Raw genomic sequence first — 57,671 nt, 5'->3', positions numbered from 1 at the left:
AGGAAGCCTGATACAGCTGCGATCACCGCAGAGATCAGATAAACAGAGAAAGTAACACGGCCTGTGTTGATACCGGAGAAGCGGGATGCTTCTTCATTGATACCTACAGAATACAGCTTTCTGCCGTAAGGAGTCTTATGTAACAGTACAATGGCGATCACTGCAAGAACTGCCCAGATCAGAACAATACCGGATACGATACCATACATACTCTGTCCGCAGATGGAACGGAGCAATGGTGCTGCATTTCCCTTTGGTGCACCCTTTGTATAGATCAGGAAAATACCCTGTATCACAGTTCCAACACCCAGTGTCATAATAAATGGCGGGATCTTTAACCAGTAAACACCAGTTCCATTGATCAGGCCTACTACGATGCCCATTACGATCACAGCTAAAAGAGCCGGAAGCATGGAACTGTCACGTCCCATCATGATCTGGGCTGCGATCACATTTGCAAAGGTAATGGTATTTGCAATAGACAGGTCAATACCTCCTGTAAGGATCGTAAGGTTCTGTCCGATTGCTGCGATCCCCATAAAGGACGCAAGTCTTAAAATACCTGCCATATGGGTGGGATTCAAATATCCCGGAGATAATATCTGAGCCAGTACCAGAAGAAGGATCAGGATCAGGTAAACTACGATCTGACTGTTTTCTAAATATTTACTGCACAGTTTCTTCACGATTAAACACCTTCCTTTCTTCTGTTAATGTTTCTTATGCATTGCACTTAAGGACAGTGCCAGGATCAGGATCAGACCCTGACATACAAACTGGTAGAATGACGATACACCAAAAAGGTTTAGCATATTATTGATAATGGAAATAATAAATACGCCTGCTATGGTTCCCAGAGGATCACCTACTGCACCGGTCATGGCAGTTCCGCCTACTACAGTTGCTGTAATAGCATTCATTGCGTAGTTCTTTCCGATCGTCGCGTCTGCAGAGTTCATCTGGGCACTGAGGAAGATACCGGCAGCTGCACAGAGAAGACCTGCCAGACAGTAAGCAATGAATTTTACCTTTTTTACCTTTACACCTGTGGAATAAGCAGCATTTTCACTGCCGCCAATAGCTCTTAAAGCTTTTCCATATGGAGTCTGGTTTGTTAAGGTTCTCACAAGGATCAGGATCACCAGGAATAAGATCAGCGGAACCGCTCCCTTTAAACCTCTTGTAAGAAATTTAGAAAATGCCTTATGTACAGAACCGCCCGGCTTTGGCATAAGAAGCAATGCGCAGCCATCAAAAATTGCTGTTGTTGCAATGGTTACGATAATAGGAGCCAGATTTCCTCTTGTTACCAGCACTCCGTTTAAAGCACCGCAAACCAATCCCAGGACTACTGCTGCGATCAGCGGTAAAATAAATCCAACAGGAGATTCTGTATTCATAGTCATAACACAGACTACATTGGCCAGTGCCACGATACCGCCTAATGACAGGTCAATACCACCTGTTAAAATGATCAGTGTCTGTCCTAATGCTACCATCAAAAGAGGAAAAGAAGTCCTGAGCAGGTTTTTAAAGTTTCCTATAGTGAAAAAGTCACGGCTGAACACACTTACAAGGAGCATAAGTGCGACCAGGAATACATATATGATCACCACATGTCCATGTTTGTTCCAGAAGTTTTTATTTAGCTTGTTCTTCATCCTTCTGTCTCCTCCTTTGTCCGTTCCTTCTTCATGCCCATGCCAAACTGCATGATCAGCTCTTCTGACAGCTCTTCTTTCTGTAATGTACCGGAGATCCTGCCTTCATACATAACAATAACACGGCTGCTCATTCCGATCACTTCCATCATGTCGCTGGAATTCATGATCACGGCTACTCCCTGTGCTGCCAGTTCATGCATGATCTGGTAAAACTCACGCTTTGCCTCTACATCAATACCTCTGGTAGGTTCATCAAACAGGATCACCTTAGGCTCTGTTGCAAGTTCCTTTCCAAGTACTATTTTCTGCTGGTTTCCACCGGAAAGGCTGGAAACCGGAAGCTCCAAGCCACCTAATTTAATAGAAAGGCGTTTTACCATATCTTCCGCAAAACTGGTTTCTGCTTTCTGATCGATAAATGGTCCATTCATTCTTTTTTTCATACTGGAAACAGCCAGATTGTGACGGTTGGAAAGCTCCAGCATAAGTCCCTGTCTCTTACGGTCTGCAGGAACTAAGGCTACGCCGCACTGGATGGCCTGGCTTGCGCTTTTGATCTTTTCGGTCTTTCCATTGACTATGATCTCTCCCTTAGTCAGCGGATAAAGTCCGCTGATGGCATTTAAAAGCTCCGTCTGACCATGTCCCTGAAGACCTGCAATTCCAAGAACTTCTCCTTTAAATACCTGGAAACTTACATCTTTTAATTTTCCATCGTTATCTGTAAGGTTCTTTGCCTCAAATACTACTTTGCTGTAATCCGGCTCACAGACTGGCGGCGGGAAAATATTAGTAAGAGAACGGCCTACCATCATTTTGATCAGCTCATCCTCGTTCATTTCCTTCATATCCCTGGTTCCCACATAATGACCGTCTTTAAATACGGTAATTCGGTCACCCAGTTCAAACAGCTCTTCCAGACGGTGGGAAATGAAAATAATGGTCTTACCGTTATCTAGGAGGTTGTGGATGATCTGATACAGCTGGACAACTTCTTTCTTTGCCAGCGCAGATGTGGGTTCATCTAAGATGATCAGTTCCGGATCTCTTACCAGGATCTTTAAAATCTCTACCATCTGCTGTTTTGCAACAGGAAGTGTGCTGACTAAAGCGTCCGGATCTACATGGATCCCATACTTATCCATTGCTTTTTCGATCTCTTCATGGATCTTCTTTTTGTCTATCATTCCCAGGGCATTTACCGGCTCCTGGTTCAGATATACGTTTTCAGCAACTGTCATCTCTCCTACAAGTGTCAGTTCCTGGAATACCATCGCAATTCCCATTTTCTGGGAGTGCTCCGGGCTTTTAATAGTAACCTTTTTGCCATGGAAATAAATCTCACCCTCATCTGCCTGGTGGATGCCAGCCAGAATCTTTAATATGGTACTCTTTCCGGCACCATTTTCACCTGCAAGAATGTGTACTTCACCTTTATTACAGGAAAATTCTACCCGGTCCAGAGCGGTGATCCCAGCAAAACGCTTTGTAATATTTGTCATTCTCAGTATCTCTTCTGCCACGATAGACCTCCTCCTCAACATATCCATATGCTCCCAAGATTCCGGGAGGACATATTCTTTAAAGGGCTGCTGCAAGTTTCTTTGCGGCAGCCCCTTGTTTATTTCTTTTATTCCGGATTACTTGTAAAGTTTCTGAAGTGCTTCATCATCCAGCTCTGTTAATACCCAGAAGCTGTCTGGCATATCCGGGCGGTAGTAATCCTCCAGGTTATCCTCAGTAACTGTTTCAATATCCATAACTACGTTCTTTGGAACATCTTCACCATCTAAAGCCTTAATTACAGTACGAAGAGCTTCTGCACTGGTGTAAGTTGGGTTAGAAGGAGCGATGCAGCTTAAGCCGTTATCGCGATTTTCATACCATGCCTTTAATGCACCATTGTTGCCTTCACTGGTCATAGGAACCAGATCACGTCCTGCTGCGATGAAAGCATCAATTGCTCCCTGTGTCATAGCACCGCCCTGTGACCATACACCATCAATCTCAGGATAAGCGGAAAGCATGGACTCAACAGCTGCCTTGCCCTGTGCATAGTCCCAGGATGCATTTGCAGAACCTAAAACTTCAATATCCGGATAGTTCTTAAATACTTCTTCAGCACCGCCCCAACGTAAGGAGTCTGTTGCTGCACCGGCAATACCATTTAATACAATGATCTTGCCCTTGCCATCCAGTTTTTCAGCCAGCCACTCAGCACCAATGCGTCCAAATTCTGTTTCATCAATACCAACAGTTGCTACCTGCTCGTCTGTATCAACTACGTTATCAAAAGATACAACCTTAATACCAGCTTCTGTTGCTTCTTCTACAACAGGTGCCAGAGCAGTTGGAGATGCTGCAGTAATTACAATAGCATCTACCTTCTTTGTGATCAGATCCTGCATATCACTGATCTGCTTGTTAATATCTTCATTAGAGTTGGTGATATAATATTCACTTACAACGCCTTCTGATTTTAATTTTTCTGCTTCAGATACAAATTCCTGCTCCATCTGGGCACGCCATGAGTTTCCGATAGAATAGTTGCAAAGCGCTACTACATATCCTTTACCATCTCCCTTTGCTTCTTCTTTTTTGCTTTCTTCAGAAGATGCAGCCGCAGCTGCTGTAGTTGCCTCTGCTGAGCTTCCTGCTGCTGTAGTTGATGTGGAAGATCCTCCTGAGCTGCAAGCCGCCAGACTCATTGCCATCATTGCTGCTAACCCCATTGCTACTACTTTTTTTCTCATACTGTTACCTCTCCTTTGATGTGATTAATGATTTTATCTCATTCTGCTGCCTGCAGAACCATATCAATCTTAAAAACAGCTTTTAAAAAAACAACCTTCTGGCATTTTCTGCCATGATCTTTTCCTTGGCTGATTCCGGAATATTCTTGCACTCCTCTGTTACCAGACGGATCAGCTGATTTAAAGTTCCTTTCTTTAACATTCCCGGATAATCAGAAGCCCACATCATCTTATCAGCGCCTACCTTCCGGTAACATTCTTCGATAATGTTCACAGATGTTTTCCATGGATACTCTTCCTCATAATAGTCCGGAACTGTAGATGTATCAATATAAACATTTTCATATTCTTTTACGATCTGAAGGACTTTTTCATAATTTCTCTTTGGCATCCCTGCCCTGAAGCAGATATCTGCTCCCATATGGCATATTACAAATGTAATATGGGGATAGGTCTTTGCCAGCAGTTCCAGATCCACAATATCTTCCCTGCGGAACATATGGATGAACATGGGCTGATGATATTGTTCACAACAGTCCCATACAGGTGCAAGTTTTGGATCTGCAAGCCTTGTTCCCGGTGCGCACTGAAACGTACTGTCTACTTCGATCTTCATACCAAAAAGGATGCCTTCGTCATAGATCTGAGCCAGTTCCTCTGCTGCCGCCTTACCTTTCATAATATCCACCAGAGCTACGCCCCTTAAGCGGTCCGGATACTTTTTTACACTTTCTTTAAAATAATAATTGTGATAGCCATAAAATGGATTTGGCATAAGCAGCGCTTTTTCAATTCCGCACCAGTCCATATAGGCGATCAGCGCTTCTGCCGTACTGCAGCTGCGTTCAAAGGAAGGGGGAAGAAACTGAATCTCCCTGTTACCGATCGTAACCTTTCCCTGGCTGGTAGATGACATTGGCTGTCCCTGTGTGATACCAGCTACCTTTTCATAAATGTGAGCATGTATGTCGATGACTTTCATAACATTGACCTTTCTTTTCACATCTCTTGTGTTTTTGTACATTTTTTCGTGTTTTCTGATCTGTTCTTAGTATAGCCTGTACATATTTTTCTGTATATGTGATTTCATTTGAAAATATTTTGATTTCATTTGATTTTATTGACGCTCTTATAAAATCATGTTTTAATGTTTACAGATTAAAATACGTGAATAAGCAGGAGGTATTTTTATGTTTAAAATTCTTTCATATCCTATTAAAGACGGAGATCCTACCTGGCCGGGAAACCCAACCTGTTCTCTGGAACCTCATACTTCCATTGCAAAAGGAGATACCGCAAATACGGCTACTATCCATCTTTTTAATCACTACGGTACTCATCTGGACGGCCCTATGCACTTTAATCCAAATGGTATTTCTCTGGACAAAGTTCCCGTGGAACGTTTCTTCTATCAGAAACCTCTTGTGATCGACGTTCCTAAAAAAGCCGGTGAAAAGATCCTGATCGAAGATCTGATGCCTTACAAGGACCAGATCGCACAGGCAGATTTTCTCTTTTTACGCACCGGTTTCTGGAAGAAACGCAAAAGCGATCCTTCTGTTTATGAAAATAACGGACCGGCCGTTGGAAGCGCTGCAGCAACCTATTTACGTGAAAATTTCCCAAATCTGAAAGCCATTGGCCTGGATTTTGTTTCCCTTGCTTCTTACAGTGACGGAAAAGACGGCGATCTGGCCCATCAGATCATGCTTGGCATGTACCAGCCCGGCTACATCTGCATTGTAGAAGATATCAACATGGAAGAACTGCCGGAAGGCTTTTTAAAACAGGCTGCAGCTGTCCCGCTGATCATTGTAGGGATCGACAGCTGTCCTGTCACCATGTGGGCCGAGTTTTAGGGAATAACTCTGGGAGGTTTATTTATGACTTTTCTAAAAAAGAACTGGTGTCTGATGATCATTGCCGTTCTTTTGTTCCTGTTAGTCTACACTATTTACACCAGCTCCATTCCGCTGCCTGATGTGGTGAATCACGTTGACGATCACATAACAGTAGGATTTTCACAGATTGAAACAGATAATCCCTGGCGGACTACCCAGATCAACAGTTTTCGTGAAGCCTTTGGCCCCAGTAATATTGACTTTATCTACCATGAGCCGGAAGAATACACCGCAAAATGGCAGCAGGAAGACATTACAGAACTGATCCGTGAAAAAGTAGACTATCTGGTAATCGTTCCCGCAGATCTGGATGCCCTTGTTCCTGCCCTTGAAAGTGCAAAAGAAGCAGGAATACCTGTTATCCTTATTGAACAATCTGCTGATACTATTGACCGGGATCTGTATATGTCCCGGATCTCAGCGGATTATCTGCGGGAAGGAGCGATCTGCGCCCAGCTGCTAGCTGAAAAATATGCCGGCCGCTCCTGCAACATTGTAGAGATCTACGGTACGGAAAGCTCTCCCTCTGCCAAAGCCCGCTCCAAAGGCTTTCACCAGGCTTTGAAAAACTATCCGCAGCTGCATATCATTGACACAGAATACGGAAATTTTGACCGTGTAACAGCCCAGAAAGCCATGGAAAATGCCCTGGTAAAAACCAGTGACTCCCACAAAAGCGTCCAGGCAGTTTTCGCTCACAGCGACGAAGACGGCCTTGGTGCCCTTCAGGCAATCAAAACAGCCGGTCTGTCTCCCAATGACATTTCTATTGTATCCATCAACGGGATCCAGGATGTGTGCAAGGCGATCATTGCAGGGGAATATTTAGGAACGGTGGAAAGCAATCCAAAATGGGGATTTATTGTAGAAACCCTGATCAATCAGCGGGAACGGGGATACACTCCATTTCCTACGGTGATCATCCCTTACAATATTATTACAGAAGCAAATGCCGTCAGCTATTTTCCTACTGCTTATTAACGGCATATTAAAAGAAAGGCGTTTTCATTATTATGAATGATTTCCACATCAAACTCTCTTTCAGAAAAAAGCTCCTGCTTTCCTTCATTGTCCTTTCCTTTATCCCGGTGCTTCTGATCGGTATCACTACTTACAGGCTCTACAACCGTTTTATTACTGACATGACGGAAAAATCCTCTGTAGAGACCATTGATCTGATCTGTAATGACATTGACAGTCTGCTAAATGATACCTGGCAGCTATGTGATGCGCTGACCCGTGATATTAAGATACAGGAAAATCTGCGTGTGAAATTTAACTCCGTATCCAGCCAGTATTCCCTGGATCTTTCCGGAAGCATGGATATGGCTTCCCTTTCCACCTACCGCAAAGACATTTTCGGAGTATATGTTTTAGGTGAAAATGGCGGCCGCTATAAATCCAACTATTACTCTTTCAAACCGGATGATCCCAGAGACTCCAAATGGTACCAGAAGATTAAAAATTCCCCTGAATCCATCTGGTTTTCCCCGCATGAAGGCAGTTTTATTGTGCGCAGCTCCATTGAAGACCGTTTTATCTCTGTGGGACTTCCTTCTTCTGACAAGGCTACCGGACGGATCAACGGCGTGATCTGTGCGGATATAAAAGAAGATGACCTGACAAAAAAGATACAGGACAGTTTAAACAGCGGTGCTGTCTATCTTTTAGATGCTCAGGGAAATATACTTTTCCAATCTGGAAATAATTCCCATTTTCCAGTTTCCGTATCTGATGAACTAACCGGTCAGATCCTTCAGGCTGCCAAAGACGCAGATACCCGTTCTGTGGTCATACCCAACAGGGAATATCTGGTAGTAGGCCGCACATTAAATCGTTCCGGCTGGTGTATTGCAGGTGTGATCAGCCGCAGATATCTGGCACAAAGTACCAAAGAGCTGACCACGATCCTTTTGCTGGTCCTTTTGATCATTGCATTTTCCGCCCTGTATATTTCCCTGCGTATCTCCCAGTCTGTATACCGCCCCATTCAGACTCTCTGTACTATGATGGAGGCGGTAGAAGCCGGGGATTTTTCCGTTCGTTATTCGGAACCTCCCGCAGATGAACTTGGACGGCTGGGTAACAATTTTAACCACATGTTAAATAAGATCCAGGAACTGATCAGCCAGATCTATGAAGAACAGAAAAAACTGCGAAATTCGGAATTTAAGGCATTACAGGCACAGATACAGCCTCATTTTCTCTACAATTCCCTGGACTCTGTAATCTGATTTCTGCGTATGGGGAAAAATAAAGACGCAGAGAAAATGTTAACGGAGCTGTCCACATTATTTAAGATCTCCCTGAGTAAAGGACGGGAGATCATCACCATCGAAGATGAATTAAAGCATATTGGAAGTTACCTTTTTATCTCCAATATGATCTACAGCAAAAAATTCACTTATTCCATTGAATGTGACCCGTCCCTGTATCAGTACCAGACCCCCAAACTGTTACTGCAGCCTCTGGCAGAAAACGCCATTTTACATGCCGTTCCCCTTCCAGATGAAAAGGTCCATATTCATGTGAGCATCCGTGAAAATGGAGACTGCCTGCTTCTTTCTGTACAGGATATCAGTAAGGGCATGTCCCCTGAAACGCTGGAAATACTGCGAAAGCAAATAAACGCTCCCCGTCAGCCGGACAAGCAGGACTCCGGATACGGACTTTACAATGTAAATGAAAGGATCCGCATTTTCTATGGCCCCGATTTCGGTCTGAACATTGATTCCGATCCTGACATAGGCACCGAAATTACACTGAAAATACCAAAACTTGAGAGAGGTGAACCTTATGTTCCAAGCAATCCTGTGTGATGACAATGAAATTATACTGGAAGGACTTTCCAGTCAGATCAAATGGAAGGACTTAGGTATTGAACTGACAGCTACTGCTGCCGATGGAAATGAAGCCTGGGAACTGATCCAGAAAAACCCGCCGGACCTTCTGATCACCGATATCCGTATGCCTTATATGGATGGTCTGGAACTTTCCAAAAAGGCCCGGGAACTAAATCCCAACATAGTGATCCTGATCATCAGCGCTTACGATGATTTCCAGTATGCCCGCACTGCCATGCACCTGCAGGCATTTGACTACATTTTAAAGCCTATTGATGTAGACCAGTTCTGCCGTGTCCTTGAAAATGCAGTTCTTCACTGCAGCCAGCTTCATTATGACAAACGTCTCATGATCACAGAATACCTGCGAAGCATTGTCACGCAGGATGCTTCTGACCTTCCTGCACCAAGTCCTGACCTGGATCTGGATCCCGGCTCCTACTGCTGTGCTTTACATATTACCATGGACGAAGAAAGCCTGAAAAGACGTTCTAACGACATCCGCTATGAAGAAGAACAGAAATTTTCAGCCTTCAGTACATCATTATGCCAGCCTGGATGTTACCTTTTAGATTCCAGGCACAACAGCTACACTCTGGCACTGTTATCCGGTTCCAAGCTGGAGCTGATCACTTTGAGGAAAATACTCATTGATTCTGTCCGGAAGATCTTTCCTTACGACGGTCAGAACTGTGATGTGATCATTGCCTCCGGAAACCTGTGCCACAATCTTAACCGTTTAAACGAAAGTATGAAAAGCGTGGCAGAAGCATTAAAGCTGCATTTTATCAAAGGCACCAACTCTGATATTTTCTATGAGGAAGTAGTTTCCTATATTGGAAAAGAGGCTGATCCTTCTCCCAAGCTTCCCCTTTCCGGCACCACCCTGATCTCCCTGATCAAAAAACAGGATAAAAAGGGACTGGAACGGGAACTTTTACAGCTGAAAGAAAACCTTCGTCAGTGCGGCAGGGAAAGCTACCTGTATATGACCTTTTCCATCAGCCGTCTGTATACAGACCTTGCAAGTGAACTTGGCTCATCGGGAATTGAACTTCAGGATGTATTTGATAATCCTATGGAAGAATTTAAAAAAGTAGCTTCCAGCACCACCTTAGAGGAAAGTATTGAAAACCTGAAACAGAATCTTTTTAAGATTGTTGACAGTTTAAATGCAAGAAAAAGCAAATACGGCAAGCAGGTGGAACAGGCTATCGACCATATTAAACATCATTATTCCGAGTCTACTCTTTCCATTGAAGATGTAGCCCGGACCGTATGCTTAAGCACTTCCTATTTCAGCACCATCTTTAAAAATGAAACCGGGATCACTTTCACAGATTACCTGATCAAGATCCGCATGGAACGGGCGAAAAACCTGTTGGAAAACACACACATGAAAATGTACGAGATCTCCTCTATGACCGGTTATGAAAATGCCGCTTATTTTAGCGCTGCTTTTAAAAGGTATTTTGGGAAATCACCGTCGGATGTGCAAAATCACCGATGATAGAACAGACATTAAAAAGTGCTGCGACTATGAAAACCGCAGCACTTTTATTATGCACACATTACATTTCTATCTTCTTAAGCACTTCTGCCTTACAAACCTTTCCTGTGGTATTTTTCGGCAGTTCTTCCCAGATATATACTTTCTTTGGTATTTTATAACCGGCGATCTTACCTCTGCAAAAGGTTCGGATCTCTTCCGGTGTCAGTTTGCTGCCCGGTCTTAATACTACAACTGCCTGGACAGATTCACCCCAGTAGTCATCCGGAACTCCAAGAACACAAACTTCCGCAATGTCTTCTCTCATCCGCAGAACATTTTCTACTTCCAGCGGGAAAATATTTTCACCGCCGGATATGATCATATCGCTCTTGCGTCCGCTGATATAAAGATAACCGTTCTCATCCAGATAGCCCATATCACGGGTATGATACCAGCCATCTACCATAACTTCCTTTGTCTCATCCGGCATTTTATAATAATCTTTCATCATGCCAGGACCTGTCACTACAATTTCGCCGGTTTCTCCGGGAGCACATTCAGAACCATCATCTGCGATGATCTTTACTTTATGGTCTTCAATGGGACGTCCTACAGAATTCAGGTATCGCATATTGTCCTTAATATGCTCTTCTTCTGTAAGCATAGTGACAATAGAACCCATTTCTGTCATGCCATAGGACTGCTGGAAGCCGCAGTTAAAATGCTTTAACGCACGTTTGATCAGCTCCGGCGGCATGGGACAGGTGGAATAACTGATGGTATGGATACTGCTCAGGTCATAGCGGTCAAAATCCGGCTGGTTAAGCAAAGCAGTCAGTACAGTAGGAATAGCGCTTAACCTGGTAACATGATGCTTTTCAATGCTCTTTAAATATTCCTGTGGTGAAAACTTCGGGAACAGCACAATGGTTCCGCCGCAGGCAAAAATGGAATAAGGACCAATACTTGCTGAATGGAATAACTGGCTCATCAGTTGGAACACCGTATCTTTGTCAAAGCCAAGGGAATGTACACAGGTAGTCAGTTCCCGCATATACTGTCCCTTTGTATACCGAACAGTCTTTGGCATACCGGTAGTACCGCTTGTATGCAGATGCATTAAAACATCTTCATCCTCACGCTCAATAAACTGTTCTAAAGGCTCTACACCTTCAAGAACCTCTTTGATACAGTCCATATCCACACACTGACACATTTCCTTCGTCAGCTCTCCCATTTCCTTTCGAATACTCTCATCTTTGGAACGGAAAAAGGTCAATTTTACTTCGTTAAACTGCAGAAGGTGGTGCAGCTCCGGAGCAGCAAGGCGCCAGTTGATATTTACTGGCACCCCGCCTGCCATAATGATACCCAGAACAGTCTCAATATAGTCTACATGGTTCTGGGAGATCACTGCCACTTTATCCTGAGGTTTTATCTCTTTTTCCAATACAAAACCGGCAATTCTTTTTGCATTGTCAAAGATCTGGCCATATGTCCTTGTATCTTCTCCCATGATAATGGCGGTCTTTTCCGGATACTGCTCTTTTCCTGTTTTAAATATATCGATCAAGGAATGAAACTGCCCTTCCATCATTTATCCCCTTCTTTACATTTCCTCATCCAGATGTTTAAACTGGGTGGTATCGATCTGAACAGCTGCCTTCTTTTCTTCCATGGCCTTGATCTGTTCATCTGTATAACCGATCTCTTTTAAAACCTCTTCTGTGTGCTCGCCTAACATAGGGCCCCGCTTCCAGGTCGGGATACCCATACGGTCACTTCGCATAGCCGGGCGCACCAGAATGGATTTTCCGCCATTTGGACAGGTTACTTCATGGATATATTCATTTTCCCATGCCTGCTCACTGTGCTCCATATCTTTGTAATGAGCCAGCTTATCATTTACAATATCTGCCTCTGTAAGCAGCTTGCACCACTCATCTGCAGTCTTGGTTGCATAGATCTCTTCAAAACGTTTCATCAGATATTTACGCACTTCCGGATCTCTCTGACGCAGGGAGGTGTTATATCTTGGGTCTGTTCCCAGCTCCGGAACACCTAATACATTACACAGCACCGGCCACTGCTCTTCGATCTTTAAAATAGTAGTCATGACCCACTGGTTGTCCTTTGTCCTGAAAGGAGCGCCTGTAGGTGCGCTTACCTCTCTGGTCTTTGGATACTGGTATCCATAACGTTCTTCTGTTGCAACTGACATAATATGGAAGCACCAGAGTGCAGTTCCGTAAAGAGAAGAGCTTACACGGTCGCCCTTTCCTGTCTGGGTGCGCTTATAAAGAGCGGCTGTAATGGCATAGCACAGACCCATTGCAGTTACGATATCACCAGGACCAGCAGAACTGTATACAGGATAACTTCCAGGTCCTTCTACCATCATATCTGCGTTAAAACCACTGCTTGCCCAGAATGCAACGGTATCAAATCCAGGATTATCTTTCTTCGGTCCCTTTTCACCAAAACCGGAAATATTCGCCTCGATCAGTCTCGGATATTTATCCTTTAAGGAGTCGTAATCCAGTCCCAGTTTCTTTAATGCTTTTACACGGGTATTGGTCAGGAATACATCTGCCTCAGCTAAAAGGCGATGCATGGCTTCCATGCCCTCCGGTGTCTTTAAATTTAATACAATGCCTCTTTTTCCGGCATTCAGGTTATCAAATAAGGGGTTCTCATCCATAGTGCATGGTACAAGAAATGTTTTTGGGAAATTACGGAACATATCTCCGCTTTCAGCTTCTACTTTAATAACTGTAGCACCCCAGTCTGCTAACATTCTTCCACAGGAGCCTGCTGCCACCATTGTAGAAAGTTCCAGTACTTTAACCCCTTCCAAAGGTCTGTAATTTGTCTCGTCTGCCATTATTATTTTTAGTCCCTTCTGTATTTATTGCCTTCTCTTCTATCCCTTTTGATCATTAATAAATAGAAGCCTTTAATCCGCCGATCACCTCTTCTGCTTCTGCTACCATGTCATCCATTAACTGCTGTACCGGCTTAATATCATCGATCAGGCCCATTGCCGGTCCTAATGCATAAATACCACCGTCAATATCGCCATTCTTATAGCATTTCTTGCTCAGTCTTCCTGCAATAACCGTCATCAGTTCTTCCAGAGTGGTTCCTCTCTTTTCCATTTCCAGAGTCAGCTTTGCTGCCATGTTGTTTGCAACACGGGCTGCATTGTGAATGGATTTCTGGATAATAACTGTATCTTTTTCTGTATGCTCTAACAGCCATTCCTTGTGGTTATCAGAGATCGGGCACTCCGTGGTTGCTACAAAACGTGTTCCCAGAACAACGCCCTGTGCGCCTAATGCCAGTGCTGCTGCCAGGCCTTTTCCATCTGCAACGCCGCCTGCTGCCAGCACCGGAACGCCATATTCTGCGCAAACCTTAGCTGCCTTGTTGGCAATAACGAAAGTACCGATTCCATCCATACTTGGATGTCCTGCTACCTCATAACCTGCAATGGTAATCACATCAGCGCCCTTTCTTGCCATGCTGGCTGCCACCTTTGCATTTGGGCTCTTGTGGATGATCTTAATACCTGCTTCTTTGCAGGCCGGCATAAATTCCACAGGGGAAGCACCTGCAAACTCAATAGCTGCAACGCCTTCTTTTGCACATACATCAATATACTTAAAGATCTCTTCGCCCTTTGTCAGATCCGGAACCAGGGAAATATTTACGATGAAAGGCTTATTATTAGTAAATTCTTTCATCTTGATCACATCTTCGTGGAATTCGTCTACACCTGGATAACAGGTAATGTTAATGGTTCCCATACCGCCTGCATTGCAGACTAAGGAAGCAAATTCAGCAATTCCTAAATGCTGCATACCGCCCTGGACGATTGGTTTCTCAATTCCAAACATTTCTGTGAATTTTGTTTTGATCATAACGTAACCTCCTGTTATACATGTTCTGTTATCTTTTGCTTTTCCCGGGTTTTTCACCCATACTTTTCATTTTCAGCATACAAAAAATACACTGACCGTATGATAATACTTTAACAGATTAAACCTTCTTAATCTATGTAGGAATGCACAAAGAACATTCCCCTTACCACCTGTTATTTTCGTAGGATTATCCATAGTTTGTACCGTGCAATCTGCATGCTTTTGCCTTATACTTAAAGCAGAAATGATTTCTCACTGGACTGATTTGGTTTGCTCTGGTGAAAAATATAACAGGAGGTATTTTTATGTATCAGTATGTTAAAACTTACATCGAAAATGGTGCAGGTTATATCATCCTCAATGACCCCAAAAAGTTAAATGCCTTAAGCCAGCCTATGGCAGCGGAGCTTTCCGAAGTTTTAGAGCAGTTCCGCTTTGACCCACAGATCCGCGTGATCGTGCTCCGGGGCGAAGGCGGCAGGTTCTGTGCAGGCGGTGACATTACTTCTATGAAGAAGCGTGTGGACTGTTATGCAGCCGGTATCCCTGCTCCAACCCAGACTAAGACCAACATGGCTAATTTCAACCACCTAGTCCTTTACATCCGCCAGATTGAAAAGCCTGTAGTTGCCTGGATCGAAGGTGCCTGCGCAGGCGGCGGAATGAGCCTTGCCATGGCCTGTGACTTTGCCATTGCAGAGGAAAACACAAAAATGTCCTTTGCCTTTTCTTCTATTGGACTGGCACCGGATATGGGAAGTTCCGTTCTTCTTACCCGCCGCGTTGGTCCTGCAAGAGCTGCCGATCTTTTTATGACAGGCAGACGTTTTACAGGAAAAGAAGCAGCTGATATGGGCATCATCACCCGTGCTGTACCAGCTGAAGAACTGGAAGAAAATGTAAAAAAACAGATTACTGCCCTGGCAAACGGACCTACTCTTTCCTATGCTGAGATCAAAGGCGGCATCAACCGCATCATGTACCCGGATCTTCACCAATGCATGAGTCTGGAAGCGGATTATGCAGACCGTCTGACCCATTCTGCCGACCATGCAGAAGCGGTAAATGCATTTTTAGAGAAGAGAAAGCCTGTATTCCAAGGGAAATAATGTATCGTAAACTCACGTCTTTGCGTTGGCACACTTATCTGCCTGCTGACGCAGGTGAGACCTTCACCAGCACACTGGACCTGTTCTTTGCAGGTCCCTTTTTATTTGCAAAACCTGAGTTAGCGAAACATAAAAACTCCCGGAAAACGCTTTTATCTAGCATTTTCCGGGAGTTTTATATACATGCCGTATGCGGAAGGTACGGCATGTTGTGGGGATTTCATTTTACGTTTCTATGTATCCTTAACCTGTGCTTACAGATAGAAACCTGCGGAGATCATAACAGCTGCGAAGCATGCCATAACGATCGGCAGTACCAGAGACAGGATAAAGTTGTTTATGTAAGCCTGTCTGTGGGTCAGCTTGGTTGTAGACAGCATAGTGATGATACCTGCGCTGTGCGGCAGTGTATCCAGACCAATGGAAGACATTGCAACCAGTCGGTGTAACTGAGGTCCAGGAATTCCTGTTGCGATGAAACGGTCAGCAAAGTTCTGAAGGGCGATGTTCTCACCAGAAGAAGCAGAACCGCAGATACCGGAACAAATATTAACTACTAATACGATCATAAATGGGCTGGTTCCAAAGTTATTTAAGCTGCCAACAATAGTCTGGAATCCAGGAACAGCTGCTACAACACCACCAAAGCCTGATGCACAGCAAACAGTGATCAGAGGCATGATAGCCTGTGGCATAGCGCCGGAGAAGATCTTCTTTAAATCCTGCTTGCGTGGATCATATAACAGCCATGCAACTACGCAGCCGCTGCAAAGAGCGATCACTGCACTCTGCTTTAATACATTTAATACAACGATAACAACGATCATTGGAAGTAAGCACTGCCATAATGGTTTTTCGTTCTCAACGCTTGCTTCTACTAACTGCTCTTTATCGATCAGTTCGCCAGTTGGGAAGAATCCTTCACCCTTCTTGTTAGTACGCTTGCACTGCCACCAGATATACAGGGAACCAATAGCAAATGTAATAATGGAGCTTAAGATACCAAGAACAGGTGCTGACATGGTAGTTGTTCCAAAATATTGCATTGGGATGATGTTCTGAATCTGCGGGGAACCAGGAAGCATACCGATGGTCACTGTGGAAGAACCAAGACAGGAGCAGGAGTACATCCACCAGGGAATGTTCAGATCCTTAAACAGTGAACGGGCAATTGCTACCAAGATGAATACTACTACGAATACGTTAACGCCGCCGTAGGTTAAGATCAGCTGGATCAGCGGAAGTACCATAACTGCCAGCCAACGCTGCATATCCGGATTTTTTGCTTTTTTTGCAATACGTGCAACCTTAACTGCAATAGAAGGTGCTGCACCGGAATCGCCCATGAAACGTGCAAATAATGCACTGAACAGGAAGATCAGGAAATATCCCTGCATGAATCCAACTGTCTTTGGCATAAATGCCTCAGTTAATGCTACGAATGGATTCATTCCTCCAAATACTGCTACTACCATAGCCGAAGCAATGGCAACGATGATCGTGTTGTAACCCATGTAAGCCAACAGGATGAACAACGCAAGTCCGATCACAATACCCAGTAAACTAATCATATCATTACCCCTCTCGTTTATTTATCGTTTCAGGTACCACACCCCCTGTTCTTCCGCATAAAGCAGGTCTTGAAACGATTTATTATGATGTAACTGACTATGACATAATAATAACAAACTCAGATTAAACCATCTATGTCACTACGCACAAAAATCGAAATTTGATTTTCGTTATTTTCTGGTCAAACCAACCTGTTAACCAAATAACAGGTTTTATTAACGCAGTAAAGACTTGGCAATAACCACTCTCTGGATCTCGTTGGTTCCCTCAATAATACGGTTTACACGGGAATCACGGTATAACTTGGAGATCAGATATTCATCGCAAAGACCATATCCGCCAAAGATCTGTAAAGCATCATCTGTGATCTTGCCGTATGCTTCCGTTACAAAGCATTTTGCAATAGAAGCCTCTTTGTTGCATGGCTTGCCCTGGTCAAGAAGCATGGTAGCATTGTATACCAGTCCGCGGCCGGCCTGGATCAGCATTTCCATGTTGGCAATCTTTTCCTGGATCATCTGTTTTGCGCAGATTGGTTTTCCAAAAGCAATTCTTTCCTTGGAATACTGGATTGCCAGGTCTCTTGCTAACTGGCATGCGCCAAGGCTGGAAGCCGCAATGATCGGTCTGGAAGCGGTAAGAACCTTCATAGCGTTGGCAAAGCCGCCTTCTTCTGTTCCGATCAGGTTAAATGCAGGGATCTCTACGTTATCAAAAATAACCTCTGCTGTATTGGAAAGACGCATACCGATCTTTTCAATCTTCTTTCCTACGGTAACACCTGGACGGTCTTTTTCTACAATGAATGTAGCCAGTCCTTTAGAGCCTTTGGAAGGATCTAAGGTTGCCACTACCAGGAATACACTTGCTAAAGAAGCATTGGTAATGAACATTTTTGTTCCGTTAATAACGTAACTATCCCCTTTGCGGACAGCCGTAGTACGGACAGCAGCACTGTCAGAACCTGCATCAGGCTCTGTCAGGCAGAAAGAGCTTAAATATCCCTTCTGGAGCAGGCCGGAATAATACTGCTTCTGCTCTTCATTTCCTGCTGCCATAACGATCTTTCCGCCCATGCTGGTTACATTGAACATACCCATAAAGGTACTTTCAACTTTTGCGCCTTCCTCGATCATCATAGCTGTAGTTGTGGTGTCCAGTCCCATGCCGCCGTACTCTTCCGGTACCTGCAGCATGTGCAGTCCCATTTCAATACCCTGTTCTATGATCTCCTGTGGATAATGGCCTTCTTTTTCCCATTCCAGCACATGCGGCTTGATCTCTTTGGTCATAAAGTCACGGATCAGCTCTACCAGGCTCTGCTGCTCTTCTGTTACATTAAATAATCCATTCTGCATATGGTTGATCTCCTTACTTTTAATCTCCGGTGAAAACTATATTTTCACTGTTCTGAAAACTATAAATTCTGGTGTGGCCAGCGCTCTTCCAGCTCTTTGATCTTTTCTTCGCTATAGCCTAATTCCTTGAACAACTCCACATTCTGCTCGCCCAGTAATGGCGCTCTCTTAAACTCAGGCGCTGTCTTTGACATGCTGCAGTTGCCGGTTCTTGTATAGAAGGTCTTCATCTTCATATCCGGCATAGTAGGTGCTTCTGAAATCCAGCCATTTTCACGGAAATCTTCGTTTGACCATGCCTGGTACTCATCCTGAACCTTGCAGCATGGGATACCGGCAGCATCTAAAGCTGCAAGTGCCTCGTCCTGTCCGGAGAAACTGTTGGTCAGCCATTCGTTAAATAATGGGATCAGAACCTTCTGATGACGTGCTCTGTCACCAACCTCCTGATATTCAGGATCTTCCTTCCACTCAGGTCTTCCCATCAGGTCACATAAGCTGTCCCAGATACGCTTTCCGGAAGCTGCCATAACGATATCACCGTCCTTGCAGTGGAATACTCCATATGGACACATAGTAGGATGATGATTTCCCTGACGTTTACTCATGCGCTCTTTGCCCAGATTACAGTGGATCAGAGGTGTGTTCATATATAACAGGGAACGAAGTAAGGATACATCTACATACTGGCCTTCCCCTGTATCTTTCCAGTGATATAAAGCAGTCATGGTGCTTGCAAACATATTTAAAGCACCAACCATATCTCCTAACGGGATGCCGCTTTTCTGGGGTGCTCCGTCTGCTTCACCTGTAACACTCATGATACCGGACATTGCCTGCGCGATAATGTCATATCCTGGCTTGGAAATAAGTCGTCCTGTCTGTCCATAAGTGGTAAGGGAAACATATACCATATCCGGTTTGACCTTGCATACACTTTCATAATCCAGACCAAATTTCTTCATGGTTCCGGGACGGAAATTCTCTAAGATCACCTGTGCAGTAGGGATCAGTTTCTTTACCAGTTCCAGTCCTTCCGGATCCTTCATATCCACTGCCAGTGATTTCTTTCCACGGTTGAACCAGCAGTATGTAAGGCTTTCACCGTCTACCATAGGCGGAAACTTTCTGCCGTCTTCTCCTCTTCCCGGACGTTCAATTTTAATAACTTCTGCGCCGTAATCAGCTAACATTGCTGCTGCAGTAGGTCCTGCTGCCATTGTTGTAAAATCCAGAACGCGGATTCCTTCCAGTGCTTTTCCCATATTTATCTTCTTCCTTTCCAAATTACTTTCCAGTTATTTTCATAACAGGCTTATTATCTTATAAACCAAGGCTGTTTAAACGTTTTAAACCTTCCTCTGCCTCTGCCATAATGGAGTCAATGATCTCCTTGCAGCTTTCTACCTCATGGATCAGGCCAGCAGCCGGTCCGACAGCGAACATACCGCCATCTACATTTCCGTCTGCATAAGCGGCTTTGCCAAGTTTTCCTGATATAACAGGCATCAGTTCCTGTAAGGTGGCTCCCTTTGCCTCTAACTCCAGGCACTTTCTTGCTGCTTCATTATTTGCAACGCGGACCATGTTTTTAATAGATTTCTGGCAAAGAACAGTCTGGTTCTCATTTGCATTTACGATCCAGTTTTTATGGTTTTCAGAGATCCAGCATTCCTTACTTGCTACAAAACGTGTTCCCATTACAACACCTTCGCATCCAAGGCTTAATGCTGCCAGTAAGCCTCTGCCATCTGCAATACCGCCTGCTGCCAGTACAGGAACCTTTACTTCTCTTGCTGTGCGGTTTGCCAGTACCATAGTTCCCACACCATCTGTATGAGGATGTCCTGCTACCTCAAAGCCAGCCATGGTAATAAGATCAGCACCCATGCTCTCTGCTTTCTTTGCATGCTTTACACAAGCTGCTTTATGGATCCATTTTACCTGATCCTTATGGGCATTTAATACATCTGCCAGCTCCTGAGGGCTTGCGCCTGCTGTTTCTACTGCTGTGACTCCTTCTTCCAGGATCACCTTAACCTGGTCAAAAAGCTCCTGTCCCGGATGGAGACTTGGGATCAGGGAAATATTTACTGCAAATGGTTTATCTGTTTTTGCCTTTACTTCTTTGATGGCCTTTCTTAAATCTTCCGGATCCGGATAAATAGTTACATTGATGGTTCCAAGACCGCCTGCTTCTGATACGGCAGCTGCCAGTTCAGGAACTCCCAGATGCTGCATTCCCCCCTGCATGATCGGATATTTAATCCCTAAAAGTTCTGTCATTCTTGTTTTCATTGATCTGCCTCTCCTTTACTTTATAAAATACACACGGTTTCCCCGCATGAATGCATTGCTTGTTATTAAAATAACATTTGAACCGCTGTAAAGATACAGCGGTTCATACAATTTTTTTATAAGTGCTTTCTTAAAAGTAATGGTTATATTAACCAAAAGCTTTTAAGAGTGCTGTTTTACGGCTCCAGCTTCTTTTAAATGAACGATCTCATCCTCTGAACAGCCAAGCTGTTTTAAGATCTCATCTGTGTGTTCTCCTGGCTTTGGCCCCCGTCCCGGGCCGGTTTCTCCCACACTTCTCATGTGAACCGGCGGCATGGACATCATAAATGGATGGCCGCTTTCATAGATATACTCCTTTACAAAGCCATTTGCCACAGCCTGAGGATCTGTTGCCAGCTCCCTGTAATGGCGCATACGGTCAAAGACGATATCCCTTTCTTTTAGTCTTGCCGCAATCTCATTATAGTTAAAATGACTAAAGGCTTCCTCCAGAAGCGGGATCAGCTGGGCCCTGTTTTTAGAGATCAGCGCAGCATTGGCAAACCGCTCATCTTCTGCCAGCTCCGGCACATTTAACGCCTCTGCTAACGGTTTCCAGTAGCGGTCATGCTGGGTAACAGCCAGGTGGAGCCATTCTCCGTCCTTGCATTTATAAAAAGTATAAAGAGCCCCCATTTCCGATCTCTTTTTAGGATAATGATAACCATACTGCTCAAAAGCAGACATCGTACCGCAAAGCCATACTGCATTGCCAAAAAGAGAAATTTCTACAAAATCGCCTTTTCCTGTACGCACCCTGTCAAAAAGCGCTGCACAGATACCGCCAAAAAGCGCAGCTCCTGTAGCTCCATCTCCGATACAGCCCGGGGCGCTTGCAGGATAGCCGCTGGGTTCTGCCATATCTGCCAACATTCCGGATCTTGAGAAAAAGGCAACACCGTCATATCCCGGTGCATCCACATCCGGGCCTGTCTGTCCGTATCCTGTTACCAGGCCATAGATCAGCTTTGGGAAACGGTCCTTTAACGACTCATAATCAAGACCGGATCTTACCAGGGATTTTAAACGGTTATTGGTAATAAATACATCCGCTTCATCTAAAAGATGGAACAAAATCTCTTTCCCTTCCGGTGTCTTGGTGTTCAACTGGATATCCTTTTTGCCCAGATTGTAAATGTCAAAAAGAGGATTTTCCTCATCTGTAATGGGAAGTCCACAGTTGGCACCGTAAAAACGCCATGGATCACCTGCAGTGCTTTCCACGCGGATCACATCCGCTCCCATTTCTGCCATCATTCTTCCTGCTGTCGGCGCTGCCACAAAACTGGCCAGTTCCACCACTTTCACTCCTTCTAATGGTTTGTGTGCGCTCATGATCTTTTCCTCCTGATCCTAAAAATGTTCTCCTGGGATGTTTCTGTGCCTGATCTTATACGAAGATCACCGGTCAGACGATCCCCATTTTAATACATAAAATAGATACAAACAAAGTAATAAAGCCTGGTATATAAGTTGACATCATATACATTTTCAGACATTCTGCATAGGGCATGCGAAGCACTGCCGCTGCATTGGGTATTCCCGCATTATGAGGCGCAATACTGGTAAAAGAAGTAAGCATCATCATGCGGTGGGCATTGCCTGCACTAAGTCCTGCCAGTGTGTACTGATCTAACATATGGGAACCGAAAGCCGGGATCGGTGCTGCTACAGATGCCATGATAAAGGCTGCTAAAAGTCCCATAAGACTTCCGCTCATCAGATGAGGCAGAGCAGACAGCATGTTCTGAAAATAGGTAAAACCTTCTATGTTTTTTACCACTGCGCCAATGGCATAGGTAGCGGAAACACTTAAAATGGGGCCATAGGCAGCAGTGATGCCCTGTGAAAGGCTTGTCTTTAGCTTTGGCAGCAGGTTCTTATGTCCTGTAATAACAGTAAGGATGCAGCCTGCAAATAATGCCTTTACTACATATACCTGAAATCCGGCACTCAGCACCAACACTACAGCTAAAGGAAGGATACTTGGAAGCAGTCCCGGAAGACAGTCTTCCGATAAACCTTCATCCAGATTGGCCATACGGATTCCTTCTCCCGATGGCAGGAACGCTTCCCCTTTTTTCTGTGTTATTTTTAACATGGTCCATAAAAACACCAGGGATACCGCCCAGAATGTGACCACTGCAACAATGGAAAGCTTCCAGCCCGCCATGGTGGTTGTGCCGCAGATATCCGTAGCATATACATTGCCCGCCTGAATAGAACCGGCCAGATAAGCGGCGCTTACAGTCTGTGCCCCGGCGCAGCAGTACAGCCGCCAGGGGGTATCTGTTTCCTCATAAATGGTCTTTGCAATAGGTAGTACCGTAAACACCACCACAAAACCGGAAATTCCCACATAACATAAGATAAAATACAAAACCGGAACTAAAAGCACACAGAAAAACTTCTGGTTGTTTTTGCTTTTTTTGATCAGCCCTGATAAGGACAAGGCGATCTTTTTTGCATTTCCCCCATCACTCATCAGCTTTCCCATAAGGGCACTTAAGAAAAACAGGAGGAAATAGCTTTGTAAAAAACCTGCCAGTCCCGGCAAATAAAATTCTTTTAAGCCGTCTAAAATACTGATCCCGGAAAACACAAACATAAGACAGCTGCTGGCAACTGCTGACAAGATCAGGTTAAAACCTTTAAATGCCAGCACTACAAACAGTAAAAGCCCCAGGATCATTCCTATGAAGCTGATCATAGGCTGTTTTCCTTTTTGTCTTTTTCAAGGTCTGCCTCATTTGGCTTTCTGCCTTCCATGGCTGCCATACGGGCTGCGCTGACTCCCGGAACCTTCATTGCAAAGGTATCTTCCATTACCCCGTAATCCCAGTATCCGGCTCTGCCGATCAGGCGCAGTTTCCTGTAATCCAGCTTTCCGTTTGGAAGGATGATCTCATCTGCCACATGGATCTCCACTACTTTTCCAATGATCAGATCCACAGTACCTTTTCCTCCTGCCATAGTCCCGGGAATACGGATGGTCTGCATGTATTCACACTCAAACTGGATGGGTGATTCTGATACTCGCTTTGCTGCCACTCTTACAGACTCTGCCTTGTGGAGTCCGGCTTTTTCAAATTCATCCTCTTCCGGCGCAAAACCGCTGGCTGTAATGTTCATCTGCTCCTTCAGATCATACGGAACTGCGTTATATACAAAGCAGCCTGTAGACTCAATATTGTTTACAGTATCCTTGCGGTGTACATGATCCGGCTCGTCTCCCCCCTGGTTAATAGCGATCATGACCATAGGCGGATCGTAGGAAAGGTTCTGGAACTGGCTGAAAGGCGCCAGATTATCAATTCCGTCCCTGCTTACAGTGGAGATCCAGCCAATCGGTCTTGGAGCTACACAGGCCTTAAATGGATTTAATGCCATCGGACATTCTTCGTTCTGCGGTGAGTAATGCATAAATAAGTCCCCCTTTGCGTATTATGTTTCTCTGACCATCCGCCCCGGCGGATGACCAGGGCTTTTTCACCCTTTTTCTGTTGTATTTAAGATACCAAAATCCCCCATTTTCCAACAACTGCAATTCATACAAAAAAGGCCATGTCAAAGTCCGTTTATTTTTAGACAATCTGGTTAAAACAACCACAATTTCTCACCCATGCTCTCTTTACTTTCGTAATCCATTCCATAGGATTTCTCTTTTTGGATTGATATTATATAGACAAAGAAACAAACTACTAAATAAAATTAATGTAACGGAGGAATGCATATGGAACAATATAAACCATTAAAAGGCGTCAAAGTGGTGGAATTATCTCTTATGGTAGCTTCTGCCAGCTGCGGACGTATGATGGCTGACTGGGGTGCAGACGTTATCAAACTGGAAAACACAAAAGGCGGTGACAATTTCCGTAAATGGCCGCTGTCCATCGGTGCTCCTGCAGATGATGATTTCGACCCGATCTTTGACAACTTAAACGCCAACAAGCGTGCTGTCAGCATTGACACCAGAACCAAAGAGGGCCAGGAGATCGTATACCGCCTGTTAGAAGATGCAGATGTATTCTTAACCAACTTAAGAACAGAAGCACTGCGCAAACAGGGCCTTGATTATGATACTTTAAAAGAAAAATTCCCAAAACTGGTTATGTGTCAGTTAGACGGCTATGGTCCAAAGGGTGAAGAAGCCGGAAGACCTGGTTATGACAACACTGCATTCTGGGCAAGAGGCGGCTTTATGTACAGCCAGGCTGTATATGGAGACAGCAATGATACCTATCCTGTTTACATGCCTATGGGCTTTGGTGATACCACCTGTGCCCTTGGTATGATGGCTGCTACTGTTTCCGCTGTTTTAAGCGCAAGACAGACCGGAAAAGGTGACCGCGTTTCCTTAAGCCTTTACGGAACTGCAGCATGGCTGGCAAACATCCTTGTTTCCGGTTCCCAGTATGGTTTTAAAATGCCAAAACGCAGAGAAAATTCCAGTCCCTTTGGTGCTCCTTTCAAATGCAGTGACGGCCGCTGGTTCATGCCTCAGGTTGTTGTATTTAACAGGGATACTCCTATTTTCTATCACCTTCTTGGTGCAGACGATATGATCGGTGATCCCCGTTATGCTACCAGGGCACAGTTTAATGATGTAAATATCTGCCGTCCTGTTATCGAACGTTTTGAGAAGATATTCGCTACAAAAACTGCCAAAGAATGGTATGACATGTTCAGCGCAGAAGGCCTCTGCTGCGAGATCTTAGCCCGTTACGAAGATGTCCTTACGGATCCACAGGCAATTGCCAATGATTTCGTCTACAAGATGAAATACGACAATGGCCAGGAAGCAACCCTGGTACGCACCTGCCTGCGCAGCGAACGCATGGGAACCCCGGAATTTAACCGCGGACCGATGCTTGGTGAACACACTGTATCTATCCTGAAAGAAGCCGGATATTCTGATGAAGAAATTGAGAAATATCTGTCTGAAGGAATCATCCGCCAGCATGACTAATCTGTTTATCCATAGAAAATAACTTTAAAGGGAGCGCCGGTTCAACCGGCAGCCCCCTTTTTTAGTTTGCCATGTTCTTTTATTTCCAGGTCATCCGTCCATAATCCAGAATCGCTTTTCCATCGCTGTCCTTTACCATACGGAATAATGCTTCATTTTCCCCTGTTTTCCATACATGAAGGGTAAAATGATCTCCCGGCAGTGCTACTGCGCGGAACTGGTTCTCAATGGATACCATGCGCTCCGGCTCTCCTGGGAATAATGCATCGATCATCATGCGGCAGGCATAGCCTAAGCTGCAAAGTCCATGAACAATAGGACGGTCAAAACCGGCTTTTTTTGCAAATGCAGGATCTGCATGGAGCGGGTATGTATCACCTGTCAGACGATACAGTAACGGCGCATTCTCCGGATATGCATCCTTTATCTCATAGTCAGCTTCTCTCTCCGGGATCACTACGGTGCTGTGAGGTACCTTCGGCCCGCCAAAACCACCGGCCCAGCGGTTTAAATAACCCATTGTATTGGTAAATACAGGATCTCCCGCCTCATCTTTTGCAATAATATCTACGTTGATCTTGGCTCCTTTTCCTTCTCCCCGGTCATATACGGCGCTGATCACCTTTTCCAGATGAAGTTTTCCTTCTTTTGAGATAGGCTTGTGGATCACCAGCTTATGATCCATATGTAAGGTGCCGTCAGAACGAAGTCCTTCGATCTTCTTTGTAGGCATTAACGGCTGCTCTGAATATGGTTCTGTTCCAAAGGTAGCTGTACATGGGATCACACCAAAGGTAGGTACTGCCTTCAAGCCCTTTTCATACACATATTCCAGCTCTTCCTGCTTTGCCCCAACACTTAAATTATAAAGGATCAGATCTCTCCAGGTATAGGAAAAATCCTGCTCTACGGATAAACCAACTGCAGACTCATCTAACATAAAAGTAACCTCCTCATCTTCCTCTGAACATAAAGGCTGCTGCAAAACATTTTTCCTATTTTGCGGCAGCCTCACTTTCATCTATGTATCCTGAGCATTATTTAATTTTGTTCTTACGGATCACATTGCCGCTGATAACTACTCTCTGGATCTCATTGGTTCCTTCAAAGATCTGGAAGATCTTCGCATCACGCATCAGCTTCTCAACCGGGTAATCACGCATATATCCGTATCCGCCTAAGATCTGGACTGCTTCTGTAGTAACGCGGTTTAATGCATCTGAGCAGTAGCACTTAGCGATCGGGCCTAAAGTTGCTGCTAAAGGATCACCTGCATCTAACAGTGCTGCTACCTTCATACCGATAGCACGGCTGGTCTCAATGGCGATCTCCATATCTGCGATCTTGGAGGAAATAGCCTGGTTCTTGTAAATTGGCTTGCCCATGGTAGTACGCTCCTGGGCATATTTTACGCATACTTCCATAGCTGCCTTCATAATGCCTACACAGCCGCTTCCTACGCCTGCACGGCCCTGCTCCAGAGTCTTCATGGCAATTTTAAAGCCTTCGCCCTCTTTGCCAATCAGTGCAGATGCAGGGATATGTACATCTTCAAATAATACATCACAGGTAGCAGACTGACGGATACCCATCTTATCTTCATGCTTGCCAATGCTGATGCCTGGCAGATGTGCATCTACTAAGAACATGGTCAGTCCCTTATACCCAAGACTTCTGTCAATAGAAGCAACTACACACATAAAGTCTGCATAGCATGCGTTGGTGATAAAGCACTTACGTCCGTTTAAAACATACTCTTTTACATTTCCATCTTCATCTAAAATCTTATCAGCTGTAGTCTTGCATGCACCTGCATCGGATCCTGCTTCCGGCTCAGTCAGAGCAAAAGCTGCAAATCCGCTGCGTTTCTTTGGCCAGCGTGGATCTCTTCCCGGCTTATCGCTTGTTAAAATTTCTACACACCATTTTTTCTGCTCTTCCGTTCCCGCGATCAGAACCGGCTTGATACCCAGATTGTTGGTTCCACATGTTAATCCAAAACCTGCATCACCATACATCAGCTCCTCACGGATCCATGCTGCAGATACATTGCTCAGTCCCTGGCCGCCGTACTCTGCCGGCAGATCTGCACATACAAGACCCATTTCAAATGCCTTGTTGTAAGCATCCCAGTCCAGTTCACCGGAAATATCGTGCTCTGCTGCCTTTGGACGAACCTCCTTTAAAACGAAGTCATGGACCATATCCACGATTTCCTTATCCTCACCTGTTAATACCAATCCTGCTGCCGCTGTATCCAGCATACGATTACCACCTTTCTCCTTGAATATTTTATGGACTCCAAAAACCCGGTTGTAAACTGCGTTCCAGGAGCATGTTTGTATTTCATATCTCTATGTGAATATAATAACAGATTCCCTTCATTCCTCACACGTTTACACCTACAAAAAAGGGGTGTTTCAAAATATGCTGTTGTGGTCAAAATAACCATGAAATTTTGCACAGTTTCTGCTATACTGTATTTGTTGTATTCTGTCCTCATGAAATTATGGGGTATTTTACACACATTATCATTGTTAATTTATTTACGAAAGGGGATTTACCATGAAGCTGGCTCAGTGTATTATTCTTGATCTTTTAAAAGACTATGATCCTGTACCCATTCTGCCTGAAACATGTGATTTTCATTTTTCCGGTGTACAGCTTTTAGATCAGGATAATCCTACCGACGATCCATCCATTCTTTACATAGGAACAACTACCCAGATTTCTTCCTTTGATACAGAAAAATTAAAAGACTTCTGCATCATCTGTATTGGAAAAAAAGAAGACGTTTCTTCTTATATAGAAAACTATCAGGCAAATTTGATTCTGATCCCTGAAAACCATTCTCTTGCTTCCGTAGTCAACACTCTTTACACCGGCTTTCACCGCATTTTAAGATGGGATGCCGAACTGCAGAATGCTATCCTTAGCAAGCAGAATTACCAGTCCCTTTTCTCCATTGGCGGCCGTTTCTTTGGAAAAAATGTCATGCTCATGGTCAATTCTTCCTATAATGTCATCGGCGCCAACCTACTAGAAGCACCTGGCCATGAAAAGCTGGATTTCATTCTGAAAAACGGTTACTATTCCAAAGATCTTACGGATGGACTGGCACAGATGGGCTATATGGCAAAAGGATTCCAGTATAAAACACCTACTATCTTAAATCCGCCCAACTATATGAATTGCCCTATCATGGTTCTTTCCATGCATGCAGATAACGGCATTTTTCTTGGTTTTATCACCATTTACTTTATTGAAAGCCAGCCAACTGCCACTCAGTTTGAGCTTTTCTCCCATTTTGCCAAAATGATCCGCTGCTATTATCTGAAAAACAGCGAAGAAAATGCTTCCACTCCAACACCCCTTGAGTCCTTTATGAGCGATCTGATCAACCACACCCAGGAAGATGAAGCATTTATGCAGGACAGAGCCCGTACACTGCATCTCCCAATAGAAGCCACCTACCGTCTCTGCGTGATCAAATGGGATAAATTCATCCTCCCATAGGCTGACTATGTAAGGAACCGTTTAAGAAGCTGCTTAAAATTCCCGCTGTTTCGCGTAGTCCTTTATCACGATTCCATCCTTTTGCTGCTTCAGGGAAATATCCCCAGCTTAAAGGTCATGGAAGAGATCAATGACTCCATGGGTGAATTCAGCGAAGTATTAAAGATCTGCCACGGATATGCCAGCTTTTCCACTGCCAGCTTTCCTCTTATGAAATTAAATATTGCTTATCAGCAGGCACTTACAGCAGTCCGCTACGGCACCATGTTAAACCCAGATAAGGGCATTTACTTCTATTCCCATTATTATATTTATGAAATGCTGGATGAATATAAGAAACGTTATGCATTAGAAGATATGTATATCCAGAAACTGAAGGAACTGAAAAATCCTTCAGAAGAGCATTATGACAATCTTTCCCTTTTACGCAACTATCTGCTCACGGAGCGCAGTATTTCTTCTACTGCAAAGATCATGCACATGCACAGAAACAGCGTGATCTACCGTCTGGGAAAGATCCAGGAAGCATTAGGCTTTGACTTAAATGACCCGGATGTAAGGCTTCGTGTTCTGATCTCCTTTAAGATCCTGGAACTGATAAGTGGCCATATAGAACCACTGCCCTGCATCGATGGTCAGCAGGGCAGTGAGTCTTTTAACTTTTATGAATAATAGAGAGTATGGATTATGCTTTTAATTTCCTGATCTCTGCTGTCAGTGTTGGCAGTACATCAAAGAGATTTCCTACAATACCGTAGTCAGCAGCTTTGAAGATAGGTGCTTCCGGGTCTTTATTGATAGCAACGATGCAGTCAGATCCGGACATACCTGCTAAATGCTGGATGGCACCTGAGATACCACATGCAATGTAAAGCTTTGGTCCTACAGTCTTACCTGTCTGGCCTACCTGATGTGCATGTCCGATCCATCCGGCATCAACTGCTGCACGGGATGCGCCTACGGCTCCGCCTAATACTTCTGCCAACTCTTCGCAAAGCTTAAAGTTTTCAGGACCGCCCATTCCGCGGCCGCCTGCTACGATCACTTCTGCATCTTCCAGATTTACCACACCAGCTGCTGCTTCCCTGATGGATTCTAACAGCTTAGTACGGATCTTTTCAGCTGGAACAGTCACTTCTTCTGTAATGACTTCCACTTCTTTTCCCTCTACCGGTGTCTTCTTAAATACGCCTGGGCGTACAGTACCGATCTGAGGTCTTGTATTCGGGCACATGATCACTGCCATCAAGTTTCCGCCAAATGCCGGTCTTGTCCATGCTACGTTTCCGCTTTCTGCATCATAATCCAGACTGGTACAGTCAGCTGTCAGACCTGTACGCAGACGGCAGGACAGTCTTGGAGCAAAATCACGGCCATTGTTGGTAGCACCGATCAGGATGGCACTTGGCTGATATTTTTCAACTAAACTGGTCATTGCATAGGTATATGCGTCAAAGCTGTATTTCTCATATTCGCCACCGGATACACTGATGATCTGGTCAGGTCCATATCCCTTTATCTGCTCAATTGCTTCCGCATTGTCCTTGCCAAATACAACGGCAACTAACTTCTCACCGGATTTTTCCGCTAACATACGGCCCGGATTTAACAGCTCCAGACCTACACTTTTTGTTTTTCCTTCATCTGTTTCAATGAATACCCAGATATTTTTATTTGTAAACTCGCTCATAGTCCTCACACCTCTCAGATAATCTTGGCTTCGCTCAGTAAAGCAGCCAGTTTTACAGCAGATTCACTGCCGGTCTCCTCATTTAAGATCACCGCATCCTTTGTCTGGACAGGTGTAAATGTCTTTTTAACCTTGGTAGGAGAACCATTTAAGCCCAGTCTCTCCGGCTCGCATACCATATCCGGATCACTGTTGGTAATCTCTTCGATCACTGCTCTGTTTGCAGCCATTTTACTCTTAATGGTTGGATAACGTGGATCATAAGTGGTCTTGGTCACTGTAACCAGTGCAGGTAAAGAAACCTCTACCAAATCATGTCCTTCGTCTGTATCTCTTGTAACATGAAGCTTTCCATCTGCCATTTCTACTGCTGTAGCTAAGGTTACATGAGGCAGATCCATGTGCTCTGCGATCTCAGGTCCAACCTGTGCTGTATCACCGTCAATAGCCTGTTTTCCACAGAAGATCAGATCAAATTTCTCACCTGTCTTAGCTTCTACTGCTGCAATAGCCCTGCTTAAAATATAGCTGGTAGCCAGTGTATCAGAACCGCCAAATGCTCTGTCAGTTACTAAAAATGCCTGATCTGCGCCTACTGCCAGACACTCCTTTAATGCATTCTTTGCCTGAGCCGGGCCCATGCTGATAACGATGACTTTTCCGCCTTCTTTTTCCTTTAAACGTACTGCCATTTCCAGTGCGCACGCGTCAAAAGGATTAACGATACTTGGAACGCCTTCACGAATCAATGTGTGCTTAACAGGATCGATCTTGATCTCTGTTGTATCCGGCACCTGCTTAATACAAACCAAAATATTCATACTTTCCACCTCTGTTTTATAAGATAATGATGTTTATTAACTTACTTTATTTGCCCTTATACTCAGGAGTTCTCTTCTCCAGGAATGAACTTACGCCTTCTAATTTATCTTCTGTACTGCACAGAGTGCTGAGAGCTAACATTTCAAGAAGTTCTCCCACATCCTGGCTGGATGACATGGATGCCTGTACCACACGTTTTGCAATGCGGATGGCAACCGGTCCCTTTGCGATCAGCTTAGAAGCCATTTTCTTAGCTTCTGCCATCAGATCTGTCTTTGGCACACACTTAGTGGCAAGTCCGATCTGTACTGCTTCCGGTCCACCGATCTTGCGTCCTAAAAGGATCACATCCTGGGCTCTTCCCAGTCCGATCAGTCTTGCAAGTCTCTGGGTTCCGCCGGCTCCCGGTAAAAGTCCCAATCCTGTTTCAGGAAGTGCAAATAATGCATCTTCTGATACAACACGGAAATCGCAGGCAATCGCTGTTTCACAGCCGCCGCCAAATGCATATCCATTTACTGCCGCGATCACTGGTTTGGAGCATTTCTGGATCAGATCCAGTGCTTTCTGTCCTGCGCCGCCTAAGCAGTCTGTAGATTTCTTTGTTTTCAGGCTGTTAAGATCTGCACCTGCTATAAATGCCTTCTCTCCTGCGCCTGTTACGATAATTACCTTTACTTCATCGGCCTTATCCGCCCATGTGAAAAACTGGTTCATCTCTGCCCATGACAGATCATTTAAAGCGTTCATCTTCTCCGGCCGGTTGGCAGTAAACACTGCGATACCCTGCTCGTCGATCTCCAGCTTAAAATTCTGGTATTCCATAAAATATGAAACCTCCCTTCATATCTGCTGTTATAATATTAACTATTTTTCGGTTCTATTTCATCTTCATATTTTCCAAAAATAAATTTCTTCCCGCAGTCCTGATTTGTACTTTTTAACCTTAATTTCCCAATACCGTTTTGTTAAAATATAAACTATCAAAGATGGGATTATTATATATCTACAGCCTTCCGGCTGTAGATCCATAAAAAACAGAGGAGGTATTTATCATTATGAAACCATTGGAAGGGATTACCGTAGTAGAGCTTTCTACTTATATTGCAGCCCCCTCATGCGGACGTATTTTAGCAACACAGGGCGCACGGGTTATCAAAGTAGAGTCACCAGCAGGGGATGTGGAACGTAAATTCGGTCCTACTTTATTCTGTCCTGCAAACGATGAGGAAAACCCCATCTATGACACCTTAAACGGCGGAAAAGATCACCTGATGCTGGATCTTAAGAAACCGGAAGATATGGAACGCTTCCATAAATTATTAGCAAAAGCGGATGTATTTGTTACCAACAACCGTCTTCAGGCCTTAAAGAAAATGAGACTGGACTATGATTCCTTAAAAGAGCGCTATCCAAAACTGGTCTATGCCATCCTGTTAGGCTATGGCGAAAAGGGTCCAAAAGTCAACTTACCAGGCTTTGATGCCATTGCCATGTTTGCAACTGGTGGTCTGATCCAGGATATGATGGTAGATGCTCCTGGAAGCTATCCTGTATACCTGCCAATGGGCTTTGGTGACCTGGTATGCGGAACTGCTTTAGCAGGCGCTATCGGAACTGCATTATATGGAAGGACTCAGAGCGGGAAAGGTGATTATGTATCCATTTCCCTGTACGGCGCAGCTATGTGGATGTTCAGCGTCATGTCTACCGGTACCCAGTTTGGCTACAAGTGGCCAAGAGGACGTTATCAGGGCGGACCTATGGGCGTTCCTTATAAGACAAAAGATGGCCGCTGGATCCTTCCTGTTGTCAATGAATATGAACGCTACTGGAGACCATTCTGCCAGGCAGTTGGCGCCGAGGAAATCATGGACGATCCAAGATACTGCACCAAGCAGGCAACCTTTGATCCGAAGAACCGTGAAGACTGCATCCGCTATTTTGAAGACTGCTTCTCTAAGTTAAATGCAGATGAAGTTCTTCCAAAACTGGAAGCCATCGACATCGTTGTCAGCGAACTGGCTCATTTTAAGGATAACCACACTAGTGAACAGGCTCTTGTAAATGGCTTTATGAGTCCTATCACCTACCCAAACGGCGACCAGATCACACTGGCAATGCCGCCGATCAAAATGGGTTGCGTAGAACAGCCGCATGCTGAAAAAGCACACAAGATTGGTGAAGACAATGAAAAGCTCTTTAAAGAGTTCGATTTATAATATTTTCGTATAGCATTTTCGCATAATCATTTTATGGAAAGGAAACTATCATGGATTATCAGTACATATTAATAGACGTAAAAGACCGTATCGCTACCGTTACCATCAACCGACCGGAATACAGCAACGCATTTGCAAGAGAATCCTATTATGAGATTGCAGATGCCATGAATACCTTAGGTGCAAGAGACGATGTAGGCGTTATCGTTATCACAGGCGCAGGAAAACATTTCTCTGCAGGTGGCGATATCAAACGTTTTAAAATGTTAGTAGATACAAAGACCTACTTAAAAGCAGAAGATATCGAAGCAGTCAGCGCTATGCCAATATCCATCCGCAACTGCCCGAAGCCTGTGATCGCTATGATAAACGGTGTCGCAACCGGCGCCGGATTAAGCTGCGCCCTTGCCTGCGATTTCCGTATCGTAGAACCATCCAGTAAAATGATCATGGCTTTCGTAAATATGGGACTTTGCGGTGATAATGAAAGCATCTACACTCTCACACGTTTATTAGGGCCTGACAAAGCAGAACTGATGATGATGACCGGCGATGCCTATAAAGGCGAACAGTGTGTAAAGATCGGCCTTGCAACTGTTTTGGCAGAAGATGGAAAACTGGCAGAGACCACTTATGCACTAGCCGCAAAACTGGCTGCAAAATCATCCACTGCCCACGCCAGCCAGAAACGCCTGATCCGCAAGTACTTCTACGGTGACATGGAAAAATTTGCAAAAGACGAAGGTATGGAAATAGCTGCCAATTCCCGCCAGCCTGATTTCACAGAAGCTGTCAATGCTTTTATTGAAAAGAGAATGCCTGTTTACAATCAGAAATAAATCAAGATATCAAAAAAGCGCCCCCTGCATTTGCAGGAGGCGTTTTTTGCTACGCAGCCGCTTGTTTTTTGGCTACGCTCATTAACTTCTCAACTCAATCTCATAAGCCTTCTTTAACTGCTTTAAGATCTTCTTTACATATCCATCTACTGTATCAGCCTGGAATGCTTCTTCCTTTGGTGTGAACAGGACGGTGAATGCCATGGACTTCTTGTCCTCTGCGATCTGCTGGCCTTCGTATACGTCAAAGAGTGTTACGTCCTTCACAAAGGAGCAAGCCTGGTAGATGCACTCTTCTACCTGTCCGCAGGTGATGTCCTTGTTCATTACCAGAGCCAGGTCACGCTTCTCTTCTGCGAATTTTGGAAGTGGTTCAAATACAGGTGCCTTGCCGTACCATTTCTCCAGAGCCTTCATATTGATCTCCAGAACATAGGCATCTTCACGCATTGCCTCTGCCTTCATGATCTCGTACTTAACCTGTCCCAGATAACCAACTACTTCGCCTTCGCAAAGGATAGCAGCAGTTCTGTATGGGTGCAGGAATGGCTTTTCGGTTCTTTCATAAGTAAAGGTAAGATGAAGCACATCTGCTACTGTCTCTGCCATACCCTTTAAGGTGAAGAAGGACTCATCCTTACCAAAAGCACCGATACACAGTGTCTCACGCTCTTCCGGATACTCAGTCAGAGGCAGGGACTTTGGAATAAATGCATTTCCGATCTCGAAAATACGTCCCTCAAAGATACCTCTCTTCTGGTTGCGGCCCATTGCATGGATCATCTGAGGAGCCAGAGTGGTTCTCATCAAGGAAAGATCCTCGTTGATCGGGTTCATGATGCGGATCGCCTTGCGCTCAAGGGCATCTTCCGGGAATTCCATTTCATCTAAATCAGCCGGTGAGAAGAAGGAGTAATGCATTCCCTCAAATGCGCCTACACTGCAGAGAGCTCTTTTAACCTTTAAAATGGTCTTCTGACGCATATTTGTTCCACCGATGGTTACCTTTGCAGTTGGAAGGAAAGTAGAATTAATATGGTCATAACCATACATACGGATCACTTCCTCTGCAACATCCGGATAATCTTCCATATCTTCACGGTATGCAGGGAAATGTAAGGTCAGCTCATCTCCGTTGATCTCAGGATCAAAGTCCAGACCTTTCAGGATGCGAAGGATATCTTCGTCCGGAACAGTGATACCTAATACACCATTTACCTTCTTGATGCTGGTCTTGAAAGTCTTTGGCTCTAAGGAATTTCCTGTATTTACGTTCTTGTGGGTCTTAGAAACCTTTCCTGCTCCCAGCTCTTCTACCAGGTGCAGAGCACGCTTCATAGCCATTTCTGTTGCATACTCGTCAACGCCCTTTGCATATCTCTGGCTTGCGTCAGAAGACTGTCCTAATGCACGGGAGCTCTTGCGGATGTTGTCACGGGCAAACTTAGCTGCCTCAAACATTACCTCTGTAGTAGTATCGCGGATCTCAGAGTTTAAACCACCCATGATACCTGCAAGTGCAACTGGCTTCTTGCCGTCACAGATCACCAGGTTATTTGTATTTAAGGTAAATTCCTTCTCATCCAGAGTAACGATCTTTTCGCCCTCTGTTGCGCGTCTTATGCAGATGGCATTGCCTTCCAGATAATCACAGTCAAATGCGTGCAGCGGCTGTCCTAACTCACGCATAATATAATTGGTGATATCTACGATATTGGAAATAGAATTATTTCCAACCAGAGCCAGACGTCTTCTCATCCATGCAGGTGACTGAGCCAGCTTTACATCATATACATAGTGTGCAATGTAACGTGGGCACAGGTCCGGTGCCTCTACAGTTACATCAAATCCCGTCTTTTCTACGTCGGTCTCAGTATAATCTAAAGCAGGCATCTTAAGTGGCTGTCCTAAAGCTGCAGCTACTTCTCTTGCCAGACCAAAGATACTCTGGCAGTCCGGACGGTTTGCAGTAATGGAAACATCAAAGATCCAGTCATTTAAACCGGTGATCTCCTTTACATCTGCACCGATCTCAGCATCCTCCGGCAGTACCAGAAGGCCGTTGTAACCGGCGCCTGGATACAGGTCTTCGTTTAAGCCAAGCTCTGTTCCGGAGCAAAGCATACCATAGGACTCATAGCCTCTTAATTTTCCCTTCTTAATCGTAACTACGCCTTCAATGGTAACATGGTCTTTTGCAGTAGCGTATACCTGGGCACCGATCATTGCTACAGGGAACTTGCCGCCTGCTTTTACATTGTCAGCACCACAGCAGATCTGTAATAATTCCGGTCCGCCTACATTGACCTGGCATACATGAAGGTGAGTCTCCGGAATCGGCTCACATGACTCAACATAGCCAACTACGATACCGCTGATGTCCTTTCCTACCTGCCATTTTTCTTCTACTTCAAATCCACAGTCAAACAGCTTTTTCTCTAATTCGTCTGCGGAAACATTAATATCTACATAATCATTTAACCAGCTTAACGGTACAAGCATTTCTAATCCTCCTGTCCTGATCGAACCTATTAGTCATCGATCTGATCTAACACACGCAGATCAGACTCAAACAGCATCTTAATGTTGTTGATGCCGTATTTTAACATTGCGATACGCTCCAGACCAAGGCCGAAAGCAAAACCGCTGTACTTCTCGGAATCGATGCCGCAGTTTTCAAGCACCTTCTTATTTACAACACCTGCGCCAAGAACCTCTATCCAGCCGGTCCCCTTGCACAGTCTGCATCCCTTACCGCCGCACTGGAAGCAGCTTACGTCAACCTCTACAGACGGCTCTGTAAATGGGAAGTAGGAAGGACGGAGTCTGGTTCTGGTGGACTCACCGAAGATCCTCTGAACAAACATGTCTAACATTCCCTTTAAATCACAGAGAGTAATGCCTTCATCTACAACAAGGCCTTCCATCTGACTGAACATTGGTGAATGAGTAGCGTCATCATCAGAACGGAATACCTTACCTGGGGAAACAACCTTGATCGGAGGTTTCTTTGCTTCCATTACATGAACCTGTCCTGCGGATGTCTGGGTACGCAGTAAGAACTCTGGGGACAGATAGAAGGTATCCTGCATATCACGGGCCGGATGATCCTTTGGTGTATTTAATGCAGTAAAGTTGTAATAATCTGTCTCGATCTCCGTTCCTTCGTATACTTCAAATCCCATGGAAGCGAAGATGTCAGTCAGCTGATTGCGGACCGTAGTTACCGGATGAAGGTTTCCATAACGGATCTTCTTTGGCGGCATGGTGATATCGATCTTTTCAGACTCGTAACGCTGCTGCTGCTCTTTTTCCTTTAATTTCTGGTCCAGTTCATCGAAAAACTGGTTTGCCCATTCCTTTGCACCGTTAATGGTCTTACCAAACTCAGCCTTCTGGTCGTTTGGCACATTGCGCATCTCTTTCATCAGAAGACCGATGCGGCCCTGCTTGTTGTCTAAGAAGGTCTTTTTGAATTCATAAACACTTCTGGAAGTGGTCAGAGTTTCTGCACCCTTGCAGATCTCATCTTTGATCCCAGCGATCACTTCATTCAGTTCTTTTAAATCCTGCATGATTTCTCTCCTTTTCTTTCTTATATACTCCCTGCATCTTTCATGTAAAAAATACTGAGAGCACATTTATTGCTGGTGGTTTTTCCTCAGTTCCATTCACAACTTTGTGCTTCGCACTCTACTGCCTGCTATGCAGGCGGGTTATTCGTTAATGGCTAAAAAAATCCCCCTGCGCATACACGCAGAGGGACGATCATTTACCGTGGTACCACCCAGTTTCCCGCAGCCAGATCATATAAGATCTTTCCTGCAGACACTTTACGGTATGTAACGTACACCAGACGGCACTGCCTACTATTTAACCTTCAGCAATGCAGCTCCCGTGGGAAATTCGGATATCTGTCTGAACGGAAAAAGGCTCACAGCCGACGACCTTTTCTCTCTGACCGAAAACAGTATCTTAAAAACACGATCTTCGCTTTTGTTCTTCATTTTATGATTTCAGGCATGTCTGTCTGTATAAGACATTCATAGTCTGTAAATCATTCTAGGCTTTTTAATAAGAAAAGTCAAGTTTTTTTTCATTTCTGGCGATCAGCTGTATACTTTAAAAAAAAGAAGTGTTAAAATAGAATTAATGTAAACAGCGTTGGAATGACATAATTTACCGAAATATACAGAATACATAAGGGAAGATATTTATGAAAAAGCAAAAAGAGAAACACATACTGACAAATCAACAAGGGTTTACATTAGCCGAATTGCTGGTGGTTGTTGCAATTATCGGAATTCTTGTCGCAATTTCTGTTCCGGTCTTTGCAGCACAGCTGGAAAGAAGCAGGGAAGCAACAGATATGGCCAATGTCCGGGTTGCTTATGCCGAAGTACTAACTGCCGTAAATTCCGGTGATGTAAATGAAAGCAGGATCGTCCCCCTGAAGCAGAAGGAAGATGGCTGGCAAACTCCACGTAAAGTTATGATCGGAGGTATCACGGAAAACGATACAAATAACTGGATCGGAAATCCCACCGCTAAAGGTTCTTGCAAAGTATACTATGATCCGGCTATTGGACCCGTACTTCAATGGAGCAGGGAATTCAGTAATATACATAATCCTTTTAACAACAGCGGCGTACTGGATTACATCCATAAAACATATGGTTCAAACGTCAATCTTGAAATTGATTCCGGCTGTACAAATTCTAAAATGGTAAAATTGATACAACCATTCATTGATGAAGATAAAAACAGAAGCAGCCTGATGAAAACAGGAACCTGGGCTTATATGGGAAGCGTTTCTGATACAGGCAGTGATCATAAAAATCAGAACCGCTATTGGTTCTGGACTTCTGTAGATATAAATAAGAATGGTTTCCAGGCCGGAGAAACAGTCCCTATGATCGTCAGCACGGCAGATGGAAAATTTTATATTTCCAATTCCCAGACAACTACAAGAACCTCAAACGGAATGACCTATAATGTGATCATAAAAAGTACCTCTTCAGCCGGAAGTAAAAAACAACAAATAGAAGCATACAAAAAATACATTCCATCTGACCCTAAAGACTGCTTTGATAATTTGAATGATGCGTACGCAGCATATGAAAAATTAGTCAAATCCAATCCGGATTATCAGAAATATGAAAATACACTTCCATATTGATATGGGGCTTGACTGTAAAAAGTCAAGCCTTTTTTCGTTCCTTTAACTCTTTCACATACTGGAGAACACATTCTTTCAGCTTCTGCACACTATCGGAAGGCTCCGTTTCTTTCTTCATTCCCATTCCCAGTTCCCTGATGCTTTCCGGTGTGACCGGCACACAGCACACATCATCTGTATTCCCCCGGATCATAAATTCCGACATCATGGAAATGCCAAGTCCTTTCCCCACCATACGGATCACGGTTTCATCATCTACATACACAGCCTGCTCTTTCGCCTTTACACCTGCCCTGTCAAAAGCAGCGTGAACATCAATATCAAAACGTCCATAAGGCATAAGAAAATCTTGCCCCTCAAACTCTTTTAAAGGAAATTCTTTTCGTCCATTTAAGGGATAATCCTTCGGCAAAATGGCATACAGCAATTCATAATAAAGGGGGATCCATTCACAGTTCCGGTAACTTTGTCTGCTGGCAAAGATCACATCTGTCTTTCCCTCCTGTAAAAGTTCAAAAGGCTCCAGGGCATTATCCACCATCCGCAGGTCTACATCCACTTTTGGGCAGATCCTGCGAAAACGGTACAATATTTCCGGCATCCAGAACATGGCCATACTGGCATAGGCGGCAATCCGGATGGTTTCCGTCTGTTGCCTGGTAATAGTTTGAATCTGATTTTCCAGATTGGCATTTGCCTGAAGGAACTGTCTGATAGCTGGCACCAGCTCCTTTCCCTGTTCTGTCAGGGAAATGCCATTGTGACTTCGTATGATCAGAGGAAATCCAATCTCCCGCTCCAGGCTGTTTACCAGATGGGTAAGTCCTGACTGGGTATATCCAACCACTTCCGATGCCTTAGAAAAACTTCCCAGATCTACGGCAGTCATTAAGATCTCTAATTTTTTTGCTTCCATAAATACACTCCCATGCTTTCCTTTCTCCTGTTTTTCAGGCATTTCTGCTGTCAGTCACAGTTTTCGCCTGTTCACAGAGTATTACACTTTGTCATAGTTCTATTATAAACATGGATTTCACAAACAACAAGAACCAACGTAAAATGTAAAGTAATAAATGATCTATATAACTATTCAAAACTACCACTTATAAATATGTAAAACGAGGTGATCCACGATCATGAATAAAAAACATCTTTCCCTTCATCAGCGCCTGTTAGTAGCTGCTACTTTATTTGGTATGTTCTTCGGCGCCGGAAACCTGATCTTTCCTGTCCATCTTGGACAGCTTGCAGGACGGAACCTGCTCCCGGCTATGGCCGGCTTTATCATTGCAGCTGTAGGAATTCCCATTCTTGGGGTTGCAGCCATTGGAAATACACATTCTGACGGGCTGCAGGCACTTGCTTCCAAAGTAAGCAGACGTTACAGTTACTTTTTCACCTGTCTGCTTTATCTGACCATTGGACCATGTTTTGCTATTCCAAGATGCGCTACTACTTCCTTTACAACGGGGATCCAGCCTGTTCTTGGAAGCCAGATCTCAGAAAGAACAGCACTCCTTGTCTTTTCTGCCATCTTTTTTGCCCTGGTCCTCTTTTTCTCTTTAAAACCGGGCAATATCACCCTCTGGATCGGAAAAGTCATTAACCCACTGTTTTTGTTCTTTCTGGCAATTTTGATCCTTTCTGCCCTGCTTCATCCAGGTACCGCTGTATCTGCGGCCCAGCCGGATCCTTCCTATGAAACAGGTGCTATGTTTCATGCTCTGTCAGAAGGCTACGGAACCATGGATGCCATTGCAGGTCTTGCTTTCGGTATCGTAGTAGTAAATGTGATCCGCCAGATGGGAGTGGATGATGATACAGCCATTGCAAAAGAAGTACTTCACTCCGGTATCCTTGCAGGTGTTTTAATGGCTCTGATCTATATGCTGACCATTCTTATGGGCGCACAGTCTTTGGGACTGTTCGCTGTTTCTGAAAATGGCGGTATCGCATTATCCCAGATCTCCAGCCATTATCTTGGAAGAGCCGGACTTGTGATCCTGGCTGTAACTATTACTTTTGCCTGCCTGAAAACTTCCATCGGACTGGTAACCAGCTGTTCCGAAACCTTTGTGCAAATGTTCCCGGATAAGCTTTCCTACAAAGCCTGGGCTATTATTTTTACATTATTTTCCTTTATTGGATCCAACATGGGGCTTTCCACTATCATCCGATACTCTGTACCGGTCCTGATGCTGATCTACCCTCCGGCTATTGCCCTGATCCTGCTGGCAATGTTTGGAGAACATTTTCACCATGATCGGAAAGTATATGTATGGGTAACCGCCCTTACCTGGGCAGCATCCCTGTTTGACTTTTTCAAAACTCTTCCCGAACAGGTTCAGGTACTGTTCCACCTGGATAAAGCAGTAACACTGGCCCAGACTTTCCTTCCTCTCTTTAATCTCAATCTTGGATGGATCCTTCCGGCAATGGTTGGGATGATCATTGGGCTGGGATGTAAGAGAAATGAAAAAAGAAGACGGCAGGCACTTGCGTAATGCCTGCCATTTATTTCACATCTCTATTTAATTTTCCGATATCGTTAATTAATTGAGCCAGTCACCGCGGTATGGTTCTGTCTGATTATCCGGCTTTTTCGTCCATATTTTATATGGATATTTCTGGTTTTTCAGATTTTCGTCGTATGTAATGGTATTGTCATTTTGGGTGTCGGTTGCACGAAGACGGAATTGGTCTAGGACTGACTTAATACCGCTTACAGAACCCCATATATTACCAATTGGATCATCGTTGGTATCCCAGGCTCTATACACACAGTTGGTAATGGTTGCATCAGTTGCTTCGCTGGTACCGCTTCCGGTTTTGTTGGTGCGACCGATGAGATAGCCAATGACTGGATCATTTCCAGCTCCCTGCATTACTCTGCTGACCTTTCCTCCAAAATAACAGGTATCAACGGTCAGATCTGAGGAATTATCATATCTGCCAACAAGTCCACCAGCACTTCCTTCATTACCTCTCATATAACTGAATATATTTGCCATACTAAAGCTGTTTTCAATCTTCAAACAACCTTTTCCTTCTCCGATCAAACCACCTACATTACTGTAACCAGAAATATTATAAGGGGCATGAAATTGATCATCATCTCCGATTGCAGTCATATCTGGATAATCATTATTTCTTCCTGCCACATAGCAATTTTGGATCAATGGAATTTCCTTATCTGGTCCTTTTACATATCCAGACAGATCCAGATTACCGATCAAGCCGCCTGCTCCATGCTGAAAATGTTTTCCACTGAGATAACCGGAAAATGAACAGTTTGTAACCTCTAATTCCTTCGCCTTTATTTTTCCTACAAGACCACCTGCTCCATAATTTGATCCCGTTGAGGCACCACCGATCAATACATTTTTTCCATATACATGAACATTTTTTATGGTGACTTTCTGTACACCTACATTTACTGCAATTCCGCCAACTCCCCATCCTTGCAGTTTTATATCATCACCATAAACGCGGATATTCTCCAGATCCAGATAAGTGCCATCTCTGACATCACTATAATCGTTAATCTCTCCAGCTGTATCTATGAGCACTGCTGCACCATAGGCGCCTCCCTGGATATATGGATCTTTGATATTCAGATTTTTCACTGTCAACTGATCATTTTTAGCAAAAAGAGCCGTACTTTCATTACCAGACAATGGCGGTAAGATCCGCAATCCCGCTATGGTATGTCCACCTCCATCATAGGAACGAATAGTTGTATTATCAATAGCTTTAAAACTTCCCGGATTTGTAAAACCATTTCCTGGACTCCATCCATCATAGATCTTAACATCCACACCGGGATAAGCTTCCGAAAGTTCTTTACAATATGCTTCCGTGTTTGCAGTAACCGATGGATCATCCGTCCACAAAATATTATCCGTCTGCTCTACATTTGTAATATTAAAATCATTTTTATCATAGAAATTCAAATTCAGCAGATGGCGGGAATTAGCAACCTTTGCAGTATAAGTACCTGTGGTTTCATCATAGATCAGTTTGTCAAAATAACTGTTATTTTTATCATCTATCGGATCTGTACCATCCGGGATCGCATGCTTATCACTTGCCTGTATTACAAGATTGTCTCCTGCTTTGATATAATTATCCTGCCAGTATAAATACTTGAACCCTGAACGGACAAACGCTTTATTATCCAGATATAACCTTACTTTTATCTGTTTTTCTCCCGTTTCTGTTACTTCAATCCTTTTCGTTGATAATTTATCAATATCTGTCCACGATGCCGGCCAACCCCAAGTATTTTTTTCATTATATGCCAACTCAACCTTAGACGCATCTATCTCCTCTATATACATTATCTTGCTTAAATCCGGATAGAATTTCACAAGATAATAGACTGTATTTCCATTGCTCTGTCCTTTAATGGAAAAACTTACCTGCAGCGGCTCCTGATTTGTTCCCGTTCCAGTATCGTCTGGAATGTCAAGCACGTAATCTACCCATAGTCTATTACCGTTATTCACTTGCATTCCTGTCTCCTCCGGCTCTTCCTTCTCCGGCTCCATCCAGTCGCCGATGTGGACGCGGGCAAACTTTGGGATCTGTTTAGGCTGGGTGGAGTCGCTGTTTTGGTCTTCCTGGATCATGTTTTGGGTGGTTGGATCTGCCTGGATCAGCTGGACTACAGTTGGCATCGGATAGGTACTGGTCAGTGTTTTATCGTAAGGAAATGCTTTCTTGGATATTGCCTGAGAATTTTCCTCAAAATAATTTTTCAGTGTATCCGAATAACATACAGACCTTGCTCCGTTTACCATGGAAGAGCTGTAGCAATACCGAAAGCTGGCATCTGATGCAGCCTTGCCACTGCTTCCCGTATTCAATGCGCCATAAACCGTTACAAAAGCGGCTTCATCCTGCTTCTCGTTCGCCTTGTTCATTTTAGTATCGGTCTCAGAAGCAGCCGGTACAGTGCCATAAACATCAGAATGCATATAAACGGATGCTGATACATAGGTACGTTCCACCTGGCTTCCACTTGGCAGGATCGCAGCCAGACCACCTGCAATGGTATCTCTGGAAATAACATTATAACGTCCCTGTGTTGTATCAAAGTTTTCTTCTGCCGGAGTCGGATGGACCAGGAATTTTCCTGCTGATGTATGACCGCCTACGTAACTGTTTTCGATCCGTGCCGGCTGATCTCCTTTATTATCAACCACTTTTCCTACCAGGCCGCCTGCAAAGTCATATCCATCTACATAAACAGACGCAACACAACCGGAAACAGTCAGTTTTCCAGATACAGAACCTGCCAGTCCCCCTGCAACACCATACTGGGACCGAATTCTGTATGTTGCTTCAACTGCCGTATCCAGATCTTTCTCAGCTTCTGCATCATCCGCTGCTACTTTTGTGCGGTAGGTATCCACTGCCATGGTCTTACTGATGGTAAGTTCTGTTCCGCTAAAAGCTCCCACCAGGGCTCCCGCATCTACTTCTATGTCACTGGCAGCATCCTTCTCCCCTGTCGCCGTGATCTTCGGATACTGTACAAAAACATTCTCTACAGATATGTTTAACGGTTTAACAGGATCACCATATCTGTCAGGTATATTTATACCAAATCCCACCAGCGCTCCTGCACTGGTTTCTGAGGTTATATCCGGCCGCACCAGCTTCAGGTCTTTTACATACAGATCTTTTGTAACATTTCCAAAGCATCCGCCTGCCAGGATATCTCCCTTCACATTCACCAGAAGATCATTTATTTTATGCGTATTTCCCTCATAAGACATGACAAACTGTGGGTTTACCGGAGCATAGCAGCCGGGCTGCGTATATTTAAGGGAGGTATAAGTTCCGCTTCCCGTTGCATAACAAACAGAAAGTTTATCTGCTTCCCTTACTACTCGGTTATCTCCATGGCTAATATGAATTTGATTTACAACATTTGTTCTGAAATCTGTCCAGGAAAGATCCTCCTGCTGGGAAACCACATACTCATTGGATCCATCTTCTGCCGGGGACAATCCAATGGCTTCCCCACTGTCCTCAGGCTTAAAACCGGAGATCCGGTAATCCAGGTTTTCCAGATGCCGAATACTGGAAACAAGCACCTTATTTTCCGTTATATCCTGGAAGATACTGTTGCACTCTTTGATCTCACTGATCACACTTCCGTTGCTGTTTGAAACCTCCGCATAGACCCGTAGATCTTCTCCCGGGATCAGCTTTCCTTCCTTTCCTCCGTCTGAACGTTTCAGGTCCTGGCTCAGACCGGCAAAACGGAACCCCTCCCATGTGATATCATCTAAGATCACATAAGAGACTCCTGAGGTTCCAATGGATATCACTCTCTGTCTCTGGCTGAAATCCATCAGGTCAATCCAGCCTTTGGTGCCGCTGGACATGCCTTCTACCCACAATCTCATTGTATACCGGGCAGTGGGAGACATATAATCATCTACTTCCGCATAGAGAACATCCCCGTTAAATATCTTCAATGTTGGTTTCTTTAACTTGGGATCCGGGATCACTTCCGGGTCTGTCATGGACTCCCCGTTATAATATCCAATGGCTTCTCCATGATACTTCTCTCTCTTATCTGCAGATAATGCAGCCTGGGCCAGTTCTTCACTTTCCAGGTCTGTCACCTGAAATACATACTTGTCTGAGTACCATACTTCCCTTACGGTTCCCTCTTTCGGGTTATAACCAATCGCATAACTTCCATCTGTACGGACGGTTTCATCAATGGAACCAAAGGGAAGCAGACGCTGTCTGATATCTTCTGTGTCATTGCTTCCCTCATCTCCCGGCTGATACAGAATATAATACAATCCCTGTTTTTCCTCTGATCCTGAGGATAAAGTAAGCCCCAGCTTATCCTCCGAGTCAGGATCCTCCGGATCCGGATATTCTGCCAGAAGCCGTTCCAGACTTCCACCGGCCTTTTCCAGGCTCAACCGGTTCTGGGCTGCCAGAAAAATCTCTTTTGCAGTCTGGTCCATTTCCAGACGTCTTAAACGGCTTTGATAATGGATAGCTGTAACAAAAGAAACACCGGCAAGGATCGTGGAGATCGCTATGACCACCAGAAATTCCGCCAGTGTAAAACCGCCTTTTCTTTTTTTCTGCATATAGGTTGTGCGTTCCATTTCTCTATCCTCCGCAGAATATCCAGTCTTTCTTACCGCTTCATTTATGCTTCATCTCAGCTGCAGTTAAACTGTAACTAATTTAATCCTTCCAGATTTACAGCGTGTACTGTCAGCTGATCCAGGTGCGCCATTGGCACCTTGTCTGACCGCTTTGCATCTGCCTTATAATATACATTAATATCTTTTACTGTAAAACAGCCATCTTCATAGCTGTACTGGTCTACATTAAAATCCGTATAAAACCGTTTTGCCATAGCACCGTCTGAAAGAAGGGGCACTCTGGTTTCCTGTCCGTTATCGGCAATAAAAACCTTGCAGCTCCCGGCTTTATTCGTATTTTCTTCCTGTGTCCCGTCGGCTTCCTGATAAGGCACTGCCCCAAGGCGCATCCAGATCCCGTTTTCCCCGTTATAAAACTCCGGACCACTGGTTCCGCCCGTCCGCACTTCCTGTGCCTGGGATAAAACATCAGTGATCAGTTCTGCCGTAGTAGCAAGGACCTGCTGGGCTTCTGCCTTCTGTGTAGTCTTCTTATATGCTTCTTTTACTACAGCCACACCGCCGCCAATAGCTGTAGCAGTCATGGAAAGGATCAGTACAGCCGCTAACATTTCTGTCAGCGTCATACCGGCCTGTGATCTCAGATGACATTTTATTTTTCTGTATGCCCTCATCATATTCCCATTCCTTTTCATGTTCCTGCTCCAATAAATACTTCTTATTACTTCTTAATTTTTCCTGCTATAGCGGAAATACTGTCCTGTTTTTGTACCTTTCTGGTCAGAATACAGATCGATCCTGTACTTTCCTGCGCCCTCGTTTCCGGCAGAACGCCCCAAATCCGTTCCTGTACCATTTTGTTCCAGGATCAGCCTGCCGTTGCGTTCATTCTTTGTCTCTTCCCCTTCCAGGATATTCCTCTGGGTGTAATAAGCCTGCATCACAGCATCGCCTTTTACCAGCATCTTTTTAGAACTCATCATTGCCGTAGCAAACATGGTAAGTCCCAGAACGATCACAAGAACAGATACCAGAAGTTCCGCCAGCGTCTCACCTTTAGAGGATCTCAGCTTTCCAAACAGTCTGTCTACATGCTCCTTCATCCTACTATCAGCCTCCTGACACACCGGTATCCGGATGTGTTTTTTCTATCATTCCCCGCTCCCAGTAAATCTGGGTAATACGTGTGGTAGTGGTGATCGTCCACTCCGAAGTCACATCCCCGTTCTCATTTGTTTCTTCGTGTTCTTCTTCCTCTTCCATTTCATCTACATGGACTTTCGCTGCAACAGTCAGCTTCCGTTCACACCGGTTTTCCGGATGGTCATCCCCGGTCTGTGTATCAGAAATATCAACTGTAATATTGTACTGGGGATCCATAGTCAGATGAGCCGCTGTCTGAAGCTGGTCCAGATCCTTTATATTGGTCTGGGTTCCATCTGTCTGGGTAAGCTGGACAGAAAAGGTAAAATCCTGTTCTGCAGTTTCAGGAGATGAGCCATTCTGTGCATTTCCCTCCTGCTCAGAGAAGGATCCGTTTTGTCCATCTTCCTCCGCTAAAGAAGTATATACCTGTTTAATACAGCTGCCTAAAATACTGTCATCATCCAAAGTTTCCCCGCCGGTGTAAACATATTCCTCAGAATAATCCGGCTCTTCTTCCCTGCTGTCTACCACTCTTACATCTGTGATCTTCACAGCGGTCTTACTGTCACTTAATTCATCCCGCAAAAAAGCTGCCCCGGACTCCACTGCAAACCGTTTCTGGTCTGTTACAGGTACTTGCTGCATTTTGCCCGCAGACGCGGAAGCTGCCGCAAGGATCATAGACGCGGCTACGCCGCACAGCACAAAAAACAGGAGAGCTGCCACCAGACTGGCGCCATTTTCGCTTTTTAACCGTTTACCTGCTGTTACTACCATGGTTTATTCCCCGAATGCTGCTTCTGCTGCTGTTTCCAGGTCAGAGCGCTGCAGATTTGACATATCAGAATTTGCCAGACCACCGCCGGAAGCTGCCTGTGTCTCTTCTACCTGCAGGCCTTCCAGGCTTTCAGCCCCTTCTGTTGTTTCAAAATAATTCATATTAAAGGTCAGTTCAACACGACCCTCTTTGATATTTGGCTCAAAATCCGCATCCACCGCAGAAACACTGTCCATGCTGATGTTGTAGATCAGGCTGCGGTAAGGTCCCTGTAAGATTTCCCTCATCATTTCCACAGCAGCATCGTAATCTTCTGCCGAACAGTTGACGGTAACACTTCGGCGGATATTGGTTCCATTTACCTCCGGCTCATTAAATGTAAAAAGAAAATCATAAGCCTGGCCGTGGATCCGGTTTAATTCTTCCAGTTCTTCTTTAAAATTATTATAAGAAGGCACCACCGGAGCATCTGCATCCTTATTTTCCTGGATCTCAACCTGCATGGATTTGATCCTTGCTGACTTTACCTGCTCCATTGCAATTGCATCTTCCAGATCTGTGGTATCTGCTGCTTCGATCCGTTCCTGAATGGGAGAATAAATCCCCACATACCAGCCGGTCAGCAGGATCAGCAGCAGCAAAACAACGATAGCTGCCTTTTCTTTTTTTGTCAGAACATAACTCATTAAGGATTTCATGATAAGTCCTCACTCTCTCCCGGCGCATAAAAATAAACAGTCACCTGTGCCCGGACCACTTTATCTTCTGCCCGTTTAGAAATATCCAGCAGGTCTTCATCCTCTGTTTCTTCCAGAGACGCTGTTACATAGCGCACAGCCCCATCTTCCTCGATGTCCTGGATCAGGCTTTTCAGCATTGTCCCCCTCTCAAGAGTACATTCAAGATTCATCTGATCATCCGTAACGCTGACTGTTTCAATGGTTTTGCATATAGGGAAAATAGTATTTTTCAGTACATCTAACATTACCAGACGGTCCGGCATCACTGCTTCCTGATCATTTCTCCAGGAATTTCCATAGTGGGCATATTCTGTTTTTACTTCTGGCATAATGCTGTTGGCCTGCTTCATAACTTCCAGCTGGGCTTCCATACGCTGATAAGCAGCCTCCGCACGGTCCGCTCTTTCCATAGGCATTACAATACCCACCTGGGAAAAACCGTACAGGAATACTAAAAATGCCGCCAATGTAACAATCTGCCCTGCAACGGCACCTTTTTTTACTTCACGCTGATACAGATTGATCCTTTTTTTGTCCGGATATTTCGGACCACCGATCTGCATTTTAGCGATCTTTTTTAAATCCATCACGGTCTTCCTCCTTATACAAGTAATACTCCTACTGTCTGAGGACTGTCGATCCATTCCGGCATCTTCTTTGCGTCTAATTCCGGAAGTATTTCTCCAATACTTTTTACAGGAATTCCCACTGTATCACTTAAAGTATCGATCAGTCCCTTGTATCTGGCACCGCCGCCGCAGTAATAAAGACTGTCTATGGTATTATCACTGTTGTTGAAACTGTAGAAGTTAAGTACACGCATGGCCTGTACCGCAATGGTCTGATACCGGTTACTTAAAGCTTCATCCAGAGTTTTTTCACCTTTTTCGCCCCAGAATGTATCATCATCATCTACATTTAACTGTACCAGCTGTTCCTTATCTCCCCGTCGGATCTGCTCGATCTCTTCACAACCAGGCTCCATGGTACGGGTGGTATCATAGATTCCCTTGCGGAAGAAATGCATACGCAGGGCCTTAGTTCCCAGATCCAGGACTGCAAAGTCTTTCTTTTCTTCACCCTCGTTCATATGCTCCAGGATACGTTCCAGACCGATCACACCGGGGACCAGACCAATCAGCTTTAATTTTGCCATTTTTGCAAGTTTCAAAAACTGCTGACACAGGTCTTTTCTGCAGCAGGCAGCGATCAGGTCCAGCTGATCCTCTGTCCTCTCGATCACACCATAATCAAACTGGTACTGCTCCAGCTCATCTCCAATATAATCGTGGAATTCAAATGGCAGGTTCAGCTTTAACTGATCCACTGTCATAAGAGGAACACTGCACCGCTTTACATAGGTATCATCCTGGCGCAGTACGAACACTGCGTTCTTGCAGCGAATATTATTTTCTTTTAAAACGTCCTTTATAAGCTCCGCGTATACTTTCATATCCGTCTGATTTTCAGTCTCCAGACGCTCGGAAACATAGGTCTGCAGTTCGCCATGTTCCATATATGCGATTTTTACACGGTAATGTCCAATTTCAATACCCAAACAATTTTTCATATATTATACTCCGCTTTAAAATAGCCCCGTATACCACCGGGTCATCACGTCTCCATATACGATCATAATAAAACATGCTGCCGCAATAGACGGACCAAAGGGAAGTTTCTGGGTTTTTCTGAGAGTAGCAAAACCAAGTCCCAAAAGGCAGCTCAAAATAAGGTAAAATAAAATTTCCCAGGCTGACCCAAGGTACAACCCGGTCATAAAAAATAATTTAATATCTCCTCCGCCCAGGCTTTCTTTTCCTGTGAGGCGGTCAAAAAGGAGGGATAATACAAGCATGCCGCCGCCTAAGGCAATTCCTAACAGCAATCCCCTGAGGATATTGTGTAATGGATCCGGCATGAAAACAGTTGTAGCTAAAAATACAAGAACACCTGCCACATGAAGACGGTCAGGAATGATCCAGGAGTGCAGGTCTGTAAGACTGACGATCAGCAGGATCAATCCCAGAAGGATCCCCTGTAGACTCATAACAGACAGGTCATACCGGTATACTACCAGACAGCAGCCAATCCCTGCTATCAGCTCCGTGATAAAGGACTCCGGCGGGATCTTTGCGCCGCAGTAACGGCATTTTCCCTTTAAAAGCAGCCAGGAAAGAACAGGGAACAGATCCAGAACCCCTAAAACATGGCCGCAGCTGTCGCAGTGGGAACGACCGGAAAGAACAGACTGACCGGATACCAGGCGCACCGCCATACAGTCTGCAAAGCTTCCCAGGCAGCAGCCAAGGATAAATGTAATGAAAAGAATATAGGCTGTAATGCCGAAACTGATGTGAAGCATATTGTAAATCTCCTGTTTATACCAATAGATCAACCAGCAGTAGATGAACCCTGGTCTGGACCAAATGGATTATCGTTTCCACCCTTGTATCCAATTTCATTATCATCTGTATAATAGGGAGCTGTCTGAATTGCTGAAGGATTGTTGTGATACTTATCATTTTCGTTTTCTGCATTTCCTATGAAAACAATGATCTGATCCAATACTTCCCCATTTATAGCCTTATTACTAAGCTCTTTTCCAAGGGTGTTGCAGCTTTTTCCATTGTACTGGGCTCCATTGTAGTTCTTATCCTTCACCTTAATTACATCACTCAGCTTTCCTTCTTTTACATCATAAATAAAATAGGCTGCCGTAGTAAGGGTATTGCCGTTATGTACATCTAAAAGATCTGAATTGCTGTAAAATTCTGCCGTTGCAGCAGCTTTTGCGGCACGGATATTCGCTTTATTTGTTGCAATGACCGCTTTCATCCTCTGGGCTGTAAAAACAGGAATACTGATAGCTACTAGAATACCTACAATGGCTACAACTACCAAAAGTTCTGCCAGTGTAAAGCCTTTTTTCTCTTTGATCTTTTTCATATTCATAATTTCACCGCCTTGGTACAACTTTTTCTCTCCGGTTTCTTATACAAGAAAATGGATGGGGGAAACCCCATCCATTTTCTCCACGTATGTGGTTTCTGGTGTTTTGAAAGATTTTCAAAAATTATTTTGACTCAGTTGTTGATGATTTAGTAGACTTCGCATACATCTTTACAGACTCATTAGAAATTGTACCCTTTTCATCATCTGCGGAAGTAGTAATTCCTACCCAGATATCATCATACACTACTTTACCAGAGATTTTTGCATCATCCATAGTTGAAAACTCGGTATAAGTGTTTCCAGGTTTATCAGTTTTAGGACTACCGCTTTAACTGGTCATTGGTAAGCAGTCCCAGTTCGATCAGCATATCGCCCAATCGTTTTGTACGCATATCTTCCTTTTATCCTTTCTCATTTGTTCTAAATCCATGCAAGTACATCTCTGAAACTGATTATACTCTGCTTTTCCCATACTGGCAAATACTGTTCCGGTTTTTACCTGCTGCTTTTTTCAGAAGATGCCTGTAAAAAGGCATCTGCGCAGCGGTCCCAGGTAAATGTAGCCGCCATTTTTTCAGAGCTTTCCTGCAGATCCTTTTCCGAAGGATAGGGGCCGGTGATCCATTCTGCCATCTCATCATCATTTTCGCAGAGCTTGTGTCCCTTCATATCTTTTAATGTTACAGAAGGTCCCAGGGCGCGGATAGCAGCCACAGAGGTTTTATAATAAACCGCCTCCATGATCGCCATACCGAAGATCTCCCCTTTGTTCATGTTCAGATAATGATCGGACATTTCATAGATCTCCCACATCTTCTCATAAGGAACATTGGGATAGATCTTTACTTCTTTTTCCAGACCGTTTTTGCGGATCTTTTCATTCAGTTCTTCTTCCAGCGGACCGTTTCCCACAATGATCAGCTTAAATTTCTTCTTACCTTTTACCTGCAAAAACAGATCAATCAGCTCTAAAGGACGTTTTTCCCAGGATAAGCGGGAAACATTGCATAAGATCACGTCATCTGCTTCAAATCCATGTTCTTTTCTCAGGCGCATTTTCTCAACCGCCGGGATATTTTTCTTTAAAACAGCGGTATCCAGTCCCACCGGTGCGATCACTGCGTGAGGGATACCCAGCTGCCTTAATTCCTCTTTTGCAGCGCTTGTCTTTGCCAGGACCGGATTTTTCTTATAGATTCTTAAGGTACCTGCTGCAAAAAGGGCATTCATCACCTTGCTTTTAAAATTGGAGTCCAGGCTGTGGGCAGTTCCCACATAGGCCGCAAAGGGAATGCGGCGGCGCCTGCACCATCTGTATACATGAGGCAGGAAGATCTGCTGGTCTCCGAAGCAGAACAGGGCTTTTAACTGCGGGTCCAGATTTTTACAGTCCATAAAGCCGTGCGCTCCCAGATGCTTCATGGGAAGATACCAGATGGTCAGATTTTTTTCCACCTGGACCTTTTCCTCTTTTTCTGAGGGGTCGATCCCCTTATAGATCATCACTTCATGGCCTTTTCGTGCCAGCGCCCGTCCTAAACCGATCTCCTGGCTGTTGTAGTATCCTCTTCTGCCAAATCCATTGATCATGGTACATAAAATTCCAAGTTTCATCTGTTTTCCTCCACCCATCTTTCTCATCTTCCGGAAATCATTTATAAACTCCGGTATTTCCATACCAGCTTTACAATTCCCATATCGTCAATGAAATATCGTTTAAAAAGACGGCGGGGTTCTTTTAAGAAGCGGTAAAACCATTCCAGGCCACACTGGCTGATCCATCTTGGCGCCCGTTTGATATTTCCTGCCAGAAAATCTACAGTCGCCCCTGCACATACGGATACAATGGCGCCGCATTTTTTATAATTTTCATAGATCCATTTTTCCTGTTTGGGACATCCAAAGCAGGCAAGGAGCAGGTCCGGATGGGTCTTTGCTACCAGATGGTTGATCTTTTCTATTTCTTTGGCATCTTTTTCAAAGCCTAACGGCGGGGCGTAGGTTCCGGCAATGCTCATTCCCGGATAATGCTTTTTCACGTTTTTTGCTGCTTTTTTCGCAGTATCCCCCAGACCTCCCAGGATAAATACACTTCTGTTTTCCCTGGAAAGTTCGTCAAGCAGCTCCGGTACCAGATCGGAACCGGAGATCTTTTCCCGGATAGGGGTATTTCCTTTCATTTTGGAAATCCAGACTAAGGGCTGGCCGTCTACCAGCGTCAGATCCGCTTCTTCGGAGATCTTCTTTAAATAGGGATCTTTTTCCATTTTCATTACAACATCTACGTTTACTTCTACAACGTAGGAAGTCTGTTTTTCACGGATCATATCATGGATCCGGTTTACTGACTCCATCATAGTAAGGTTATTTACATAAACATTCAGCAGTCTTTGTTTTTCCATCGGTGTTTCCCTCTATGTTTATATTTTGTGTTTATCTTGTATTTTTCCATAAAAATTCTTTCAGATCCGATGCCGGAAACAGGAGCACACACAAAAGTGGCATCAATATCACTCCTGCCAGACATGTTTTTAAAAATAACCCCATCCATGTTGAAACAAAAGGCCAGTGCAGGCGCAGGAAATGACCGATCCCCGTTACGGTCACTGCGGACAGCACATTCCGTATGATTGTTGGATAAAATTCTTTCTTTGAAAGTCCCAGGCAATGGGCGGCATAAAGAGGAGCATCAAAAAAATGCACTCCGTTGATCACCAGTGTGGTCAAAAGAACGGCATACCCTCCTGCCGACGTCCACTTTAATAAAAGGATCATGGAGATCACATTTGCCACTCCCATAAGAATAGTTACAATGCTTGGAACTTTCAGGCGCTTGGTCAATGTGTATACATAATACAGCGGATTGACGGTTCCCGGTACCAGATCGCTTGCCAGAACGATCATGGCTCCCCAGAAAATAAATTTCGTATTCTGCCCTGGCAGCCATATACGAAAGAAATCATAGCCGCTGACAGAAAAAAGGCCGATCACCATTGCCTCAAAAAAGCCGGTACAGCGCATGGCTTTTTTCAGAAGTTCTGTCAGCTGGGACATCCTTTTTTCCGCATACAGCATTAAAAGCCTTGGTTTAAAGGAAGAACTGACTTTCAAAATAACGCTGTTGCTTAAAAACGCAATGGTTTTTACAACTGAGATCTGACCTAAGACCACTGCATCCAGCATCCGGTTGGTGATCCACAGGTCCAGACCATTATTTAACACATTTCCCAGGTTGTTGATGGATGTCCATATGCCTGTAGAAACGATCTCCCAGATAGCCCCGGGAGACCATTTATCCCGCCCAAAGCGCAGATCCGGCAGAAGTTTCCGGCTGACAGCTACATTTGCCAACAGTAAAAACAGCGCCGCTGACATAGATGCCAGTCCCACATACCATACGTGCGGGAACCAGTTCAGGCATACAAAAAGCAGGATCCCTGCCTGCAAAAGATAGGCTCCGCTTTGCAGCCGTTCTGTTATATCGATGCGGTCCGCGATAAAGGCGGCTGTTTCAAAGGCAGTCCGCATGACCACCATGATATAGCGCAGAAGGACTAAAAAGAACAATCTTTTTACATCCGGCACCAGTTCCTGTGGGATCTTACAAAACCAGGTGATCTTTAAGATCATGGCGATCCCCAGCAAAAATACCGTTCCCCCGAGAACGGCATCTGCCACAATGGTAGAGGAAAAATACCGGTTTGCCTCCTCTTTCTGTCCTTTGTGGTATGCCACGGAAATAAAACGGCCTGCGTAGGCGTTCAGGCTAACGGAGATCACATCCACATAGCTGATAAAGGTATTGGCAAGGGCTACAAAGCCATAGGCTTCCACTCCGATATTATTGGTCACATAAGGCGTGATGAGAAAATTCATCAGGGTGTTGATCAAAAGGGAAAACAGCGCCCAGAACATATTCATCATAATGGCCCGCTTCATACTTGTTTCCTGTTTCTGATTGTTCATCTTTTCCTGTACGCCTCCCTCAGAATTTTTGCGGAGATCTTCCAGCTGTACTTTTCCTCTGTGAGTTTTTCTATTTCTTTCTGATCGTCCAGATACTCTTTTCTGGACCAGTCCGCAGCCTTTAAAATAGCTTCTTTCAGTTTTTCAGGATCCCCGCCTGCTGTTAAGATACCTGTCTTTCCATTTTGTGTTTCTTCCCGGAAAGCAGGAATATCACTGGTGATCACCGGTTTCCCATAACTGTAAGCCATTAAAAGGGCGCCGCTTCCATAAATGTCCCGGTACGGGAACAGGCAGATATCCGCCTGACGGTAAAGGGCATCCAGTTCTTCATCGGGAATGTGCTTCTTTATAAGGTCCACTGTATCTTCCAGCCCCAGATCCCGGATCATTGCCCCATAATCCGTAGGGTCCAGTTTGGGATGCTGGGCTCCGGCAATGATCACCTGGATCTTTTCCCGTTTTTCAGCCGGGATCTGTGCCAACGCTTTTAGCAGGATATCCACTCCCTCGTATAATATCTTTTAGATACATAAATACATATATTTTGGTTAATAAGTTACTAAATAAATATTTGTTCAATAGGCTTAGTAAAGCCCATGATATAATTGTCCCAGTGTCAATCAGGTAATAGTTCTTTTCACTCCTGTTGAACCAGTAATGGTTGCTTCATACTAAGTCTGTTCCCCTGACATGGAAGTTAGCTTCAAACCGGCTGGCTGTTTGCTTAAGTTCATGGATAACCATCT

The 57,671-nt window shown here is 44.4% G+C and carries 48 protein-coding genes, 1 pseudogene and 1 other annotated feature (1 of these 50 running past the window's edge); of the genes and pseudogenes, 13 read left to right on the top strand and 36 right to left on the bottom strand.

Annotated features, from left to right (window positions below):
• The 5 genes from DW251_RS14000 to DW251_RS13980 form a co-directional block, all read right to left on the bottom strand.
• Positions 1-686, bottom strand: partial view of an ABC transporter permease gene (locus DW251_RS14000; protein WP_021869884.1) — the 5' portion only. Its footprint begins 262 nt before the window's first position; the window shows 686 of its 948 coding nt (coding positions 1-686); the start codon lies at positions 684-686; its stop codon lies off the left edge, out of view.
• A 24-nt stretch (positions 687-710) separates the two neighbouring features.
• Positions 711-1,661 (bottom strand): ABC transporter permease, encoded by a 951-nt coding sequence (locus DW251_RS13995; RefSeq protein ID WP_021869883.1) that lies wholly within the window; start codon positions 1,659-1,661, stop codon positions 711-713.
• Positions 1,658-3,187, bottom strand: a complete 1,530-nt coding sequence (locus DW251_RS13990; protein WP_021869882.1) for a sugar ABC transporter ATP-binding protein — start codon at positions 3,185-3,187, stop codon at positions 1,658-1,660. Before DW251_RS13990 ends, DW251_RS13995 begins: the two co-directional genes overlap by 4 nt.
• A 117-nt stretch (positions 3,188-3,304) precedes the next feature.
• On the bottom strand, positions 3,305-4,417 hold the full coding sequence (locus DW251_RS13985) for an ABC transporter substrate-binding protein (RefSeq protein ID WP_021869881.1): 1,113 nt from the start codon (positions 4,415-4,417) through the stop codon (positions 3,305-3,307).
• An 82-nt stretch (positions 4,418-4,499) separates the two neighbouring features.
• A complete protein-coding gene (locus tag DW251_RS13980; protein ID WP_021869880.1) occupies positions 4,500-5,399 on the bottom strand; it encodes an amidohydrolase family protein in 900 nt (299 codons plus the stop codon).
• Between the two features lie 208 nt (positions 5,400-5,607).
• On the opposite strand from DW251_RS13980, the gene DW251_RS13975 reads away from it, so the two are divergent.
• The 5 genes and pseudogenes from DW251_RS13975 (at position 5,608) to DW251_RS13960 (ending at position 10,671) form a co-directional block, all read left to right on the top strand.
• Positions 5,608-6,276: a cyclase family protein gene (locus tag DW251_RS13975; RefSeq protein WP_021869879.1), complete on the top strand. Its 669-nt coding sequence runs from the start codon at positions 5,608-5,610 to the stop codon at positions 6,274-6,276.
• A 24-nt stretch (positions 6,277-6,300) separates the two neighbouring features.
• Positions 6,301-7,299, top strand: a complete 999-nt coding sequence (locus DW251_RS13970) for an ABC transporter substrate-binding protein (RefSeq protein ID WP_118301514.1) — start codon at positions 6,301-6,303, stop codon at positions 7,297-7,299.
• A gap of 32 nt (positions 7,300-7,331) precedes the next feature.
• Positions 7,332-8,708 (top strand): annotated as a pseudogene (locus tag DW251_RS13965) (histidine kinase); the annotation flags it as partial.
• Positions 8,700-9,137 carry an ATP-binding protein gene (locus tag DW251_RS18395; protein WP_243034975.1) on the top strand — a complete coding sequence of 146 codons (438 nt, stop codon included), beginning with the start codon at positions 8,700-8,702 and terminating at the stop codon, positions 9,135-9,137. The pseudogene DW251_RS13965 and the gene DW251_RS18395, both read left to right, overlap by 9 nt.
• Positions 9,115-10,671, top strand: coding sequence for a response regulator (locus tag DW251_RS13960; protein ID WP_118301513.1), 1,557 nt, complete (start codon positions 9,115-9,117; stop codon positions 10,669-10,671). The genes DW251_RS18395 and DW251_RS13960 overlap by 23 nt, the downstream gene beginning before the upstream one ends.
• A 61-nt stretch (positions 10,672-10,732) precedes the next feature.
• Here DW251_RS13960 and DW251_RS13955 read toward each other — a convergent pair whose 3' ends face one another.
• The 3 genes from DW251_RS13955 to DW251_RS13945 are packed head-to-tail and all read right to left on the bottom strand — an operon-like array spanning position 10,733 to position 14,576.
• Positions 10,733-12,250, bottom strand: coding sequence for an AMP-binding protein (locus tag DW251_RS13955; RefSeq protein ID WP_118301512.1), 1,518 nt, complete (start codon positions 12,248-12,250; stop codon positions 10,733-10,735).
• Between the two features lie 12 nt (positions 12,251-12,262).
• Complete coding sequence (locus DW251_RS13950) at positions 12,263-13,537, bottom strand: CoA transferase (protein ID WP_021869874.1); 1,275 nt, start codon at positions 13,535-13,537, stop codon at positions 12,263-12,265.
• A gap of 55 nt (positions 13,538-13,592) precedes the next feature.
• Positions 13,593-14,576 (bottom strand): nitronate monooxygenase family protein, encoded by a 984-nt coding sequence (locus DW251_RS13945; RefSeq protein WP_021869873.1) that lies wholly within the window; start codon positions 14,574-14,576, stop codon positions 13,593-13,595.
• Positions 14,577-14,881: 305 nt separating this feature from the next.
• Here DW251_RS13945 and DW251_RS13940 point away from each other — a divergent pair, with 305 nt between their 5' ends.
• Positions 14,882-15,685 carry an enoyl-CoA hydratase gene (locus DW251_RS13940; protein ID WP_118301511.1) on the top strand — a complete coding sequence of 268 codons (804 nt, stop codon included), beginning with the start codon at positions 14,882-14,884 and terminating at the stop codon, positions 15,683-15,685.
• 254 nt (positions 15,686-15,939) lie between these two features.
• Here DW251_RS13940 and DW251_RS13935 read toward each other — a convergent pair whose 3' ends face one another.
• The 7 genes from DW251_RS13935 to DW251_RS13905 form a co-directional block, all read right to left on the bottom strand.
• Positions 15,940-17,256, bottom strand: coding sequence for a GntP family permease (locus tag DW251_RS13935; protein ID WP_021869871.1), 1,317 nt, complete (start codon positions 17,254-17,256; stop codon positions 15,940-15,942).
• Between the two features lie 216 nt (positions 17,257-17,472).
• Complete coding sequence (locus DW251_RS13930; protein ID WP_021869870.1) at positions 17,473-18,615, bottom strand: acyl-CoA dehydrogenase family protein; 1,143 nt, start codon at positions 18,613-18,615, stop codon at positions 17,473-17,475.
• 59 nt (positions 18,616-18,674) lie between these two features.
• On the bottom strand, positions 18,675-19,880 hold the full coding sequence (locus DW251_RS13925) for a CoA transferase (RefSeq protein WP_118301510.1): 1,206 nt from the start codon (positions 19,878-19,880) through the stop codon (positions 18,675-18,677).
• Positions 19,881-19,938: 58 nt separating this feature from the next.
• Positions 19,939-20,913: a nitronate monooxygenase gene (locus DW251_RS13920; protein WP_021869868.1), complete on the bottom strand. Its 975-nt coding sequence runs from the start codon at positions 20,911-20,913 to the stop codon at positions 19,939-19,941.
• Between the two features lie 162 nt (positions 20,914-21,075).
• On the bottom strand, positions 21,076-22,290 hold the full coding sequence (locus DW251_RS13915) for a CaiB/BaiF CoA-transferase family protein (protein WP_118301509.1): 1,215 nt from the start codon (positions 22,288-22,290) through the stop codon (positions 21,076-21,078).
• A 73-nt stretch (positions 22,291-22,363) separates the two neighbouring features.
• Entirely contained in the window at positions 22,364-23,665 is a 1,302-nt protein-coding gene (locus DW251_RS13910; protein ID WP_021869865.1) for a GntP family permease, read from the bottom strand.
• Positions 23,662-24,378 (bottom strand): flavin reductase family protein, encoded by a 717-nt coding sequence (locus tag DW251_RS13905; protein WP_118301508.1) that lies wholly within the window; start codon positions 24,376-24,378, stop codon positions 23,662-23,664. Before DW251_RS13905 ends, DW251_RS13910 begins: the two co-directional genes overlap by 4 nt.
• 310 nt (positions 24,379-24,688) lie before the next feature.
• Between DW251_RS13905 and DW251_RS13900 the strand changes: the two genes are divergently transcribed.
• On the top strand, positions 24,689-25,924 hold the full coding sequence (locus DW251_RS13900; protein WP_182433632.1) for a CoA transferase: 1,236 nt from the start codon (positions 24,689-24,691) through the stop codon (positions 25,922-25,924).
• Positions 25,925-26,003: 79 nt separating this feature from the next.
• On the opposite strand, the gene DW251_RS13895 is transcribed toward DW251_RS13900, so the two are convergent.
• Both DW251_RS13895 and DW251_RS13890 read right to left on the bottom strand, forming a co-directional pair.
• On the bottom strand, positions 26,004-26,864 hold the full coding sequence (locus DW251_RS13895; protein ID WP_182433631.1) for a MaoC/PaaZ C-terminal domain-containing protein: 861 nt from the start codon (positions 26,862-26,864) through the stop codon (positions 26,004-26,006).
• 97 nt (positions 26,865-26,961) lie between these two features.
• Positions 26,962-28,188 carry an acyl-CoA dehydrogenase family protein gene (locus DW251_RS13890; RefSeq protein ID WP_021869861.1) on the bottom strand — a complete coding sequence of 409 codons (1,227 nt, stop codon included), beginning with the start codon at positions 28,186-28,188 and terminating at the stop codon, positions 26,962-26,964.
• 301 nt (positions 28,189-28,489) lie between these two features.
• Between DW251_RS13890 and DW251_RS13885 the strand changes: the two genes are divergently transcribed.
• Both DW251_RS13885 and DW251_RS13880 read left to right on the top strand, forming a co-directional pair.
• Positions 28,490-29,440, top strand: coding sequence for a hypothetical protein (locus DW251_RS13885; protein ID WP_118301505.1), 951 nt, complete (start codon positions 28,490-28,492; stop codon positions 29,438-29,440).
• An 81-nt stretch (positions 29,441-29,521) separates the two neighbouring features.
• The gene (locus DW251_RS13880; protein ID WP_147352238.1) at positions 29,522-30,112 is read left to right on the top strand and encodes a helix-turn-helix domain-containing protein; all 591 of its coding nucleotides are present in this window, start codon (positions 29,522-29,524) and stop codon (positions 30,110-30,112) included.
• A gap of 13 nt (positions 30,113-30,125) precedes the next feature.
• On the opposite strand, the gene DW251_RS13875 is transcribed toward DW251_RS13880, so the two are convergent.
• The 3 genes from DW251_RS13875 to DW251_RS13865 are packed head-to-tail and all read right to left on the bottom strand — an operon-like array spanning position 30,126 to position 32,777.
• Positions 30,126-31,130, bottom strand: coding sequence for an electron transfer flavoprotein subunit alpha/FixB family protein (locus DW251_RS13875; protein WP_118301503.1), 1,005 nt, complete (start codon positions 31,128-31,130; stop codon positions 30,126-30,128).
• Positions 31,131-31,144: 14 nt separating this feature from the next.
• Positions 31,145-31,951, bottom strand: a complete 807-nt coding sequence (locus DW251_RS13870) for an electron transfer flavoprotein subunit beta/FixA family protein (protein ID WP_021869858.1) — start codon at positions 31,949-31,951, stop codon at positions 31,145-31,147.
• 46 nt (positions 31,952-31,997) lie between these two features.
• Positions 31,998-32,777 carry an enoyl-CoA hydratase-related protein gene (locus DW251_RS13865; protein ID WP_021869857.1) on the bottom strand — a complete coding sequence of 260 codons (780 nt, stop codon included), beginning with the start codon at positions 32,775-32,777 and terminating at the stop codon, positions 31,998-32,000.
• Between the two features lie 233 nt (positions 32,778-33,010).
• Here DW251_RS13865 and DW251_RS13860 point away from each other — a divergent pair, with 233 nt between their 5' ends.
• Both DW251_RS13860 and DW251_RS13855 read left to right on the top strand, forming a co-directional pair.
• Positions 33,011-34,174, top strand: coding sequence for a CoA transferase (locus DW251_RS13860; RefSeq protein WP_118301502.1), 1,164 nt, complete (start codon positions 33,011-33,013; stop codon positions 34,172-34,174).
• A gap of 50 nt (positions 34,175-34,224) precedes the next feature.
• The gene (locus DW251_RS13855) at positions 34,225-35,013 is read left to right on the top strand and encodes an enoyl-CoA hydratase/isomerase family protein (protein ID WP_118301501.1); all 789 of its coding nucleotides are present in this window, start codon (positions 34,225-34,227) and stop codon (positions 35,011-35,013) included.
• Between the two features lie 81 nt (positions 35,014-35,094).
• Here DW251_RS13855 and pheT read toward each other — a convergent pair whose 3' ends face one another.
• Both pheT and pheS read right to left on the bottom strand, forming a co-directional pair.
• Positions 35,095-37,515 (bottom strand): phenylalanine--tRNA ligase subunit beta, encoded by a 2,421-nt coding sequence (gene pheT / locus DW251_RS13850; protein WP_118301500.1) that lies wholly within the window; start codon positions 37,513-37,515, stop codon positions 35,095-35,097.
• A gap of 29 nt (positions 37,516-37,544) precedes the next feature.
• A complete protein-coding gene (gene pheS, locus DW251_RS13845; protein ID WP_021869853.1) occupies positions 37,545-38,588 on the bottom strand; it encodes a phenylalanine--tRNA ligase subunit alpha in 1,044 nt (347 codons plus the stop codon).
• A gap of 182 nt (positions 38,589-38,770) precedes the next feature.
• Positions 38,771-39,013, bottom strand: a binding site (T-box leader).
• 216 nt (positions 39,014-39,229) lie between these two features.
• Here pheS and DW251_RS13840 point away from each other — a divergent pair.
• Complete coding sequence (locus tag DW251_RS13840) at positions 39,230-40,192, top strand: prepilin-type N-terminal cleavage/methylation domain-containing protein (RefSeq protein ID WP_118301499.1); 963 nt, start codon at positions 39,230-39,232, stop codon at positions 40,190-40,192.
• A 22-nt stretch (positions 40,193-40,214) separates the two neighbouring features.
• Here the strand turns inward: DW251_RS13840 and DW251_RS13835 are convergent, their stop codons facing one another.
• Positions 40,215-41,108 (bottom strand): LysR family transcriptional regulator, encoded by an 894-nt coding sequence (locus DW251_RS13835; RefSeq protein ID WP_021869851.1) that lies wholly within the window; start codon positions 41,106-41,108, stop codon positions 40,215-40,217.
• Between the two features lie 220 nt (positions 41,109-41,328).
• Between DW251_RS13835 and brnQ the strand changes: the two genes are divergently transcribed.
• Entirely contained in the window at positions 41,329-42,696 is a 1,368-nt protein-coding gene (gene brnQ / locus DW251_RS13830) for a branched-chain amino acid transport system II carrier protein (protein WP_118301497.1), read from the top strand.
• A 48-nt stretch (positions 42,697-42,744) separates the two neighbouring features.
• Here brnQ and DW251_RS13825 read toward each other — a convergent pair whose 3' ends face one another.
• The 13 genes from DW251_RS13825 to DW251_RS13765 form a co-directional block, all read right to left on the bottom strand.
• Positions 42,745-47,337 carry a type II secretion system protein gene (locus DW251_RS13825; RefSeq protein WP_118301496.1) on the bottom strand — a complete coding sequence of 1,531 codons (4,593 nt, stop codon included), beginning with the start codon at positions 47,335-47,337 and terminating at the stop codon, positions 42,745-42,747.
• Between the two features lie 77 nt (positions 47,338-47,414).
• The gene (locus tag DW251_RS13820; protein ID WP_118301495.1) at positions 47,415-48,035 is read right to left on the bottom strand and encodes a type II secretion system protein; all 621 of its coding nucleotides are present in this window, start codon (positions 48,033-48,035) and stop codon (positions 47,415-47,417) included.
• 33 nt (positions 48,036-48,068) lie between these two features.
• Positions 48,069-48,443, bottom strand: a complete 375-nt coding sequence (locus tag DW251_RS13815) for a hypothetical protein (RefSeq protein ID WP_118301494.1) — start codon at positions 48,441-48,443, stop codon at positions 48,069-48,071.
• A gap of 7 nt (positions 48,444-48,450) precedes the next feature.
• The gene (locus DW251_RS13810) at positions 48,451-49,263 is read right to left on the bottom strand and encodes a hypothetical protein (protein ID WP_118301493.1); all 813 of its coding nucleotides are present in this window, start codon (positions 49,261-49,263) and stop codon (positions 48,451-48,453) included.
• A 3-nt stretch (positions 49,264-49,266) separates the two neighbouring features.
• Positions 49,267-49,962 (bottom strand): hypothetical protein, encoded by a 696-nt coding sequence (locus DW251_RS13805; protein WP_118301492.1) that lies wholly within the window; start codon positions 49,960-49,962, stop codon positions 49,267-49,269.
• Positions 49,959-50,594, bottom strand: coding sequence for a hypothetical protein (locus DW251_RS13800; RefSeq protein ID WP_147352237.1), 636 nt, complete (start codon positions 50,592-50,594; stop codon positions 49,959-49,961). The genes DW251_RS13805 and DW251_RS13800 overlap by 4 nt, the downstream gene beginning before the upstream one ends.
• Before the next feature lie 11 nt (positions 50,595-50,605).
• On the bottom strand, positions 50,606-51,574 hold the full coding sequence (gene pilM / locus DW251_RS13795; protein ID WP_118301491.1) for a pilus assembly protein PilM: 969 nt from the start codon (positions 51,572-51,574) through the stop codon (positions 50,606-50,608).
• A gap of 15 nt (positions 51,575-51,589) precedes the next feature.
• The gene (locus DW251_RS13790; RefSeq protein ID WP_118301490.1) at positions 51,590-52,366 is read right to left on the bottom strand and encodes an A24 family peptidase; all 777 of its coding nucleotides are present in this window, start codon (positions 52,364-52,366) and stop codon (positions 51,590-51,592) included.
• 29 nt (positions 52,367-52,395) lie between these two features.
• Positions 52,396-52,956: a prepilin-type N-terminal cleavage/methylation domain-containing protein gene (locus tag DW251_RS18510; protein ID WP_118301489.1), complete on the bottom strand. Its 561-nt coding sequence runs from the start codon at positions 52,954-52,956 to the stop codon at positions 52,396-52,398.
• Positions 52,957-53,451: 495 nt separating this feature from the next.
• On the bottom strand, positions 53,452-54,570 hold the full coding sequence (locus DW251_RS13780; RefSeq protein WP_182433630.1) for a glycosyltransferase: 1,119 nt from the start codon (positions 54,568-54,570) through the stop codon (positions 53,452-53,454).
• A gap of 41 nt (positions 54,571-54,611) precedes the next feature.
• Positions 54,612-55,358, bottom strand: coding sequence for a WecB/TagA/CpsF family glycosyltransferase (locus DW251_RS13775; RefSeq protein WP_021869838.1), 747 nt, complete (start codon positions 55,356-55,358; stop codon positions 54,612-54,614).
• Between the two features lie 31 nt (positions 55,359-55,389).
• Positions 55,390-56,922, bottom strand: coding sequence for a lipopolysaccharide biosynthesis protein (locus DW251_RS13770; protein ID WP_118301487.1), 1,533 nt, complete (start codon positions 56,920-56,922; stop codon positions 55,390-55,392).
• Entirely contained in the window at positions 56,919-57,428 is a 510-nt protein-coding gene (locus DW251_RS13765; RefSeq protein WP_182433629.1) for a glycosyltransferase family 4 protein, read from the bottom strand. The genes DW251_RS13770 and DW251_RS13765 overlap by 4 nt, the downstream gene beginning before the upstream one ends.
• Positions 57,429-57,671: the final 243 nt, after the last annotated feature.

The organism is Clostridium sp. AM22-11AC, from assembly GCF_003473545.1.
GTDB lineage: Bacteria > Bacillota > Clostridia > Lachnospirales > Lachnospiraceae > Enterocloster.
The sequence above is the reverse complement of the archived record's forward strand: the minus strand, read 5'-3'. Positions and strand labels throughout refer to the sequence as shown.

Bases quoted from the DNA above. Each gene is read 5' to 3' on its own strand.
- DW251_RS13995 (WP_021869883.1), bottom strand. From the start codon at position 1,661: ATGAAGAACAAGCTAAATAAAAACTTCTGGAACAAACATGGACATGTG.
- DW251_RS13985 (WP_021869881.1), bottom strand. From the start codon at position 4,417: ATGAGAAAAAAAGTAGTAGCAATGGGGTTAGCAGCAATGATGGCAATG.
- DW251_RS13980 (WP_021869880.1), bottom strand. From the start codon at position 5,399: ATGAAAGTCATCGACATACATGCTCACATTTATGAAAAGGTAGCTGGT.
- DW251_RS13975 (WP_021869879.1), top strand. From the start codon at position 5,608: ATGTTTAAAATTCTTTCATATCCTATTAAAGACGGAGATCCTACCTGG.
- DW251_RS13970 (WP_118301514.1), top strand. From the start codon at position 6,301: ATGACTTTTCTAAAAAAGAACTGGTGTCTGATGATCATTGCCGTTCTT.
- DW251_RS18395 (WP_243034975.1), top strand. From the start codon at position 8,700: ATGATCTACAGCAAAAAATTCACTTATTCCATTGAATGTGACCCGTCC.
- DW251_RS13960 (WP_118301513.1), top strand. From the start codon at position 9,115: ATGTTCCAAGCAATCCTGTGTGATGACAATGAAATTATACTGGAAGGA.
- DW251_RS13955 (WP_118301512.1), bottom strand. From the start codon at position 12,250: ATGATGGAAGGGCAGTTTCATTCCTTGATCGATATATTTAAAACAGGA.
- DW251_RS13950 (WP_021869874.1), bottom strand. From the start codon at position 13,537: ATGGCAGACGAGACAAATTACAGACCTTTGGAAGGGGTTAAAGTACTG.
- DW251_RS13945 (WP_021869873.1), bottom strand. From the start codon at position 14,576: ATGATCAAAACAAAATTCACAGAAATGTTTGGAATTGAGAAACCAATC.
- DW251_RS13940 (WP_118301511.1), top strand. From the start codon at position 14,882: ATGTATCAGTATGTTAAAACTTACATCGAAAATGGTGCAGGTTATATC.
- DW251_RS13935 (WP_021869871.1), bottom strand. From the start codon at position 17,256: ATGATTAGTTTACTGGGTATTGTGATCGGACTTGCGTTGTTCATCCTG.
- DW251_RS13930 (WP_021869870.1), bottom strand. From the start codon at position 18,615: ATGCAGAATGGATTATTTAATGTAACAGAAGAGCAGCAGAGCCTGGTA.
- DW251_RS13925 (WP_118301510.1), bottom strand. From the start codon at position 19,880: ATGGGAAAAGCACTGGAAGGAATCCGCGTTCTGGATTTTACAACAATG.
- DW251_RS13920 (WP_021869868.1), bottom strand. From the start codon at position 20,913: ATGAAAACAAGAATGACAGAACTTTTAGGGATTAAATATCCGATCATG.
- DW251_RS13915 (WP_118301509.1), bottom strand. From the start codon at position 22,290: ATGAGCGCACACAAACCATTAGAAGGAGTGAAAGTGGTGGAACTGGCC.
- DW251_RS13910 (WP_021869865.1), bottom strand. From the start codon at position 23,665: ATGATCAGCTTCATAGGAATGATCCTGGGGCTTTTACTGTTTGTAGTG.
- DW251_RS13905 (WP_118301508.1), bottom strand. From the start codon at position 24,378: ATGCATTACTCACCGCAGAACGAAGAATGTCCGATGGCATTAAATCCA.
- DW251_RS13900 (WP_182433632.1), top strand. From the start codon at position 24,689: ATGGAACAATATAAACCATTAAAAGGCGTCAAAGTGGTGGAATTATCT.
- DW251_RS13895 (WP_182433631.1), bottom strand. From the start codon at position 26,864: ATGTTAGATGAGTCTGCAGTTGGTTTATCCGTAGAGCAGGATTTTTCC.
- DW251_RS13890 (WP_021869861.1), bottom strand. From the start codon at position 28,188: ATGCTGGATACAGCGGCAGCAGGATTGGTATTAACAGGTGAGGATAAG.
- DW251_RS13885 (WP_118301505.1), top strand. From the start codon at position 28,490: ATGAAGCTGGCTCAGTGTATTATTCTTGATCTTTTAAAAGACTATGAT.
- DW251_RS13875 (WP_118301503.1), bottom strand. From the start codon at position 31,130: ATGAGCGAGTTTACAAATAAAAATATCTGGGTATTCATTGAAACAGAT.
- DW251_RS13870 (WP_021869858.1), bottom strand. From the start codon at position 31,951: ATGAATATTTTGGTTTGTATTAAGCAGGTGCCGGATACAACAGAGATC.
- DW251_RS13865 (WP_021869857.1), bottom strand. From the start codon at position 32,777: ATGGAATACCAGAATTTTAAGCTGGAGATCGACGAGCAGGGTATCGCA.
- DW251_RS13860 (WP_118301502.1), top strand. From the start codon at position 33,011: ATGAAACCATTGGAAGGGATTACCGTAGTAGAGCTTTCTACTTATATT.
- DW251_RS13855 (WP_118301501.1), top strand. From the start codon at position 34,225: ATGGATTATCAGTACATATTAATAGACGTAAAAGACCGTATCGCTACC.
- pheT (WP_118301500.1), bottom strand. From the start codon at position 37,515: ATGCTTGTACCGTTAAGCTGGTTAAATGATTATGTAGATATTAATGTT.
- pheS (WP_021869853.1), bottom strand. From the start codon at position 38,588: ATGCAGGATTTAAAAGAACTGAATGAAGTGATCGCTGGGATCAAAGAT.
- DW251_RS13840 (WP_118301499.1), top strand. From the start codon at position 39,230: ATGAAAAAGCAAAAAGAGAAACACATACTGACAAATCAACAAGGGTTT.
- DW251_RS13835 (WP_021869851.1), bottom strand. From the start codon at position 41,108: ATGGAAGCAAAAAAATTAGAGATCTTAATGACTGCCGTAGATCTGGGA.
- brnQ (WP_118301497.1), top strand. From the start codon at position 41,329: ATGAATAAAAAACATCTTTCCCTTCATCAGCGCCTGTTAGTAGCTGCT.
- DW251_RS13825 (WP_118301496.1), bottom strand. From the start codon at position 47,337: ATGGAACGCACAACCTATATGCAGAAAAAAAGAAAAGGCGGTTTTACA.
- DW251_RS13820 (WP_118301495.1), bottom strand. From the start codon at position 48,035: ATGAAAAGGAATGGGAATATGATGAGGGCATACAGAAAAATAAAATGT.
- DW251_RS13815 (WP_118301494.1), bottom strand. From the start codon at position 48,443: ATGAAGGAGCATGTAGACAGACTGTTTGGAAAGCTGAGATCCTCTAAA.
- DW251_RS13810 (WP_118301493.1), bottom strand. From the start codon at position 49,263: ATGGTAGTAACAGCAGGTAAACGGTTAAAAAGCGAAAATGGCGCCAGT.
- DW251_RS13805 (WP_118301492.1), bottom strand. From the start codon at position 49,962: ATGAAATCCTTAATGAGTTATGTTCTGACAAAAAAAGAAAAGGCAGCT.
- pilM (WP_118301491.1), bottom strand. From the start codon at position 51,574: ATGAAAAATTGTTTGGGTATTGAAATTGGACATTACCGTGTAAAAATC.
- DW251_RS13790 (WP_118301490.1), bottom strand. From the start codon at position 52,366: ATGCTTCACATCAGTTTCGGCATTACAGCCTATATTCTTTTCATTACA.
- DW251_RS18510 (WP_118301489.1), bottom strand. From the start codon at position 52,956: ATGAATATGAAAAAGATCAAAGAGAAAAAAGGCTTTACACTGGCAGAA.
- DW251_RS13780 (WP_182433630.1), bottom strand. From the start codon at position 54,570: ATGAAACTTGGAATTTTATGTACCATGATCAATGGATTTGGCAGAAGA.
- DW251_RS13775 (WP_021869838.1), bottom strand. From the start codon at position 55,358: ATGGAAAAACAAAGACTGCTGAATGTTTATGTAAATAACCTTACTATG.
- DW251_RS13770 (WP_118301487.1), bottom strand. From the start codon at position 56,922: ATGAACAATCAGAAACAGGAAACAAGTATGAAGCGGGCCATTATGATG.